Annotated in this window: 53 protein-coding genes, 4 pseudogenes and 1 riboswitch (1 of these 58 running past the window's edge); of the genes and pseudogenes, 27 read left to right on the forward strand and 30 right to left on the reverse strand. The window is 71.5% G+C overall.

Annotation, left to right across the window (positions count from 1 at the left end; genetic code table 11):
* Positions 1–168 precede the first annotated feature (168 nt).
* Positions 169–513 carry a transposase gene (locus E4N62_RS40765; RefSeq protein ID WP_230222916.1) on the forward strand — a complete coding sequence of 115 codons (345 nt, stop codon included), beginning with the start codon at positions 169–171 and terminating at the stop codon, positions 511–513.
* A gap of 13 nt (positions 514–526) precedes the next feature.
* On the opposite strand, the gene E4N62_RS40770 is transcribed toward E4N62_RS40765, so the two are convergent.
* From E4N62_RS40770 to E4N62_RS40785, 4 genes are all read right to left on the reverse strand, one after another.
* Entirely contained in the window at positions 527–1,324 is a 798-nt protein-coding gene (locus tag E4N62_RS40770; RefSeq protein ID WP_230222918.1) for an ABC transporter ATP-binding protein, read from the reverse strand.
* Complete coding sequence (locus E4N62_RS40775) at positions 1,321–2,370, reverse strand: FecCD family ABC transporter permease (protein ID WP_374117208.1); 1,050 nt, start codon at positions 2,368–2,370, stop codon at positions 1,321–1,323. The genes E4N62_RS40770 and E4N62_RS40775 overlap by 4 nt, the downstream gene beginning before the upstream one ends.
* 80 nt (positions 2,371–2,450) lie before the next feature.
* A complete protein-coding gene (locus E4N62_RS40780; protein ID WP_230222920.1) occupies positions 2,451–3,503 on the reverse strand; it encodes an ABC transporter substrate-binding protein in 1,053 nt (350 codons plus the stop codon).
* An 88-nt stretch (positions 3,504–3,591) separates the two neighbouring features.
* Positions 3,592–3,723, reverse strand: a riboswitch (cobalamin riboswitch).
* A gap of 79 nt (positions 3,724–3,802) precedes the next feature.
* Positions 3,803–4,471: a DUF6215 domain-containing protein gene (locus E4N62_RS40785; RefSeq protein ID WP_230222922.1), complete on the reverse strand. Its 669-nt coding sequence runs from the start codon at positions 4,469–4,471 to the stop codon at positions 3,803–3,805.
* Positions 4,472–4,857: 386 nt separating this feature from the next.
* Between E4N62_RS40785 and E4N62_RS40790 the strand changes: the two are divergent.
* Positions 4,858–5,462, forward strand: a pseudogene (locus E4N62_RS40790) (Gfo/Idh/MocA family oxidoreductase).
* A gap of 190 nt (positions 5,463–5,652) precedes the next feature.
* Positions 5,653–7,869 (forward strand): alpha-L-fucosidase, encoded by a 2,217-nt coding sequence (locus tag E4N62_RS40795; RefSeq protein ID WP_230222924.1) that lies wholly within the window; start codon positions 5,653–5,655, stop codon positions 7,867–7,869.
* Positions 7,870–7,876: 7 nt separating this feature from the next.
* Here E4N62_RS40795 and E4N62_RS40800 read toward each other — a convergent pair whose 3' ends face one another.
* Both E4N62_RS40800 and E4N62_RS40805 read right to left on the reverse strand, forming a co-directional pair.
* Positions 7,877–8,245 (reverse strand): hypothetical protein, encoded by a 369-nt coding sequence (locus E4N62_RS40800; RefSeq protein WP_230223238.1) that lies wholly within the window; start codon positions 8,243–8,245, stop codon positions 7,877–7,879.
* Positions 8,246–8,282: 37 nt separating this feature from the next.
* Positions 8,283–8,610: pseudogene (locus E4N62_RS40805) on the reverse strand (SDR family oxidoreductase); the annotation flags it as partial.
* On the opposite strand from E4N62_RS40805, the gene E4N62_RS40810 reads away from it, so the two are divergent.
* Together E4N62_RS40810 and E4N62_RS40815 are read left to right on the forward strand one after the other, a co-directional pair.
* Positions 8,570–8,749 carry a hypothetical protein gene (locus E4N62_RS40810; RefSeq protein ID WP_230223240.1) on the forward strand — a complete coding sequence of 60 codons (180 nt, stop codon included), beginning with the start codon at positions 8,570–8,572 and terminating at the stop codon, positions 8,747–8,749. The pseudogene E4N62_RS40805 and the gene E4N62_RS40810 sit on opposite strands and share 41 nt — an antisense overlap.
* Positions 8,750–8,819: 70 nt before the next feature.
* Positions 8,820–9,596: an SDR family oxidoreductase gene (locus E4N62_RS40815; RefSeq protein WP_230222926.1), complete on the forward strand. Its 777-nt coding sequence runs from the start codon at positions 8,820–8,822 to the stop codon at positions 9,594–9,596.
* On the opposite strand, the pseudogene E4N62_RS40820 reads toward E4N62_RS40815, so the two are convergent.
* The 4 genes and pseudogenes from E4N62_RS40820 to E4N62_RS49010 form a co-directional block, all read right to left on the reverse strand.
* Positions 9,550–9,738, reverse strand: a pseudogene (locus E4N62_RS40820) (hypothetical protein); the annotation flags it as partial. The gene E4N62_RS40815 and the pseudogene E4N62_RS40820 sit on opposite strands and share 47 nt — an antisense overlap.
* Positions 9,739–9,901: 163 nt before the next feature.
* Positions 9,902–12,115, reverse strand: coding sequence for a catalase/peroxidase HPI (gene katG, locus E4N62_RS40825; protein WP_230222928.1), 2,214 nt, complete (start codon positions 12,113–12,115; stop codon positions 9,902–9,904).
* Between the two features lie 24 nt (positions 12,116–12,139).
* Positions 12,140–12,583, reverse strand: coding sequence for a Fur family transcriptional regulator (locus E4N62_RS40830; RefSeq protein ID WP_184902585.1), 444 nt, complete (start codon positions 12,581–12,583; stop codon positions 12,140–12,142).
* A 137-nt stretch (positions 12,584–12,720) separates the two neighbouring features.
* On the reverse strand, positions 12,721–13,080 hold the full coding sequence (locus tag E4N62_RS49010; RefSeq protein ID WP_230222930.1) for an EamA family transporter: 360 nt from the start codon (positions 13,078–13,080) through the stop codon (positions 12,721–12,723).
* Between the two features lie 453 nt (positions 13,081–13,533).
* Between E4N62_RS49010 and E4N62_RS40840 the strand changes: the two genes are divergently transcribed.
* Entirely contained in the window at positions 13,534–14,226 is a 693-nt protein-coding gene (locus E4N62_RS40840) for a UdgX family uracil-DNA binding protein (protein WP_230222932.1), read from the forward strand.
* Here E4N62_RS40840 and E4N62_RS40845 read toward each other — a convergent pair.
* The 6 genes and pseudogenes from E4N62_RS40845 to rhaI all read right to left on the reverse strand — a co-directional run bounded on the left by E4N62_RS40845 (position 14,223) and on the right by rhaI (position 22,195).
* Positions 14,223–14,882 carry a lactate utilization protein C gene (locus E4N62_RS40845; protein ID WP_230222934.1) on the reverse strand — a complete coding sequence of 220 codons (660 nt, stop codon included), beginning with the start codon at positions 14,880–14,882 and terminating at the stop codon, positions 14,223–14,225. The two genes, E4N62_RS40840 and E4N62_RS40845, sit on opposite strands and share 4 nt — an antisense overlap.
* Positions 14,879–16,357 carry a LutB/LldF family L-lactate oxidation iron-sulfur protein gene (locus tag E4N62_RS40850; protein WP_230222936.1) on the reverse strand — a complete coding sequence of 493 codons (1,479 nt, stop codon included), beginning with the start codon at positions 16,355–16,357 and terminating at the stop codon, positions 14,879–14,881. The genes E4N62_RS40845 and E4N62_RS40850 overlap by 4 nt, the downstream gene beginning before the upstream one ends.
* Positions 16,354–17,109 (reverse strand): (Fe-S)-binding protein, encoded by a 756-nt coding sequence (locus tag E4N62_RS40855; RefSeq protein WP_230222938.1) that lies wholly within the window; start codon positions 17,107–17,109, stop codon positions 16,354–16,356. The genes E4N62_RS40850 and E4N62_RS40855 overlap by 4 nt, the downstream gene beginning before the upstream one ends.
* A gap of 189 nt (positions 17,110–17,298) precedes the next feature.
* Positions 17,299–18,777 carry a rhamnulokinase family protein gene (locus E4N62_RS40860; protein ID WP_230222940.1) on the reverse strand — a complete coding sequence of 493 codons (1,479 nt, stop codon included), beginning with the start codon at positions 18,775–18,777 and terminating at the stop codon, positions 17,299–17,301.
* Between the two features lie 11 nt (positions 18,778–18,788).
* A complete protein-coding gene (locus tag E4N62_RS40865) occupies positions 18,789–20,828 on the reverse strand; it encodes a bifunctional aldolase/short-chain dehydrogenase (protein WP_230222942.1) in 2,040 nt (679 codons plus the stop codon).
* Between the two features lie 208 nt (positions 20,829–21,036).
* Positions 21,037–22,195 (reverse strand): annotated as a pseudogene (gene rhaI / locus E4N62_RS40870) (L-rhamnose isomerase).
* A 258-nt stretch (positions 22,196–22,453) separates the two neighbouring features.
* Here rhaI and E4N62_RS40875 point away from each other — a divergent pair.
* From E4N62_RS40875 to E4N62_RS40925, 11 genes are all read left to right on the forward strand, one after another.
* Entirely contained in the window at positions 22,454–23,971 is a 1,518-nt protein-coding gene (locus tag E4N62_RS40875; protein ID WP_230222944.1) for a sugar ABC transporter ATP-binding protein, read from the forward strand.
* A complete protein-coding gene (locus tag E4N62_RS40880) occupies positions 23,968–25,008 on the forward strand; it encodes an ABC transporter permease (protein ID WP_230222946.1) in 1,041 nt (346 codons plus the stop codon). Before E4N62_RS40875 ends, E4N62_RS40880 begins: the two co-directional genes overlap by 4 nt.
* Positions 25,001–26,032: an ABC transporter permease gene (locus E4N62_RS40885; protein ID WP_230222948.1), complete on the forward strand. Its 1,032-nt coding sequence runs from the start codon at positions 25,001–25,003 to the stop codon at positions 26,030–26,032. Before E4N62_RS40880 ends, E4N62_RS40885 begins: the two co-directional genes overlap by 8 nt.
* 68 nt (positions 26,033–26,100) lie before the next feature.
* Positions 26,101–27,183, forward strand: a complete 1,083-nt coding sequence (gene rhaS, locus E4N62_RS40890) for a rhamnose ABC transporter substrate-binding protein (RefSeq protein WP_230222951.1) — start codon at positions 26,101–26,103, stop codon at positions 27,181–27,183.
* 51 nt (positions 27,184–27,234) lie between these two features.
* Positions 27,235–27,555, forward strand: coding sequence for an L-rhamnose mutarotase (locus E4N62_RS40895; protein ID WP_030043960.1), 321 nt, complete (start codon positions 27,235–27,237; stop codon positions 27,553–27,555).
* 92 nt (positions 27,556–27,647) lie between these two features.
* Complete coding sequence (locus tag E4N62_RS40900; protein WP_230222953.1) at positions 27,648–29,072, forward strand: BNR repeat-containing protein; 1,425 nt, start codon at positions 27,648–27,650, stop codon at positions 29,070–29,072.
* 119 nt (positions 29,073–29,191) lie between these two features.
* On the forward strand, positions 29,192–30,217 hold the full coding sequence (locus E4N62_RS40905) for a LacI family DNA-binding transcriptional regulator (RefSeq protein WP_230222955.1): 1,026 nt from the start codon (positions 29,192–29,194) through the stop codon (positions 30,215–30,217).
* A 145-nt stretch (positions 30,218–30,362) separates the two neighbouring features.
* Entirely contained in the window at positions 30,363–31,664 is a 1,302-nt protein-coding gene (locus E4N62_RS40910) for an alpha/beta fold hydrolase (protein WP_230222957.1), read from the forward strand.
* 36 nt (positions 31,665–31,700) lie between these two features.
* Positions 31,701–32,186, forward strand: coding sequence for a GNAT family N-acetyltransferase (locus E4N62_RS40915; RefSeq protein ID WP_230222959.1), 486 nt, complete (start codon positions 31,701–31,703; stop codon positions 32,184–32,186).
* 9 nt (positions 32,187–32,195) lie between these two features.
* Entirely contained in the window at positions 32,196–32,948 is a 753-nt protein-coding gene (locus E4N62_RS40920) for a PIG-L deacetylase family protein (RefSeq protein ID WP_230222961.1), read from the forward strand.
* Between the two features lie 59 nt (positions 32,949–33,007).
* Positions 33,008–33,847, forward strand: coding sequence for a pentapeptide repeat-containing protein (locus E4N62_RS40925; RefSeq protein ID WP_230222963.1), 840 nt, complete (start codon positions 33,008–33,010; stop codon positions 33,845–33,847).
* Here the strand turns inward: E4N62_RS40925 and E4N62_RS40930 are convergent.
* Complete coding sequence (locus E4N62_RS40930; RefSeq protein ID WP_374117203.1) at positions 33,819–35,375, reverse strand: cytochrome P450; 1,557 nt, start codon at positions 35,373–35,375, stop codon at positions 33,819–33,821. The two genes, E4N62_RS40925 and E4N62_RS40930, sit on opposite strands and share 29 nt — an antisense overlap.
* Before the next feature lie 117 nt (positions 35,376–35,492).
* Here E4N62_RS40930 and E4N62_RS40935 point away from each other — a divergent pair, with 117 nt between their 5' ends.
* A complete protein-coding gene (locus E4N62_RS40935) occupies positions 35,493–36,101 on the forward strand; it encodes a TetR/AcrR family transcriptional regulator (protein WP_184902622.1) in 609 nt (202 codons plus the stop codon).
* Positions 36,102–36,263: 162 nt separating this feature from the next.
* The gene (locus tag E4N62_RS40940; RefSeq protein WP_230222965.1) at positions 36,264–36,989 is read left to right on the forward strand and encodes a DUF2470 domain-containing protein; all 726 of its coding nucleotides are present in this window, start codon (positions 36,264–36,266) and stop codon (positions 36,987–36,989) included.
* Here the strand turns inward: E4N62_RS40940 and E4N62_RS40945 are convergent.
* The 4 genes from E4N62_RS40945 to E4N62_RS40960 all read right to left on the reverse strand — a co-directional run bounded on the left by E4N62_RS40945 (position 36,957) and on the right by E4N62_RS40960 (position 41,415).
* The gene (locus E4N62_RS40945; RefSeq protein WP_230222967.1) at positions 36,957–38,198 is read right to left on the reverse strand and encodes a lactonase family protein; all 1,242 of its coding nucleotides are present in this window, start codon (positions 38,196–38,198) and stop codon (positions 36,957–36,959) included. The two genes, E4N62_RS40940 and E4N62_RS40945, sit on opposite strands and share 33 nt — an antisense overlap.
* A 155-nt stretch (positions 38,199–38,353) precedes the next feature.
* The gene (locus tag E4N62_RS40950) at positions 38,354–39,514 is read right to left on the reverse strand and encodes a GyrI-like domain-containing protein (RefSeq protein WP_230222969.1); all 1,161 of its coding nucleotides are present in this window, start codon (positions 39,512–39,514) and stop codon (positions 38,354–38,356) included.
* A 44-nt stretch (positions 39,515–39,558) separates the two neighbouring features.
* Entirely contained in the window at positions 39,559–40,815 is a 1,257-nt protein-coding gene (locus E4N62_RS40955; protein WP_230222972.1) for an aromatic acid exporter family protein, read from the reverse strand.
* 105 nt (positions 40,816–40,920) lie between these two features.
* Positions 40,921–41,415, reverse strand: coding sequence for an FBP domain-containing protein (locus E4N62_RS40960; protein WP_184902632.1), 495 nt, complete (start codon positions 41,413–41,415; stop codon positions 40,921–40,923).
* A gap of 379 nt (positions 41,416–41,794) precedes the next feature.
* On the opposite strand from E4N62_RS40960, the gene E4N62_RS40965 reads away from it, so the two are divergent.
* Together E4N62_RS40965 and E4N62_RS40970 are read left to right on the forward strand one after the other, a co-directional pair.
* The gene (locus E4N62_RS40965) at positions 41,795–42,769 is read left to right on the forward strand and encodes a phosphotransferase family protein (protein WP_230222974.1); all 975 of its coding nucleotides are present in this window, start codon (positions 41,795–41,797) and stop codon (positions 42,767–42,769) included.
* A gap of 281 nt (positions 42,770–43,050) precedes the next feature.
* Positions 43,051–43,299 carry a hypothetical protein gene (locus E4N62_RS40970; RefSeq protein ID WP_230222976.1) on the forward strand — a complete coding sequence of 83 codons (249 nt, stop codon included), beginning with the start codon at positions 43,051–43,053 and terminating at the stop codon, positions 43,297–43,299.
* A gap of 135 nt (positions 43,300–43,434) precedes the next feature.
* Here the strand turns inward: E4N62_RS40970 and E4N62_RS40975 are convergent, their stop codons facing one another.
* On the reverse strand, positions 43,435–44,463 hold the full coding sequence (locus E4N62_RS40975) for an SDR family oxidoreductase (protein WP_230222978.1): 1,029 nt from the start codon (positions 44,461–44,463) through the stop codon (positions 43,435–43,437).
* Between the two features lie 180 nt (positions 44,464–44,643).
* Between E4N62_RS40975 and E4N62_RS40980 the strand changes: the two genes are divergently transcribed.
* On the forward strand, positions 44,644–45,300 hold the full coding sequence (locus E4N62_RS40980; protein WP_230222980.1) for a M15 family metallopeptidase: 657 nt from the start codon (positions 44,644–44,646) through the stop codon (positions 45,298–45,300).
* 279 nt (positions 45,301–45,579) lie between these two features.
* Here the strand turns inward: E4N62_RS40980 and E4N62_RS40985 are convergent, their stop codons facing one another.
* Together E4N62_RS40985 and E4N62_RS40990 are read right to left on the reverse strand one after the other, a co-directional pair.
* Positions 45,580–46,245 carry an HAD family hydrolase gene (locus E4N62_RS40985; protein ID WP_230222983.1) on the reverse strand — a complete coding sequence of 222 codons (666 nt, stop codon included), beginning with the start codon at positions 46,243–46,245 and terminating at the stop codon, positions 45,580–45,582.
* 110 nt (positions 46,246–46,355) lie between these two features.
* Positions 46,356–47,399 carry a PHP domain-containing protein gene (locus tag E4N62_RS40990; RefSeq protein ID WP_230222985.1) on the reverse strand — a complete coding sequence of 348 codons (1,044 nt, stop codon included), beginning with the start codon at positions 47,397–47,399 and terminating at the stop codon, positions 46,356–46,358.
* Positions 47,400–47,537: 138 nt separating this feature from the next.
* On the opposite strand from E4N62_RS40990, the gene E4N62_RS40995 reads away from it, so the two are divergent.
* Positions 47,538–47,774: a hypothetical protein gene (locus E4N62_RS40995; RefSeq protein WP_184902644.1), complete on the forward strand. Its 237-nt coding sequence runs from the start codon at positions 47,538–47,540 to the stop codon at positions 47,772–47,774.
* On the opposite strand, the gene E4N62_RS41000 is transcribed toward E4N62_RS40995, so the two are convergent.
* A complete protein-coding gene (locus tag E4N62_RS41000) occupies positions 47,755–48,492 on the reverse strand; it encodes a VanZ family protein (protein ID WP_230222987.1) in 738 nt (245 codons plus the stop codon). The two genes, E4N62_RS40995 and E4N62_RS41000, sit on opposite strands and share 20 nt — an antisense overlap.
* A 291-nt stretch (positions 48,493–48,783) precedes the next feature.
* Positions 48,784–49,440, reverse strand: a complete 657-nt coding sequence (locus E4N62_RS41005; RefSeq protein ID WP_230222989.1) for a DUF4230 domain-containing protein — start codon at positions 49,438–49,440, stop codon at positions 48,784–48,786.
* 127 nt (positions 49,441–49,567) lie between these two features.
* Here E4N62_RS41005 and E4N62_RS41010 point away from each other — a divergent pair, with 127 nt between their 5' ends.
* On the forward strand, positions 49,568–50,536 hold the full coding sequence (locus tag E4N62_RS41010) for a ribose-phosphate pyrophosphokinase (RefSeq protein WP_230222991.1): 969 nt from the start codon (positions 49,568–49,570) through the stop codon (positions 50,534–50,536).
* A 14-nt stretch (positions 50,537–50,550) separates the two neighbouring features.
* On the opposite strand, the gene E4N62_RS41015 is transcribed toward E4N62_RS41010, so the two are convergent.
* Positions 50,551–50,934: an anti-sigma factor antagonist gene (locus E4N62_RS41015; RefSeq protein ID WP_184902652.1), complete on the reverse strand. Its 384-nt coding sequence runs from the start codon at positions 50,932–50,934 to the stop codon at positions 50,551–50,553.
* Between the two features lie 155 nt (positions 50,935–51,089).
* Positions 51,090–51,518, reverse strand: coding sequence for a MarR family winged helix-turn-helix transcriptional regulator (locus tag E4N62_RS41020; RefSeq protein WP_230222994.1), 429 nt, complete (start codon positions 51,516–51,518; stop codon positions 51,090–51,092).
* A 116-nt stretch (positions 51,519–51,634) separates the two neighbouring features.
* Here E4N62_RS41020 and E4N62_RS41025 point away from each other — a divergent pair, with 116 nt between their 5' ends.
* Complete coding sequence (locus E4N62_RS41025) at positions 51,635–53,092, forward strand: aldehyde dehydrogenase (RefSeq protein ID WP_230222996.1); 1,458 nt, start codon at positions 51,635–51,637, stop codon at positions 53,090–53,092.
* A gap of 74 nt (positions 53,093–53,166) precedes the next feature.
* Positions 53,167–54,276 carry an NAD(P)-dependent alcohol dehydrogenase gene (locus E4N62_RS41030; protein ID WP_230222998.1) on the forward strand — a complete coding sequence of 370 codons (1,110 nt, stop codon included), beginning with the start codon at positions 53,167–53,169 and terminating at the stop codon, positions 54,274–54,276.
* Between the two features lie 196 nt (positions 54,277–54,472).
* Here the strand turns inward: E4N62_RS41030 and E4N62_RS41035 are convergent, their stop codons facing one another.
* A complete protein-coding gene (locus E4N62_RS41035; protein ID WP_230223001.1) occupies positions 54,473–55,045 on the reverse strand; it encodes a TetR/AcrR family transcriptional regulator in 573 nt (190 codons plus the stop codon).
* Entirely contained in the window at positions 55,042–55,404 is a 363-nt protein-coding gene (locus E4N62_RS41040; protein WP_215457601.1) for a DUF1304 domain-containing protein, read from the reverse strand. Before E4N62_RS41040 ends, E4N62_RS41035 begins: the two co-directional genes overlap by 4 nt.
* Positions 55,405–55,554: 150 nt before the next feature.
* On the opposite strand from E4N62_RS41040, the gene E4N62_RS41045 reads away from it, so the two are divergent.
* Positions 55,555–55,580 carry the beginning of a GNAT family N-acetyltransferase gene (locus tag E4N62_RS41045; RefSeq protein ID WP_230223003.1) on the forward strand. It continues 334 nt past the right edge of the window, so 26 of the gene's 360 nt are visible here — the first part of the coding sequence; its start codon is at positions 55,555–55,557; its stop codon lies beyond the right edge, outside the window.

Genomic DNA, 55,580 nt, shown 5'->3' on the forward strand with positions numbered 1-55,580 from the left:
CCGGCCCGCCCCTGGTCACGACGCCCGCCAGGGACACGCGCGAGTTTACATCCGCTGCGGCACTCGATCTTCGTGTGGGTCGAACCCTGCGCGGGTGGCGTCGCGTTCAGGCACTGTCCCGGCGGACCCGGATCGACTGGGCCTGGCCAGGTCAAACAGTTACTGAGCGTGGACTACCCCGACGCCGAGACCGTGGTGCTGGTGATGGACAACCTCAACACCCACAACATCGCCTCGTTGTACGAGGCGTTCGAACCGAAGAGGCATTCGCCCTGGCCCAACGCCCGGATCCACCACACGCCCAAGCACGGGTCATGGCTCAACATCGCCGAGATCGAACTCTCCGCACTGACCCGGCAATGCCTCGACCGCCGGATCAGCGACCTCGACACCCTCAACACCGAACTCTCAGCCTGGCAGAACGCCACCAACACCGACCAGCGTCAGGTGAACTGGCAGTTCACCACCCACGACGCACGCATCAAACTGCGCCACCTCTATCCCAAAAACTAGCCGCGACAGTCTACTAGGGCAGCGGGCCCAGGAAGCGGATGTGGGGTCCTTCGTCGGGGCCGGTGGCGGTGACGGTGGCCCGTACGCCGTAGACGTCGGCGATCAGGGACTCGGTGAGGACGTCGTGCGGGGTCCCGGCGGCCACCACGCGGCCCTGCCGCAGTACGACGAGTCGGTCGCAGTACATGGCGGCGAGGTTCAGGTCGTGCAGGGCGACGACGCTGGTCAGACGGAGTTCGCGGATCAGGGTCAGCAGGGCGAGCTGGTGCTGGATGTCGAGGTGGTTGGTGGGCTCGTCCAGGAGGAGTTCGCTCGGCTCCTGGGCGAGGGCGCGGGCGATCTGGACCCGCTGGCGCTCACCGCCCGACAGGGTGTGCCAGGACCGGCGGGCCTTGTCGGCCAGACCCGTGCGGGCCAGGGCCGTGCGGACGGCCTCCTCGTCGGCTCGCGAGGCGGGCGACCACGCTCGGCGGTGCGGGACACGGCCCAGCCGTACGGCGTCCTGGACTGTCAACTCGACCTGGGTGTCAGCCTGTTGGGCCACAACGGCGATCCGCCGGGCGACCGCCCGGCGGCCCACCCGGTCCAGTGGACGGTCGTCGAGGGTGACGACCCCCGAGGCGGGCGCGAGGACCCCGGCGAGCAGACGCAGCAGGGTGGACTTGCCCGAGCCGTTGGGGCCGAGCAGACCGGTGACGGTGCCGGGCCGGGGCGCCACGCTGACCCCGTCCAGGATCAGCGTGCCGTCGGCGGTCCGGGACACCCGCTCGGCGCGCAGCCCGGGGGAGGCGCTGGAGGCGGTGTCGGTCATCGGGCGCTCCTGGTCCGGTACATGATGGCAACGAACGCCGGGACGCCGATGAGGGACGTCACCACCCCGACCGGCACCTCCTGCGGGTCCAGGACGGTACGGGCGAGGGTGTCGACCCACACCAGGAACACGGCCCCGGCCAGTGCGGAGGCCGGCAGGAGCCGACCGTGGCCGGAGCCGGTCAGTGCGCGTGCGGCGTGCGGCAGCACCAGGCCGACGAAGCCGATGGCCCCCGCCGAGGCGACCAGGGCGGCCGTGAGCAGGGCGGTGGCGCACAGCAGGACGAGCCGGACGCGGGCCACGGAGACGCCGAGCGAGGCCGCCGCGTCCTGCCCGAACGCGAACGCGTCCAGCGCGTGGCTGTGCCCCAGGCAGACCAGCAGCACCGCCACCAGCACCACCAGGCACACCGTCACATCCGTCCAGTCGGCACCGCTGAGCGAGCCGAGCAGCCAGAACAGCACCGCGCGGGTCGTCTCGGCGTCGGCCGCGGTCATCACGATGAAGGAGGTGAGCGCGGAGAACAGTTGCATGGCCGCGACCCCGACCAGCACCACCCGGTCGGTGGTGCCGCCGAGGGTGTGGCTGAGCAGCAGCACGAGGCCGAAGGAGGCCACCGCGCCCAGGAACGCGCCGCCGGAGACCGACAGCGCGCCGCCTCCCGCGCCGAGCACGACGACCACGACCGCGCCGGTCGACGCGCCGGAGGAGACACCGAGCACGAAGGGGTCGGCGAGCGGGTTGCGCAGCAGGGACTGCATCACCGCGCCGCACACGGCCAGTCCGGCCCCGCACACGGCGGCCAGCAGGGTGCGCGGCAATCGTAGGTTCCACACGATGCCGTCCCGGATGGGCGTCAACTCCGTGTGCCCCCAGCCGAGATGGGCCACCACCGTGGACCAGACGTCGACCACATCGATGTCGGCCGGCCCGATGGTGATCGCGAGGGCGACGGACAGACACAGCACCGCGCCCCCGGCCGACCATGCCGACCCCCACCACAGCCCCCGACCGACGGCTCCCGCCGCAGCCGCCCGGCGCGCCACGGCAGGGGCCGACGTTCCGGTCACCTCGTCGGCCACCGGTTGCGTGTCGGCCACCGGTTTCGTGTCGGGTTCCGGGGCCGTCATCCCGTGAGGCCGTACTCGCGCAGCGCAGTCGCGAGCTTCTCCACGCCCTCGACGGTGCGGATCGTGGGGTTCATGGCCTGGCCCGGCAGCCTTACGTACCGCTTCTCGCGCACCGCCGTCATGTTCCGGGTGACCGGGTCGGACTCCAGGAACTCGATCTTCTTCGTGGCGGTCTCGGCCGTCTGCTGCTTGCGGACCAGGTCCCCGATGACGAGGACGTCCGGGTCGCGGTCGGCGACGGTCTCCCAGTTGACCTGGGGCCACTCCGCGTCGGTGTCGTCGAAGACGTTCTTCGCGCCCAGTTCACGGGTGATGATCCCGGGGGCGCCGCAGCACCCGGCGAGGTACGGGGACTGGTCATTGGCGAACCAGTACAGGACGGTGACCCCACGCGCGTCGAGTCCGGCGGTCGCCTTCCTGACCCGGGACCTCAGCTCGGCCACCAGCTTCTCGCCGCGCTCCTCGACCCCGAAGATCCGGGCCAGATCGCGGACTTCGTCGTAGACCGTCTCCATGGTCAGCGGCTCGGTGCGGACGCCGTCGCCGTCCCCGCTGTTGTCCTTGCCCACACAGTCCGACGGCGACAGATACGTGGGCACGCCGAGCTTCTCGAACTCCTCCCGGGTCGCCACCCCGCCCTTGCCGAGCGTGGAGGCGAACGAGGAGACGACGAGGTCGGGTTCGGCGTCGAGGACCTTCTCGAAGGAGGGCGCGTCATCGGCGAGCCGGGGCACCTTCGCGTTGGCCTTCTCGAGCCCCTTCGGCAGCGGATCGGTCCAGGTGGCGGTGCCCACCACACGGTCGGCGAGCCCGAGGGAGAGCAAGATCTCGGTCGTGCCCTGGTTGAGGGAGACGGCGCGCTCGGGCGGGCTGTCGACCCGCACCTCGCGCCCGCAGTTGTCGAGCGTCACCGGATGACCGGCGGATTCGCCCGGCACCGGACCGCGGCCCGGCGACGCTGTGGAACCGGAGCCCCCGCAGCCGGTCAGTACCAGGGCACCGGCGGTCAGGAACAGGACGGCATGGCGGACGGGGCGTGCGAGCGGCACGGGACTTCCTTCGGCGTCGAGGGCTCATGCGCGAAGCCCGGTCGTACGGTGCTTCCCCGGGCACCCCTCGGTGCCGGGGACCGCCAGCAGGTCTTCGGACTCGGGGTCACCCGGACGAGACGCCTTCCCGGACCGCGATCGTGACCGCCGTCCAGTGGCTGTTGTCCCGCCCGTCACCCTCACCGCTGCGCGTCAGCTCCGGATTCACACCGGATTCCCTGACCCGTACGCGCACTGCTGTGTGCGCACATGGGTTCGACTGGCGTCGGCAAGCTATCACACGCGCTTCCGAGGACCCGTCAGGTCGCGGGCTTCCAGCCCGGGAGCGTCGGCAGGACCTTCTCGGCGACACGGAACAGCGCCGCGTCGTCCGGAATCTGGGAGTCCTGGCGGTAGATGACGAGTTCGAAGGTGCTGCCGCTGTCCTTCGGGTCGGTCGCGACCAGCAGCTGCCGGGCGACGCCGCCGGGAGCGGACTCCGGGTCGCTGCCGTCGAGGCGGAACGAGATGCCGATGGTCCGGCCCGAGTACAGGGCCGCCGTGTGTCCGAGGACCTTCCTGGTCTCGGCGCCGGAGCCCAGATAGCCGACCGCCTCGGCGACCGGGAGGTCCTCGTACGATGCCGAGAGCTCCACGGTGTACGTGTCGAGTTCGACGGTCGCCTCGGGGGTGACGGTCTTGGTGCCGTCGAACCAGGTGGACTCGTTCTCGCTGCCCGAGGCGATGACCGCCTGCTCGGTGGGCGTCCCGAGGAGCTCCGGCAGGTCGGCGCGGTTCAGCGCGGTGCACAGCTGTGCACCGGAGACCTTGCCTGGTGCCGCCGGAGTGGGGTCGGCCGACGACGACGAGCAGACGGCCGGCTCCCGGGCCTCGGGGGTCGTGTCGAGGAGGTCGCCCAGCAACCACAATCCGCCCAGCAGTACACCGACGGTCGCCACGGCCGAGACCACCTGGCCGCCCGTACTCATCTCCTTCGCCGAGCCGCGTCGCGCACCGGCCCCGGGACCCGTTTCCGGATCGGCCCCATGCCCCGTCGCCGGAACCGCTGCCGAGTCCGCTGCCGAGTCCGTTTCCGTATCCGCTCTCGAACCCGCTCCGGAATCGGCGAAATCGTCGGCCATGTCCCCCGTGCCCCCACCTTGATGTGCACACGCCTGACGCGCGCCGGGGGAGCCTAACCGGTGATCGTCGCGAGGGGGAAACGATATTCCGCGCAGGCGTGAAGCAGGGCTCCCGAGGGGAGACCGAGACCCGGTGCGCGCCCTGCCCGGGGGCCGTAGCGGTCCACGAGAGGAAGGAACGCCATGTCCGTGCAGGACTCTCCCTCGGTGTCGCCGTCGTCGGCACCGGCCGGATGGGCGCCGACCATGTGCGCAGGATCTCCGAGGTGATCAGCGGCGCCCATGTGGCGGCCGTCGTCGACCTCGACACCGACCGGGCCCGGGCGATCGCCGAAGGCGTCGAGGGGTGCGCGGCCTGCGGCGACACCCCCGAGGCACTGGCCGCCCCCGGCGTAGGCGCCGTCCTCGTCGCCTCACCGGGCCCCGCGCACGAGGCGGACGTGCTCGCCGCCCTCGCCCACGACCTGCGTGTGCTGCGTGAGAAGCCCCTAATGGGAGTTGCCGGGTCCAGGTGGGCTTCATACGCCGCTGCCAGGTGCGGGCCGAGGCCGTCTGCGAGGACGGCACGGCCCGCATCGGCGACGGACACGACATGCTCGTCAACGCGGCGGGCCGCTGGGGCGGCACCGTCACGCCGAGCTGCCGCGAACGGTTCGAGGACGCCTACGGCCGACAGGTCCAGGCCTGGGTGGACGCCACCCGGCGCGGCGAGGTCACCGGACCCGGCACCTGGGACGGGTACGCCGTCGCCGCGGTCTCCGAGGCGGCCGTCCGCGCTCAGACCGAGGGCGTCCGCACGGAGGTGGAACTCGTCGAACGCCCCGCCCTCCCCAGCTGACCGACGGACGTCGACCATCGCCCCCCCGGGGGGACCCGTCAACGCCGTCACCGTCACAGACATGTGATGTCTCACCTCGGATCAACCGGTATCCAGTGGCGCAAAACAGAAAAATGGCATTGCCCTGCAAGGCTATTCATCACTGTGTGACCGTTGACAGTGATGGTCCGCATGCCTGAGGTTCGTGGTTATGTCGCAATCGATCAGCAGGCGCACGTTGATGGCCGGTGCCACGGCCGTCGTCGCGGCCACCGGGGCCGACGACGCGTTCGCGGCCGGGGGTTCACCGACCGCCCCGAGGGCCTACACCCCGACCTGGGAGTCCGTGAACCGGCACCCCGCCGCCCCCGAGTGGTTCCGGGACGCCAAGTTCGGCATCTACTTCCACTGGGGGGCGTTCAGCGTCCCGGCGTACGACAGCGAGTGGTATCCGCGCAACATGTACAACCCTGAGGAGCGGGCCCATCGGCACCACGTCGCCACGTACGGGGACCCGGCCGACTGGCCGTACCACCGGTTCATCGACGGGGCCGACGATCTCGCGGGCCGCCATGTGGAGTTCGCGCCGAAGCTCAAGTCGGCGGGCGGGAACTTCGACCCCGACGAATGGGCCCGGCTCTTCGTCGACGCGGGCGCGCGGTTCGCCGGGCCGGTGGCCGAGCATCACGACGGCTACTCGATGTGGGACAGCCGGGTCAACGAGTGGAACTCCGTGGCCAAGGGGCCGCGCCTGGACCTGCTGAAGCTCTTCACCGACGCCATCCGCGCCAGGAAGCTGAGGCTCCTGGTCGCCATGCACCACGCGTACAACCACACCGGCTTCTTCGAGTTCGCGCCCCCGCAGTCCGACCCCAGCCTCAAGAAGCTGTACGGGCAGTTGAGTCCGGAGGCGGAGAACCAGCTCTGGTACGACAAGCTCAAGGAGGTCGTCGACCGGTCCCGGCCCGACATCCTGTGGCAGGACTGGCGGCTCGACCACATCGACGAGACGCGGCGGCTGAACTTCCTGTCGTACTACTTCAACCAGGCCGACAAGTGGGGCAAGGAGGTCGTCGCCACCTACAAGGACGGCTTCAACAGCCATGGTTCGGTGTTCGACTACGAGCGCGGCGGCCCCGCCGACCTCACCGCGCCCTACTGGCTGACCGACGACAGCATCTCCGACTCCAGCTGGTGCTACACCGAGGGCATCGGCTACTACTCGCTCGCGCAGATGCTGCACTCGTTCGTCGACCGCGTCAGCAAGAACGGCACCGTGCTGCTCAACATCGCTCCGCAGGCCGACGGCACCATCCCGCAGGGCCAGCGCGACCTCCTGCTCGGCATCGGCGACTACCTGAAGCGCTTCGGCGAGTCGATCTACGGTACCCGCGCCTGGACCGCGTACGGCGAGGGGCCCACCAAGATGGGCGGCGGCTCCTTCACCCGGCCCACCGCCGGCACTCCGCAGGACATCCGCTTCACCCGGAACAAGGCGGGCACCGTCCTGTACGCGACGGTCCTCGGCTGGCCCGGCCGTTCGCTGACGCTCAGGACGCTCGGCTCGGACCGGATCGACCTGGACTCGCTGGCCTCGGTACGCCTCCTCGACGCCACGGCCGGTACGTACATCGACCTCGACACCCCGGTCCAGGGACCGACCGGACTGAAGGTGACCCTTCCCCCGACGGCCCCCTTCGAGGCCCCCGCCTACGTCCTCAAGTTCCGCTTCTCCGGCCGGATCCCGGTCCTGCGGCCCGCCACCGGAGCCCTGGTCTTCGAGGACAGCCGCTACCGCGGTGACGGCGCCGTCCTGGCCCTCGGCGAACACACGGCCGAACAGCTCGGCCTCGCCGGCCTGGCGCCGGGCACCCTCGCCTCCCTGAAGCTCGCCCCGGGCCACGAGCTGGTCGGCTACTCCGGCGACGACTTCACCGGCAGGTCGTGGACGTTCACCGAGGACACCGCACGGGTCCGGAACCGGATCACCTCGCTGAAGGTGACGCTCGCTCCGTCCGCCTGGTTCCGGATCACCAACGTCACCAACGGACTCGCCCTGGACGGCGGGGGAGACGTCCCCGTCGGCGCCGACCTGAAGCAGGGGACGTGGGACGGCTCCACCGGCCTGCAGTGGCACGCCGTGTACGTCGGCGACGGCTACTACAAGCTGGTGAACCGGGCCAACGGCCTGGTCGCCGACGGCCGCGGCGCCACCGGCGAGGGCGCTCCCGTGAAGCAGGCGGTCTGGCACGGCGGCCCCGACCAGCAGTGGCTGATCACCCACCGCGGCGACGGCCGCCACTCCCTCGCCAACCGCACCACGAAACTCGTCCTCGACGGCGGCGGGAACGTCCCCTCCGGTTCGCCCGCCAAACAGTGGACCTGGGGCACCAGCACCAACCTTTTGTGGACCTTCACCGAGGTCTGACGCCCGCTCACGCCCGGTCGGACAGATCGAGCAGCACCTTGGAGGCGACCGTACGGTCCCGAGCGGTCTCGAAGGCGGCGACGGACGCCTCCAGCGGGAAGGTGTGCGTGACGACCGGATCGACAGGGAGGCCCTGGGCCAGCAGGGACAGGGCCTCGTCGAACTCGGTGTCGAAGCGGAAGGAACCCCGCAGCTCCAGCTCACGGGTGACCGCCACATTGCCGAGGTCGTCGGGCCGGTCCGCCCGTGCGGTGGCGGTCGCGCCCACCTCGGTCGCGATCCGCAGCGGCATTGCGTGCAGATCGCAGGCGACGACCTCGGCGGCGCCCGCGTGCCGCAGGGCCGCCACGACCAGACAGCCGAGTGGACAACACACGCGTGCATGGGGGCTCCTTGGGGCATCGGCGGGGTCTCAGGACGGACAGCATGCCGCCGTCGACGTACAGCAGCCGGCCGTTCACGAAGTCGGAAGCGGGGGAGGAGAGGAACAGCAGGGCACCGACCAGGTCCTCCACCCTGCCCCGGCGTCCGCCCGCGCACCCAGGAGCTGAACTCCTCGTCGGCGACCAGCGCGGAGGTCGGCTCGGTGTCGAAGGAGCCGGGGCCGATGCCGTTGACCTGGATGCCGTGCGGCCCGAGGTCGGCGCACATGCCCTTGGTCAGCATCTTCAGGCCGCCCTTGGTCGCCGCGTAGGGCGCGATGCCGGGGCGTACCGCCTCGCTCTGCAGCGAGCAGATGTCGCGCCCCGACGGCACCGTCTTCGCCGCCCTGTCCACCGCCGCGCCCGCCTTCCGCCGCAGCATGGACGACCTGGTCGCCATGGTGCCGCTGCTGCGGTCGGCGGCGGCCGAGCTGGGCTTCCGGCTGCCGATCCGTTGACCGGAGCTCCCCGTCCGGGGTGAACTGCCTTGCTGTGGCGGTGAGTTCACGGCGGAGAGGGCTGACGGACATGGGAGAGCCGGACCGGAGGCGCACAGGACCGCTCGACGGGAGGACCGCGCTGGTCACCGGGGCCGGCACCGGCATCGGCCGGGCGACCGCCCTGATGCTCGCCGAGGAGGGCGCGACCGTGGTCCTGGTCGGACGACGGCCCCATGTCCTCGCCGAGGTGGCCGCCGTCGTCGCGGACGCCGGGGGCACGGCGTTCGCCCACCCGGCCCACGTCGAGGACGCCGACGAGGTGCGGGAGCTGATCCGCTGGACCCGGGAGACGGCCGGCCCCGTGGACGTCCTCGTCAACAACGCCGGTGCGGCCGGCCGGGTCGGTGACGTCCGCCGGCTCGGCGAGGACGAGTGGCATGCCGTGGTCGACGTCAACCTCACCGCGGTCTATCTGCTCACCCGGGCCGTCCTCCCGGACATGCTGGAGCGCGGGGGCGGCTCGATCATCACGATCTCCTCGCTCGCCGCCGTACGGCCCACGCCCCTCGGCGGAGCCCCCTACGGCGCGGCGAAGGCGGGCGTGCGCAACTTCATGGCCTATCTGCGCAACACCTACGGCGACGACCTGGTCCGGGCCACCTGCGTCCTGCCGGGCGAGGTCGACACCCCGGTCCTGGACAGCCGCCCGGACCCACCGAGCGTGCAGCGACGGGCCGCCATGGTGAGACCGGAGGACGTGGCCCGCGCCGTCGTGCTGTGCGCCACGCTCCCCGCGCGCACGGTCGTCGAGGAACTCTTCATCGCCCCCACGCGGTCGGGGCGGCCGGCGGGCCGACCGGGGTGAGGGCCGCCGCGGCCGTCTTGAACATCGGCTGCTCAGGGGCCGGGTCCCAGGCGGTGAGGGTGGTCTCGTTCGCCGCACGGGGCGGTGACTTCTCGTCCGGGTCGATCCCGGAGGGCGTGTCCCAGTAGCCGTGGTGGAACGGCGCTCCGCGGGCGGGCGGGTGCCCGGGCACGGGGTCGGCCGGCGGCGGCCGGGGTGCACGCGAAACGACCGGGCCGGCCCCGTGAGGAGCCGGCCCGGTCGCTGTGCTCGGGTCGATCGGACCAGGTCGGTCCAGAGGACCTGGTCCGATCGGATCGGGACGATCAGACCAGGTCGAACCGGTCGAGGTCGGAGACCTTGGCCCAGGCCGCGACGAAGTCCTTCACGAACTTCTCCTTGGCGTCGTCGCTCGCGTAGACCTCGGCGAGGGCACGGAGCTCGGAGTTGGAGCCGAAGACCAGGTCGGCGCGGGTGCCGGTCCACTTGACCTCACCGGTGTCCGCGTCACGGCCCTCGAAGAAGGTCTGGTCGGCGGAGGTGGACTTCCAGGTCGTGCCCAGGTCGAGCAGGTTGACGAAGAAGTCGTTGGTGAGCACGCCCGGGGTGTCGGTGAAGACGCCGTGCGTGGACTGGGCGTGGTTGGCGCCCAGGACGCGCAGACCACCGACGAGGACCGTCAGCTCGGGGGCGCTCAGCGAGAGCAGGTTCGCCCGGTCGATCAGCAGGTACTCGGCGGGCAGGCGGTTGCCCTTGCCCTGGTAGTTGCGGAAACCGTCGGCCGCAGGCTCCAGCGCCGCGAACGACTCGGCGTCCGTGTGCTCCTCGGTCGCGTCCACCCGGCCCGGGGTGAAGGGCACCTCGACCGGGTACCCGGCGTCCTTGGCGGCCTTCTCAACCGCGGCGGCACCGCCGAGGACGATCAGGTCGGCCAGGGAGACCTTCTTGGCACCGGAGTTGAACTCCGCCTGGACGCCCTCCAGGACGCTCAGGACGTGACGCAGGTCGTCCGGGTTGTTGACCTCCCAGCCGCGCTGGGGCTCCAGGCGGATCCGGGCACCGTTGGCGCCGCCGCGCTTGTCGCTGGAGCGGAAGGTGGAGGCCGACGCCCACGCGGTGGACACCAGCTGCGAGACCGACAGACCCGAGGCGAGCAGCTTGGTCTTGAGCGCCGCGATGTCGGCGGCGTCGATGATCTCGCCCTCGGCCGCCGGCAGCGGGTCCTGCCAGATCAGGGTCTCCGCCGGGACCTCCGGGCCGAGGTACAGCGACTTCGGGCCCATGTCACGGTGGGTCAGCTTGAACCAGGCGCGGGCGAAGGCGTCCGCGAACTGGTCGGGGTTCTCGTGGAAGCGCTTGGAGATCTCGCCGTAGATCGGGTCGAAGCGCAACGAGAGGTCGGTGGTGAGCATCGTGGGGAGCTTCTTGGCGTCGCTGTGGGCGTCGGGGATGATCGCCTGCGCGTCCTTGGCCACCCACTGGTTGGCGCCGGCGGGGCTCTGGGTGAGCTCCCACTCGTAGCCGAAGAGGATGTCGAAGAAGTCGTTGCTCCACTGGGTCGGCTTGGTGGTCCAGGTGACCTCCAGGCCGGAGGTGATGGCGTCGCCGCCCTTGCCGGTGCCGTAGGTGGACTTCCAGCCGAGGCCCTGCTGCTCCATGGTGGCGGCCTCGGGGTCGTCGCCCACGTTGTCCGCGGGGCCGGCGCCGTGGGTCTTGCCGAAGGTGTGGCCACCGGCGATGAGGGCGACGGTCTCCTCGTCGTTCATCGCCATGCGACGGAAGGTCTCACGGATGTCGCGGGCCGCGGCGAGCGGGTCCGGGTTGCCGTTGGGGCCCTCCGGGTTGACGTAGATCAGACCCATCTGGACGGCGCCGAGCGGGTTCTCCAGCTCGCGGTCGCCGCTGTAGCGCTGGTCGTCCAGCCAGGTGGTCTCGGGACCCCAGTAGACGTCCTCGTCGGCCTCCCACACGTCGGCGCGGCCGCCGGCGAAGCCGAAGGTCTCGAAGCCCATCTGTTCCAGGGCGACGTTACCGGTGAGGATCATGAGGTCGGCCCAGGAGATGGCCTGGCCGTACTTCTTCTTCACCGGCCACAGCAGACGGCGGGCCTTGTCCAGGTTGCCGTTGTCCGGCCAGCTGTTCAGCGGCGCGAAGCGCTGCTGGCCGCGACCGCCACCGCCGCGGCCGTCGTGGATGCGGTAGGTGCCGGCGCTGTGCCAGGCCATGCGGACCATCAGCGGGCCGTAGTTGCCGAAGTCGGCGGGCCACCAGTCCTGCGAGGTGGTCAGCACCTCCGCGATGTCCTGTTTCACGGCCGCGAGGTCGAGGTTGTTGAACGCCTCGGCGTAGTCGAACGACTCACCGAGGGGGTTCGCGACGACCGGGTCCTTGGCGAGGATCTTCAGGTTGAGCCGCTCCGGCCACCACTGACGGTTCCCGCCGCCCTGGGTCGGGTGCGCGGCGCGCCCGTGAGCGACCGGGCAGCCTCCCGTCTCCTCGGGCTTCGCGTCGGTGACGATCGCGTCGTGGTTCTCAGTCATGGGAGTCCTTCCGGAACTGGTGGATCACGGTGCTGAACTGCTGGCTTCGGAACATGGGGGGCACAGGCCCCAGTAGATGACCTCGGCCTCGTCGATCGCGAAGCCGCGGTCGTCGGAGGCGGTCAGGCACGGGGCGTGCCCGACCGCGCAGTCGACGTCGACCACGACACCGCAACTGCGGCACACGAGGTGGTGGTGGTTGTCCCCGACGCGCCCCTCGTACAGGGCCGGGCTGCCGGGTGGTTCGAGGCGGCGTACGAGCCCCGCGCCGGCGAGCGCGTTCAGGGCCTCGTACACGGCCTGGAGCGAGATGTGGCCCACGCGATCGCGCACGCCCGCGGCGATCGCTTCGACGCCGAGGTGGTCGCCGTCCCGGACGGTCTCGAGCAGCGCCACGCGCGCGGCCGTCACCCGCAGGCCGGCACCGCGCAGCTCCTCGGCGGTGTTCGGGGGCTGGGATGCGGTCATGGCGACCAACCTACCCCCATAAACACGAACAGTTCAAGAAAACGAACCAACCAAGTTTCAGTGGTGTGCCGGCCACCGTCCGTAGCCGCTCAGGCAGGGCCCCCGAACCCCGCCCACCTGCGGCTGGGGCGATCGAATCAGCCCAAGGTGAGCAGCAGGATCGCGATCACGGCTCCGACGAGCCCTGCCGTCTGCCGGAAGTTCACCCGTTCGTGGAGCAGGGTCAGTCCGAGGACCGTGGGCACGGCCGGATACAGGGACGCCAGGACGACCACCACGGACACCATCTGCCGCTGGGCCGCCCAGAGGTAGAGGAGCAACGCGAGCGCGGCCCCCGCCCCGATGGCCACCGCCGACGCCCACACCGCCGCCGCTGCCGGAACCGTCCGGCCCGCCGCCACAGCCCGGGACGAGCAGGAGCACCGCCGCCGCCCGCCCCGCCACCACCGGCCACACCCGCTGCCCGTACCGGCCTGGGCCAGCCCGAGGTACTGCACCGCCACCCCCAGGCCGGCGACCAGCCCGTCCAGGGCCCCCGGCCGGTTCCGCCCGGTCGTCGGGCCCTCCGCCGTACGACACCAGCCACGGCGCCGACACCGTGACGCAGATGCCCAGCCACGCCGCGGCGGCGGGCCGGTCACCGAGGAGGACGACCCCGCACAGCACGGACAGCGCCACCCCGGTGAGCGCGCTGACCGGCACCACCACGGTCATGGCGCTCCGGCTCAGCCCCCGGTTGAGATACGTCATCGCGATCCCGCTCCCGACCCCGGAGAGCGCACCCCAGCCCGCCGACCAAGTCGACGATGCCGTACAGCGCGGCGGACGTGAGCGCGAGAAAGGCGGCCATGGGTCCGTGGGTGCCCGAAGGGAGCCGGTCCATGGTGCATCGCGACGGCAGGAGGGGTACTCGGAAGCGGTCCCGGTTCCGCCCGAGGAGGTGTCCCCGGATGAGTCCCGTCGAGCACGCGAGCCCCACGAAGGCCCGCTCACCGGGCCCGCGGGCCTACGACGCCGAGCCGTTCCTCCCGAGCCGCGGCGGGCTCCCCGCCCACCGCACGGCCGCGGCCGACTGCCGGGGCTGTCCCCTGTACGAGGACGCCACGAGGACCGTCTTCGGCAAGGGGGACGGGTCCGCCCGGCTCCTGCTCGTCGGTGAGCAGCCGGGGGACCAGGAGGACCGGCAGGGCGAGCCCTTCGTGGGCCCCGCCGGGCGGCTGCTGCGGCGCGCCCTCGACGAGGCCGGGATCGACTGGGACACGACCTATGTGACCAACGCGGTCAAGCACTTCAAGTTCACCCGGCCCCCGGGCGGCGGCAAACGCCGGATCCACAAGGCGCCCGACCTGCGTGAGGTCGCCGCCTGCCGCCCCTGGCTGCTCGCCGAACTCCGCCTCGTCCGGCCCGAGATCGTGGTGGCCCTCGGCGCCACCGCCGGCAAGGCACTGCTCGGCGGCTCGTTCCGGGTCACCAAGGACCGCGGCACACTGCTGCCCCTGCCCACGGACGGGTCGCCGGGGCCGTACGTGGTCGCCACCCTGCACCCCTCCGCCGTACTCCGCGCCGACGACCGCGACGCCGCCTACGCGGGACTGGTGTCCGACCTCAGGGTGGCCGCCGAGGCGCTGGCCAACACCTCCTAGTCCCGGCCGCCGTCCCCGGTCACCAGGACCACCTCCAGGGTGCGCGGGCCGTGCACGCCCTCCACCCGGTCCAGTTCGATGTCGCTGGTGGCGGACGGGCCCGAGATCCACGTCAACGGGCGGGCCGGGTCGAGGAGTTCGAGTGCCTGCGGCACCGACGACACGACCTGATCCGGTACACGGACGACGCAGACGTGATGGTCGGGCACGAGCGTGATCCGGCGGCGGCCCTGGCCGGGGGAGCCGTCCAGCACGATCGTGCCGGTCTCGGCGATGGCGAGGGCGCAGGCCGTGACGACACTGTCGACCCGGTCCAACTCGTGCGCGGTGCTCTCGCCCCGGTCCGGTACCCGCGTCAGATCGGTCGCCGACAGCCAGTCCTCGCGCAGCCCCGACGGCACCAGCACAGAGTTGGAGCCGTGCGCGCGCAACAGCCCGGCGATCACCTGCGCGAGCCCTGCCGCGTCGGTGCGGTGGACGAGCGCCCGGTAGTCCGCCAGGTTCTCCGCCAGCAACTCCACCGTCTCGTCGGCGCTCAGCCGGCCGTGCTCACGGAGATAGTCCCGTTGCACGGCCCGCTCGTACGGAATGTCGTCCCGTCGTACGTCGGCGAGGGCGCGTCGCACCCGGCCCAGGATCAGATCCCTGCTGCTCATTTCACGTCCTCCTTGCCGCCGTTGGTCCGCTGCCACCAGTCCCGGAACGGCTCGGCGGGCAGCGCGGGAAGGTCCCGGGTGCCGCTCCAGGCCCTGCCGGGGCCCGGCAGGGTACGGGGGTGGAAGCGGCGCGTGTGGGACGCGAGCCGCTGCCCGGTACGCAGCGCGCCGGGGTGGCTGAACGCCCACCGGGCCGCGCGCATCGCCGCCCGCTCGGCCGCGTGCCCCTTCGCGGGCTTGAGCACGACCTTGTTGCCGCCTTCCGTCACCGGGCCGCCCTGCGCCACCCGCTCCCGCAGGTGCACCAGCACCTCCGGGATGTCGATGGCGACCGGACACACCTCGTAGCAGGCGCCGCACAGCGACGAGGCGTACGGCAGCGAGGAGTCGATCTCGCTTCCCGTGCCCCGGAGTTGAGGGCTGAGGATGGCGCCGATCGGGCCCGGGTACACCGAGCCGTAGGCATGGCCGCCCGCCCGCTCGTACACCGGGCAGACGTTGAGACAGGCCGAGCAGCGGATACAGCGCAGGGCCTGCCGGCCGACCTCGTCGGCGAGCGTGTCGGTGCGGCCGTTGTCGATGAGCACGAGGTGGAAGGTCCCCGGCCCGTCCTCGTCGGTGGTGCCCGTCCAGGTCGAGGTGTACGGGTTCATGCGCTCGGCCGTGGAGGAGCGGGGCAGGGTCTGCAGGAACACCTCCAGGTCCTGCCAGGTCGGCACGATCTTCTCGATGCCGACGACCGAGATCAGGGTCTCGGGGAGGGTGAGGCACATCCGGCCGTTGCCCTCGGACTCCACGACCACCAGCGTGCCCGTCTCGGCGACCATGAAGTTGGCGCCGGAGACACCGACCTTGGCCCGCAGGAACTTCTCCCGCAGATGCAGCCGCGCCGCCTCCGCCAGCTCGGCGGGCGTGTCGGACAGACCCTCGGGGGCCGGGCGGCCCCACTCGCTCATCTCGCGCGTGAAGATGTCCCGGATCTCGCCCCGGTTGCGGTGGATCGCCGGGACCAGGATGTGCGAGGGCCGGTCCTTGCCCAACTGCACGATGAGCTCGGCGAGATCGGTCTCGTAGGCGTGGATGCCCTCGGTCTCCAGCGCCTCGTTCAGCCCGATCTCCTGCGTGGCCATCGACTTGACCTTGACGACCTCGCTCTCGCCGGTCGCCTTGACGAGATACGTGACGATCCGGTTGGCCTCGTCCGCGTCGGCGGCCCAGTGGACCGTGCCGCCCGCCGCCGTGACCGACTCCTCCAACTGCACGAGATATCGGTCGAGATGACGGAGCGTATGGTCCTTGATCTGTTTGCCCGCCTCGCGCAGCGCGGCCCAGTCGGACACCTCCGCGACCGCGTTGGCGCGTTTGGCGCGGATGGTGTGGGTGGCGTGGCGCAGATTCCCGCGCAGGGTCTCGTTGCGCACGGCCTCGTGCGCCGCCTTCGGGAACGCAGGCATCCCGAGATACGTCCCGCTCATACCAGCGGCTCCTCTTCCGTGCTCGCCAGGATCTCCGCGATGTGGACGGGCCGCAGCTCCGTCCGCAGCCGGGTCATCGTGCCGCCGAGGTGCATCAGGCACGAGTTGTCGGCCGCGCACAGCACGTCCGCGCCCGTCGACTCGGCGTTGCGCACCTTGTCCGCGCCCATCGCCGCCGAGACATCGGAGTTCTTCACGGCGAACGTGCCGCCGAAGCCGCAGCACTCGTCCGCGCCGGGCAGCTCCACCAGTTCCAGCCCCTTGACGGCCTGCAGCAGCCGCCGGGGCCGCTCGCCGAGACCGAGGCTCCGCAGCCCGTGGCAGGTCGGGTGGTAGGTCACCTTGTGCGGGTAGTACGCGCCGACGTCCGTCACGCCCAGCACGTTCACCAGGAACTCGGTCAGCTCGTACGTCTTCGGCACGACCGGGGCCAGCGTCCGCGCCAGACCGTCCCCGCGCCCCTCGGCCCGGGCCCGCTCACCCATGCGCGGATACAGCTCCCGCACCATCGCCCCGCACGATCCGGACGGCGTCACGATCGCCTCGTACTCCCGGAATACATCGGAGAACTGCCGGGCCAATGGCTCGGCCTGCCGTCGGTACCCGGTGTTGTAGTGCGCCTGTCCGCAGCAGGTCTGACCCATCGGGAAGTCGACGTCCACACCCAGCCTGGTCAGGAGTTTCACCACGGCGCGGCCGGTGTCCGGATAGAGCGTGTCGTTGACACAGGTCAGGAACAGAGCGACACGCATCGCGGCTCCTTGAGGGTCGGTCATCGGATGAGTGCAGAGTACGACGTGCGAACGCGAAGGGCGAGAGGCCCCCCGTGACGATCGGCGGACACGGGGCCGTCGCGAGGCGGCTGATCCGCGCGCTGATCTCGCCGGCGGAGTTCCCGCCGGGGAGTTCCCACCGGGGAGTTCCCGCCGGGGGAGGCCCGCTCACCTGCCGGCGAGCCGGTCCTCCGCCGCGCGCCAGGCCGCCGGGTCGCCCTGCGGCTCGTACCGCACCAGCGGCTGGGTGCGGGCGAGGAGTCGCCGCATCGAGGCCCGGTCGCCGACCAGACCGTGGGTGCGGGCCTGGACGAGGACGTTGCCGAGGGCCGCCGCCTCCGCCGGCCCCGCCACCACCGGCAGCCGGCAGGCGTCGGCGGTGAGTTGGCAGAGCAGCGCGTTACGGGTGCCACCGCCCACGATGTGGACGACGTCGACGGGGTGGTCGGCCAGCGCCTGGGCCTCGGCGACGGCCCGCCGGTGGGCGAGGGCCAGCGAGTCGAGGATGCACCGGGTGATCTCGGCGGGTGACTCCGGGACGGGCTGCCCCGACTCCCGGCACGCCTCGGCGATCCGCTCGGGCATCCGCCCGGGCGCGAGGAACGCCGAGTCCCCGGCGTCCACCACCGACCGCAACGCGGGCACCGTCGCGGCCTCCCGCAGCAGTTCGCCGAGATCCGGGTCCCCCCACTCCCGTACGCACTCCTGGAGCAGCCACAGCCCCATGATGTTCCGGAGGTAACGGACCGTGTCGTCGAGCCCCAGCTCATTGGTGAAGTTGGCCGCCCGGCTCGCCTCGGTCAGCACCGGGGCCTGAAGCTCCAGGCCCGCCAGCGACCAGGTGCCGGTGCAGATGTACGCGAACCGTTCCCCGGTCGCCGGCACGGCCGCCACCGCCGAGGCGGTGTCGTGCGAGCCGACCGTCGTCACCGGGACCGGACCGGAGAGCCCCGTGGCCTGAAGCACCTCGGGCCGCAGCAGGCCCGCCGGATCACCGGGCCGCCGCAACGGTGCGAACAGGCCGAGGTCGATGCCGAGCCGATCCGCGACGTCCCGCGACCAGTCACGGGTCCGGGGGTCGATCAGCTGGGTGGTGGACGCGTTGGTCAGCTCGGTGCCCGGCTCCCCGGTCAGCCAGTACGTCAGCAGATCCGGGACGAGCAACAACCGCTCGGCATGGGCGAACTGCGCGGACGACCGGGCGGCGACCAACTGGTACAGCGTGTTGAACGGCGCGTACTGCAACCCGGTCGCCGCGTACAGCTCGGCGGCGGGCACGGTCGTCCACACCTTCTCCGCGACACCCTCGGTGCGGGCGTCCCGGTAGTGCACCGGATTGCCCAGCAGGGCACCGTCCGCGTCCAGCAGCCCGTAGTCGACGGCCCAGCTGTCGATGCCGACGGAGTCGACCCGTCCATCGCTGACGACACCGGCCGTCCTCAGTCCGTCCAGGACGCCCGCGTACAGCGACAGCACGTCCCAGCGCAGCCCCTCGGGCGTTCGCACCGGCCGGTTCGGGAACCGGTGCGCCTCGACCAGCTCCAGCGAGTCCCGCCCCGCGCGGCCGACCATGACACGCCCACTGGAGGCACCCAGGTCGACCGCCGCGTACGACTTCACGGCCCCGCTCGCCGGAGTCCCGCTCATGGCGTGCGTACTCATCGGAGGAAGGCGGCGGCCACGCCGGCGTCGACCGGGACATGCAGCCCGGTGGTGTGTGTCAGCTCCCCGCCGGTCAGCGCGAACACCGCGTTCGCCACGTGCTCCGGCAGCACCTCGCGCTTGAGGATGGTCCGCTGGGCGTAGAACTCGCCGAGCTTCTCCTCCTCGATGCCGTAGGTCGCCGCGCGCTGGGCACCCCAGCCGGCCGCGAAGATCCCCGAACCCCGCACCACACCGTCGGGGTTGACCCCGTTGACGCGGATGCCGTGCTCACCCAGCTCGGCCGCGAGCAACCGCACCTGGTGCGCCTGGTCGGCCTTGGTCGCGGAGTAGGCGATGTTGTTGGGGCCGGCGAAGACGGCGTTCTTGGAGGCGATGTAGACGATGTCGCCGCCCAGACCCTGCGCGATCATCACCCGCGCCGCCTCGCGCGACACCAGGAACGACCCGCGGGCCATGATGTCGTGCTGCAGGTCCCAGTCCTTGGCCGACGTCTCCAGCAGCGGCTTGGAGATCGAGATGCCCGCGTTGTTGACGACGAGATCGACACCGCCGAAGGCCAGCGCGGCGGCCTTGAAGGCCTCCCCGATCTGCCTCTCGTCCGTCACGTCGACGGTCACGGCGACGGCCTTGTCCGCCCCGCCCAGCTCCTCGGCGACGGCGGCGGCGTTCTCGGCGTTGAGATCGGCGACGACCACACACGCGCCCTCGGCCACGAGCCGGTGGGCGATCGCCTTGCCGATCCCGCTGCCCGCACCGGTCACCAGCGCCACCCGGGTCGCCAGCGGCTTCGGCTTCGGCATGCGCTGGAGCTTGGCCTCCTCCAGCGCCCAGTACTCGATGCGGAACTTCTCCGACTCCTCGATCGGCGCGTACGTCGACACCGCCTCGGCGCCCCGCATCACGTTGATCGCGTTGATGTAGAACTCGCCGGCCACCCGTGCCGTCTGCTTGTCCTTGCCGAAGCTGAACATGCCCACGCCCGGGATCAGCACGATCGCGGGGTCGGCGCCGCGCATCGCGGGGGAGTCGGGCTCGGCGTGCCGCTGGTAGTAGGCGGCGTACTCCTCGCGGTACTCGGCGTGCAGTTCCTTCAGCCGGGCGATCGCCGCGTCGAGGTCGGCGCTCGGCGGAAGGTCCAGCACGAGCGGGCGGACCTTGGTCCGCAGGAAGTGGTCGGGGCAGGAGGTGCCCAGGGCGGCGAGGCGGGGGTGCTCGGCGGCGGCCAGGAAGTCGAGGACGACCTCGGAGTCGTCGAAGTGCCCGACCTGAGGCTTGTCCTGCGAGGCGATGGCCCGGATGTGCGGGGCGAGGGCCGCGGCCCGCTCCCGGCGCTCCGCGCCGTCCAGCGCGGTGTACCCCTCGACGACGGGCCCGAACGGCTCGGCCTTCCCCTTCTCTTCCAGGAACCGCTCGGCCGTGCGAATGATGTGCAGCGAGTTCTTCTCGCACTCCTCGGCGGTGTCGCCCCAGGCGGTGATCCCGTGCCCGCCGAGCACACAGCCGATGGCCCCCGGGTTCTCCCGCTTCACGGCGGCGATGTCCAGACCCAGCTGGAACCCGGGCCGCCGCCACGGCACCCACACCACGCTGTCCCCGAAACACTCGGCGGTCAGCTTCTCCCCGTCGGCCGCGCAGGCCAGCGCGATCCCGGAGTCGGGATGCAGGTGATCCACGTGGGCCGCGTCCACCAGCCCGTGCATCGCGGTGTCGATCGACGGCGCCGCACCGCCCTTGCCGTGCAGGCAGTAGTCGAACGCGGCCACCATCTCGTCCTCGCGGTCGACCCCCGGGTAGACGTCGACGAGCGCCCGCATCCGGTCCAGCCGCAGCACGGCGAGCCCGGCCTCGGTCAGCGTGCCCAGGTCGCCCCCGGACCCCTTCACCCACATCAGCTCCACGTCACCGCCGGTGACGGGATCGGTGTCGGTCCCCTTGGCGGACGCGTTGCCACCGGCGTAGTTGGTGTTCCGCGGATCGGCACCAAGCCGCCGGGACCGGGCGAGCAGAGCTGCGGCTTCGGGATGGGTTGCCATGTGCGATCAATCCTTACGGTGAGATTGGGTAGGGGGTTCAGCTCGGGGGTCGGGGGCGCGTTGCCGAGTGCAGGTGGGGTGGGGCTTCTCGCGCGGTTCCCCGCGCCTGGCAGAGGGCGCGGGGAACCGCGCGCGAACCAACCCGCAGCCCGCATCCGACGGAACTCGGCAGACGAAGCGCGGCATCGGCTTCAGCTCGGCGCAGCGATCACGCTCCCCACCCGCCTGCTCCCACCGACCCGCTCCTCGACGATCTTCGACGCCCACCCGGACCGCCGGTACGCCCCCAGAGGATCGGGATCCAACCCCATCTCCTCCCGCACTTCACGAAGCAACGGCCGTACATCCGTGTTGTACGCGTCCATCACGACCGCATTCGCCTCCAGCACATCCCCCTCCCGCTGAGCAACAGCAAGGGCCCCCCGGTCCACCAGGAGCGCCTTCGCCGTGGCCTCCTGCACGTTCATCACCGAGCGGATGATCGCGGGGATCTTCGCCTCGATGTTGTGGCACTGGTCGAGCATGAACGCGACCTCGGGAGTGAACCCGCCCCCACGCACGACCTCGTACATGATCCGGAACAGCTGGAACGGGTCCGCGGCGCCCACCATCAGGTCGTCGTCGGCGTAGAACCGCGAGTTGAAGTCGAACGCGCCGAGCTTCCCCTCGCGCAGCAGCGTGGCCACGATGAACTCGATGTTGGTCCCCGGCGCGTGGTGGCCCGTGTCGACCACGACCTGCGCCTTCGGCCCGAGCTTGAGGCAGTGGGCGTAGGCGGTGCCCCAGTCCGGCACATCGGTCGTGTAGAACGCGGGCTCGAAGAACTTGTACTCCAGCAGCATCCGCTGGTCGTCGCCGAGCCGCTCGTAGACCTCGGCGAGCCCCTCGGCCAGCCGGTCCTGGCGTCCGCGGATGTCGTCCTGGCCGGGATAGTTCGTCCCGTCCGCGAACCACAGCTTCAGATCGCGCGACCCGGTCGCGTCCATGATGTCGACGCACTCCAGCAGGTGGTCGACGGCCTTGCGGCGGATCGCCGCGTCCGGGTGGCAGATGCTGCCCAGCTTGTAGTCGTCGTCCTGGAAGGTGTTGGAGTTGATGGCGCCCAGCTTCACGCCGCGCTCCTGCGCGTGCTTCGCCAGCGCCGCATAGTCCTCGACCTTGTCCCAGGGGATGTGCAGCGCCACGGTCGGTGCCACGCCGGTGAACTCGTGGACCTTGCCGGCGTCGTCCAGCTTCTCCCAGGGATTGCGGGGGACACCCGCCTGGGCGAACACCTTGAAGCGGGTTCCGGAGTTTCCGTACGCCCACGACGGCGTCTCGACGGCCTGTGTCTTGAGGGCGGCCTTCACCGCGGCGAGCTCGGTCACGTCAGGGCTCCTACCGGCTTTGTTGTCTGAAACGATTCAGCACCGGAAACTATGAGTGGCTCGCCGGACTGTCAACCCCTCAGGTCAATACCGTTCTCCGTGACCGGGTTGTGACCTCTTCTGTCGAAAGAATTTCGACCGGAACCCATTGACGCGACCTGCGTGTGGTGCCTAACGTCCCGGCAACCTAGTTGAAACCTTTCACGACGCCCTGGCACAGCCCCTCAGCCAGCCACAGGCCGTCGTCGAGGAGCCCCCATGACCCACCCGTCCGACACGGGTCCGGCCCCCGTTCTCGCGCTGAAGGGCGTTTCCAAGTCCTTCGGCGCCGTACGCGCCCTGCGGGACGTGTCCCTCGAACTGTTCCCGGGCGAGGTGCACGCACTCGCCGGGGAGAACGGCGCGGGCAAGTCGACCCTGATCAAGAGCCTCGCCGGGGTGCACCGACCGGACTCCGGCCAGGTGCTCCTCGACGGCGAGCCCACCGTCTTCCACGGCCCTGCCGACGCACGGGACGCGGGCATCGCCGTCATCTACCAGGAGCCCACGCTCTTCCCCGACCTCTCGATCGCCGAGAACATCTTCATGGGCCGCCAGCCGCGGCGCGCCTTCGGCCGCATCGACCACAAGGCCACCCATGCGGCCACCCTGGCGCTGATGCAACGGCTCGGTGTCGAGCTCGACCCCGACCGCCCCGCGCGCGGCCTGTCCATCGCCGACCAGCAGATCGTCGAGATCGCCAAGGCGCTCTCCTTCGACGCCCGCGTCCTGATCATGGACGAGCCGACGGCGGCCCTCACCGGCAGCGAGGTGGCCCGGCTCTTCGGTGTCGTCCGCACCCTGCGCGAGCAGGGCTCCGCCGTCCTCTTCATCTCCCACCGTCTGGAGGAGATCTTCCAGATCTGCCAGCGCGTGACGACCCTGCGCGACGGCGCCTGGATCTCCAGCGAACCACTCGACGGCATGACCGAGGACGACCTGGTCCGCCGCATGGTCGGCCGCGACCTGGACGAGCTCTACCCCAAGCAGGAGGTCGAGCCGGGCGAAGTCGCGCTGAGCGTGCGCCGGCTGACCCGCGAGGGCGTCTTCACCGATGTCTCCTTCGAGGTCCGCCGGGGCGAGATCGTCGGCCTGGCCGGCCTCGTCGGCGCCGGCCGTACGGAGGTCGCACGGGCCGTCTTCGGCATCGACCGCTGGGACGCCGGCGAGGTCGACATCGACGGCAAGGCGCTCACCAACGGCGCCCCCTCCACCGCCATGGCCGCCGGGCTCGCCCTGGTCCCCGAGGACCGCCGCGCCCAGGGCCTGGTGATGGACATGTCCATCGAGCGCAACATCGGCCTCACCGGACTCCGTACGACCGTCAGGGCGGGCCTGATGGACCGGGGCGCCGAGCGCAGCCGTTCCCTCGACTGGGCGGTCAAGCTCCAGGTCAAGTACGCCCGGATCGCCGACACCGTCAACACCCTGTCCGGCGGCAACCAGCAGAAGGTCGTCCTCGCCAAGTGGCTCGCCACCGGCCCCAAGGTACTGATCGTCGACGAGCCCACCCGGGGCATCGACGTCGGCACCAAGGCCGAAGTGCACCGCCTGCTCAGCGAGTTGGCCGCCGACGGCGTGGCCGTGCTGATGATCTCCTCCGACCTGCCCGAGATCCTCGGTATGGCCGACCGCGTGCTCGTGATGCACGAGGGCCGGCTCACCGCCGAGATCCCTCGCTCCGAAGCCACCGAGGAATCCGTGATGGCCGCAGCCACCGGGAGGGCCGCCGCATGACGGTGACCACCCCTCAGAACACCCCCGTCGCCGAGGTGCCCAAGTCCAGCGGCACCCGGCTCGTGGACCGCGTCTTCAAGATGCGCGAACTCGCCATCCTGGTCGTCTTCCTGGTGATGATCGTCGTCACCCAGCTGGGCAACAGCGAGTTCCTCACCGAGCAGGGCATCAAGGACCTGCTGCTCAACGCGACCATCCTGGTGCTGGTCGCCGTCGGCCAGTCACTGGTCGTCATCACCCGCAACGTCGACCTGTCGGTCGGCTCCACCCTCGGCATCAGCGCCTTCGCCGCCGGTATCTACCTTCAGGGCGGCGGCAACGCGTTCGTGGCCGTGCTCCTGGCGGTCCTGATGGGCGTCGGCTTCGGCCTGCTGAACGGACTGCTCGTCAGCCTCGGCCAGGTGCCCGCCCTCGTCGTCACCCTCGGCACGCTCTACATCATCCGCGGCATCGACTCCATCTGGGTCGGCTCCCGGCAGATCGTCGCCGCCGGACTCCCGGACGGGTTCATCGACTTCGGCTCCGGCGGCATCTACGCCGTGCCCTACCTCGCCCTGATCGCAGTGGCGGTGCTGGTGGCCACGGCGTACTACCTGAAGCACTTCGGCAGCGGCCGCGAGCTCTACGCGCTCGGCTCCAACCCGGAGGCCGCCCGCCTCGCCGGCATCCCGGTCCGCAAGCGGATCCTGGTCGCCTACACCTTCTGCGGCGCCCTCGCCGGCCTCGCCGGCGCGCTCTACCTGGCCCGCTTCGGCAACGTCGACTCCAGCACGGGAAACGGCTACGAGCTCACCGTCGTCAGCGCCGTCGTGGTCGGTGGTGTGGTCTTCACCGGCGGCTCCGGCAGCGTCTACGGCGCGGCGCTCGGCGCCCTGCTGCTGACCTCCATCAACAGCGTGCTGCCCGCCCTCGGCGTCAGCTCGGTGTGGGTGCTCGCGATCAACGGCATCCTGCTCATCCTCGCCATCGCCGTGGACCGCGTGGTCGCGGTCCGGGTGGCGACCGCCCTGAAGAAGAGGAACGCCCGCCATGGCTGACTCCACGCTGTCGCGTGCTGTGCGCTGGTCCGCCTTGAAAAGGTGGGATTCCGCCGTCGGCGCCCTTCTCATCGTCGTGCTCCTGCTGTCCTTCAGCACCGTCGACGGCTTCGGCAACGCGCTCAACCTGTCCTTCCTCATCGGCAACACCCTGCCGATCGCGCTGGTCGCCCTCCCGATGACCCTCCTCGTGGTCTCCGGCGAGATCGACCTGTCGGTCGCCTCCACCGCCGGTCTCTCCGGCGCGGTGATGGGCGCCCTGTGGAACCAGGGCATGACCATCGAGACGATCATCCCGATCTGTCTGGCCCTCGGTGTGGTCTGCGGACTGATCAACGGCCTGCTGGTCACCAGGCTCGGCCTGTCCTCCCTCGCCGTCACCATCGGCACCCTCGCCGCCTACCGGGGCATCGCGCAGATCGTCCTCGGCTCCGACGCGGTCACCGACTTCCCCACCCAGTACCTGGACTTCGCGGCCGGCCGGATCGGTGACAGCTTCGTCCCGCAGGCCTTCATCCCCTTCCTGGTCCTGCTCGTGATCGCCGTGATCGCCCTGCACGCCACCCCCTTCGGCCGCTCGGTCTTCGCGACCGGAGCGAGCGAGGAGGCCGCCCGGTTCGCCGGCATCCGGGTCAAACGGCAGAAGCTGATCCTCTTCACGGTGACCGGTCTGATGGCCTCCCTCACCGGCATCTTCTGGGCCCTGCACTACGCCAGCGCCCGCTACGACAACGCCACCGGCCTCGAACTCTCGGTCGTCGCCGCCGTACTGCTCGGCGGTATCGACTTCGACGGCGGCAAGGGAACGCTCGGCGGCGCGATCGCCGGCGTGTTCCTGCTCGGCACCCTGCAGAACGTCATGAGCCTCCAGGACGTCTCCGCCCAGTCGCAGATCGTCGTCACCGGCGTCCTGCTCGTCCTCTCCGTGCTCGGCCCCCGGGTCGCACGCCAGATCTCCGTCGCCAGGGCCGGCCGCAGAGCCGCCTCGGTGCCGGCCACGAAGGCGCCCACACCAGCCCCGTGAACGGCTGGACCCCCACCGCCGACTCCGTACCGCCCAACCGACCGCCCCTCAGTATCAAAGGAACTCCCATGCGCAAGGCAACCCTCCGCCGTTCCTGTGCGGCTCTCGCCGCCGTCACCTCCTTCGCCCTCGCCGTCACCGCCTGCGGCGGCACCACGAAGAGCGACGTCAAGGACGACTCCGCCTCGGCCGCGGCCACCGGCAAGGCCGACCCGAACGCCGAGCTGAAGAAGGGCCTGACCGTCGGCTTCCTGCCGAAGCAGGTCAACAACCCCTACTTCACCTCCGCCGACAAGGGCGGCGAGGCGGCCCTGGAGGAGCTGGGCTCCAGCTACAAGGAGGTCGGTCCCTCCAGCGCCACGGACACCTCCGGCCAGGTCAACTACGTCAACACGCTCACCCAGCAGCAGGTCGACGCCATGGCCGTCTCCGCGCAGGACCCGGGCGCCCTGTGCACCGCGCTCAAGCAGGCCATGAGCAACGACATCAAGGTCGTCACCTACGACTCCGACACCAAGCCGGAGTGCCGCAACGCCTTCGTCTCGCAGGCCAGCGCCGAGGACCTGGGCCGCACCGAGGTCCAGCTGCTCGCCGAGCAGATCGACTACAAGGGCGAGATCGCGATCCTGTCGGCCGCGCAGACCGCGACCAACCAGAACACCTGGATCGAGTTCATGAAGGACGAACTCAAGGACCCCAAGTACAAGGACATCAAGCTCGTCAAGGTCGCCTACGGTGACGACGACGCCCAGAAGTCCTTCCAGCAGACCCAGGGCCTGCTCCAGGAGTACCCGAACCTGAAGGGGATCATCTCCCCGACCACGGTCGGCATCAAGGCCGCCGCCCAGTACCTGTCGGGCTCCAAGTACAAGGGCAAGGTCAAGCTGACCGGCCTCGGCACCCCCAACGACATGCGCAAGTACGTCAAGGACGGCACGGTCGAGGGCTTCGAGCTGTGGGACCCGGCGAAACTCGGCGAGCTGGCCGCCCGTACCGCCGTGGCGCTGGTCTCCGGCCAGATCACCGGCAAGGAGGGCGAGACGTTCACCGCCGGAGACATGGGTGAGTACACCATCGGCAAGGACGGCGTCATCAGCCTCGGCAAGCCCACCGTGTTCACCAAGGAGAACATCGACAAGTTCAACTTCTGATCACCGCCCACGCGTTACAGCCACCCCCTCACCCCCCAGGAGCGGTATCTCATGCAGCGCGTCTGCTTCCTCCTCAAGGTCCGCCAGGACCGGATCGACGAGTACCGCGAGCGGCACGCCGCCGTGTGGCCGGAGATGCTCGAAGCACTCTCGGCCACCGGCTGGCACAACTACTCTCTCTTCCTGCGCGACGACGGCCTGCTGGTCGGCTACCTGGAGACCGAGGACTTCCAGGCGGCGCTGGCCGGCATGGAGGCCGCCGAGGTCAACGCCCGCTGGCAGAAGGAGATGGCCCCGTTCTTCGAGTCCCTCGACGGCGCCCGTCCCGACGAGGCCATGAAGCCGCTCACCGAGGTCTTCCACCTCGCCTGAACCCCTCCCGCAAGTCCCTCACGCAACTCCCTCTCGCAACCCTGTTGCCCCCCTCCCGTATCCCTTCTCGTTCGACGACGGAGTCCCCCGAGATGAAGAGACGAACGCTGCTCGGTGCCGCACTCGCCGGCGCCGTGGTGACCCCCTCCCTCGGCGCCGCCACCGCCCGTGCCGCCGACCCCGGCCCCTCGGTCACCCAGACCGGCAACACCCTGCTGGACAGCCAGGCCATCTACTTCGTCTCCTACGACGGACTGGTCAACAACAACGCGTTCCAGAAGAACGCCCTGCTCACCTACAAGGGCTACCAGTACGCCGTCTGGTACGCCGCCGACCGCAACGCCGTCGTCGGCCGCCGCGCTCTCGGCTCCGGCACCTGGTCCACCGTCAGGGTCGGCCACACCCTGCGGTACAACGACTCCCACAACGTCATCTCCATGGGCGTCTCCAAGGTCGACGGCCGCCTCCACCTCAACATGGACTCGCACAGCGACGGCTTCACCTACGTCAAGTCCGTCGCCGGCCTCATGGACGATCCGGCCGGCCTGAGCTGGACCACGAGCCGCTTCGGTGCTCCGCAGTCCACCCTCGACGGGCTCGCGCTCACCTCGCAGTTCACCTACCCGCAGTTCGTCTCGATGCCCGACGGCAAGCTCCAGCTGAGCTACCGCGCCGGCATCTCCGGCAACGGCCGCAACGCGCTCGCCGAGTACAACGGCACCTCCTGGACCAACCTCGGCGAGTGGACGTCCTCCACCGGCACCTACACCAGCGAGCACGGTTCCTCGACGGCCCGCAACATGTACCTGCACGGCATCGACTACGACCGCAACGGGCGCCTGCACGCCCTGTTCACCTGGCGCGAGCAGAGCAACAGCGTCATGTGCAACAGCGGCGGCATCACCAACCACGACACCGGCTACGTCTACTCCGACGACCGCGGCCGCACCTGGCGCAACAACGCGGGCACCGTCGTCGGCACCACCGGCGGCTCCGACCGGGTCTCCGTCACCGACGCCGGCCTCGTCGTGGACGCGCTCAACCCGGACCACTCCCTGATGAACCAGGAGAGCCAGTGGACCGACTCCGCCGGCCGACCGCACGCCATCATCAGCTACGTCCCCGGCCGCTTCGGCCAGTGCACCACGAACTACGTCGCCAACCGCACGGCCAACGGCCGCGCCTTCCTCGTCCGCAAGAGCTCCTCCGGCGCCTGGGCGAAGACCGAGATACCGGTGCCGCTGAACTCCAGCCAGCGCACCAAGCTGGTCATGGACAAGTACAACAACGCCTACGCGATCTTCCCGTTCGGCCGGATCGCCGGAGCCTCCGTGGCCTCCGGGCACACCGACTGGAGGATCCTGTTCGACGGTTCGGGGCTCAACGCCTTCGGCGAGGTCGTGTTCGACGAGACCCGGATCGCCCAGGACAACGTCCTGTCCGTGATGTACCAGGTGAAGTCGAGCGGCACCACACCGTCGGCGCTCCGCGTGATCGACTTCGCCCTGCCCGCCTGATCCGTCGTACTCCCGTACGCCGGGAACGTTCCGCCGCTGACCGGGTCATTTCCGCTGAGGCCCGGCGGTAATGTGAACGTATGCCCGCCGCTCCGTACCTTCCTGGAGGTCCCCGTCCGATGTCGCAGTCGGTGGGTATCAAGGACGTCGCCGCCGCCGCCGGAGTCTCCGTCGGCACGGTCTCGAACGTCATCAACCGGCCCGACTCGGTGGCCTCCGGCACCCGGGCCCGTGTGCTGGCCGCCATCGACCGCCTCGGCTATGTCCGCAGTGAGTCGGCGCGCCAGTTGCGGGCCGGGCGGAGCCGCATCATGGGGCTGCTCGTGCTCGACATGGGCAACCCCTTCTTCGTCGACGTCGCGCGCGGTGCCGAGCGGGCCGCGCGCGACGCCGGACTCGGCGTGATGGTCTGCAACAGCGCGCAGAGCGCCGGTGAGGAGTCCGAGTACCTCTCGCTCTTCGCCGAGCAGCGGGTGCGTGGGGTGCTGCTGACCCCCGCCGACGCCACGGGACGCAACATCGAGGCGTTCCGCCGCCACGGCATCCCCTTCGTCCTCGTCGACCGGGTCGCCGAGGGCACCACCGAGTGCTCGGTCTCCGTCGACGACGTGGCGGGCGGCGCCCTCGCCGTACGGCATCTGGTGGACGCGGGCCACCGATCCATCGCGTACGTCAGCGGACCGGCGGGTCTCAACCAGGTCCGCGACCGCCGTACCGGCGCCCTGGGCGCCCTGCAGGAGGCGGGACTCGGCCCCGAGGCCCTGCGGGAACTGCCCACCGAGCGCCTCGACGTGGCCGCCGGCCGAGACGCGGGCGCCCGCCTCCTCGGCCTCGCCGACCGCCCGACCGCCGTGTTCTGCGCCAACGACCTGCTCGCCCTCGGCGTGCTCCAGGCCATGTACGCGGCCGGGGTGGGCGTCCCCGACGACCTCGCCATCGTCGGCTACGACGACATCGAGTTCGCCGCCGCCGCGGCCGTCCCCCTCACCTCCGTACGGCAGCCCGCCGTCACGATGGGCGCGCTCGCCGCCGAGCTCCTGCTGGAGGAGACCGAGGCCGAGACCGCGCCCGTCCCGCACGAGCACCGGCGGGTCGTCCTCCAGCCGGAACTGGTGGTGCGGCGCTCCAGCCTCGCGGCGCGCTGAGTGCCCGTTCAGTAGGCGCGCACGAGGGCGGCCGTCGTACTGATCCCGGGTTCAGCGACAATTTCTTGATCCACGGGGTCGGCCGGGCGGAGAATCTGTGCTGGACTGGACCACGGCCTGGAATCCGTCCGCTCAGGGAGCTCTGTTGTCCGTCAGCTACCGGCAGCCCGGTGTCGTTCTCACCGACCGCCGCTTCACCGTTCCCCTCAAGCACGACGACCCGTCGGGGGAGCGGATCGAACTCTTCGCACGCGAGGTCGTCGCGAGCGACAAGGCGGACGCCGAACTGCCCTGGCTGGTTTATCTGCAAGGCGGCCCCGGCTTCGGGGCGAACCGTTTCGTCGGCCGCGAGGCCTGGCTGGGACGGGCCCTCGACGACTACCGCGTGCTGCTCCTGGACCAGCGTGGCACCGGCGCCTCCACCCCCGCCAACCGCCAGACCCTCCCGCTGCGCGGCGGCCCCGTCGAACAGGCCGACTATCTGGCCCACTTCCGCGCGGACTCCATCGTCCGCGACTGCGAGGCCATCCGCCCCGAGATCACCGGCGGCGCCCCCTGGGCCGTCCTCGGCCAGAGCTTCGGCGGCTTCTGCGCGGTCACCTATCTCTCCGAGGCGCCCGAGGGCCTCAGCCGGGTCGTCATCACCGGCGGACTGCCCTCCCTCGACGCGACCGCCGAGGAGGTCTACCAGGCCGCGTTCCCGCGCATCGAACGCAAGGTCGCCGCGCACTACGCCCGCTACCCCCAGGACGTCGAGCGCGCCCGCCGAATCGCCGAGCACCTGCTCCAGCACGACGTCGTCCTGCCGAACGGCTACCGCTTCACCGTCGAGGCCTTCCAGTCCCTCGGCATCCTCCTCGGCCGCGGCGACGGCAGCCACCGCCTGCACTTCCTGCTGGAGAACGCCTTCGTCCCCACTCTGCGGGGCCCCGCCCTCTCCGACTCCTTCCAGGAGGAGGTCCAGGGCCTGCTGTCGTACGCCGGCCACCCTCTCTACGCCCTCCTGCACGAGGCCATCTACGGCCAGGACCCGGGCCCCACGAGCTGGGCGGCGGAGCGGGTGCGCGGGCGGCTCCCGCAGTTCGACGCCGCCAAGGCACTGACCGGCGACGGTCCGGTGCTGTTCACCGGGGAGTCCGTGCACCCCTGGATGTTCGACAACGACCCCGCCCTGCGCCCGCTGCGCGAAACCGCCGAGGCTCTGGCCGAGGAGCGGGGCTGGCTGCCCCTGTACGACCCGGAGCAACTCGCCGCCAACGAGGTCCCGGTCGCCGCCGCGATCTACCACGACGACATGTACGTCGACACCGCACACTCCCTGCGGACGGCCCGCTCGATCCGGGGCCTGCGCACCTGGGTCACGGACGAGTTCGAACACGACGGCGTACGCGCGGGCGGCCCGAGGGTGCTGGACCGCCTGCTGGCGCTCACACGGGACGAGGTGTGACGTCGGCGTTCGGCGTCACCGCCTAGCATGTAATGCATGCCAAGTGATAGTGACCCTTACGAACTGAGTGTCGGCGTGCCCTCCGTCGAGGTCTTCCGCCGTCTGCGCACCGATGCCGGTCTCTCCGACAAGGACCCCGAAGCCGTGGCCCTCGCCCTCCCGCACACCTGGCACGGGGTGATACTCCGGCACGCGGGGGAGCCCATCGGGATGGGCCGGGTCATCGGCGACGGCGGCACCGCGTTCCAGATCGTCGACATCTGCGTCCACCCCGCCCACCAGGGCCGCGGCCTCGGCAAGCGCATCATGGCCGCGCTCACCGGCGAACTGGAACGCCGGGCCCCCGCCACGGCGTACGTCTCCCTGATCGCCGACGGCCCCGCCCGCTTCCTCTACGAGCAGTTCGGCTTCGCCGACACCGCCACGCACGACTCGATCGGCATGTATCGCGTGATGAAGGGGGATTCAGGGGGCGGTGGGAGCGCGGATCCGCTTCGCGCGGGGCCGGCGTACAGGGGCTAGTGTGCCGACATGACCGCCCCTCAGAAGGTTCAGCCGGAGCAGCTCGCGCCCATGCCCGAGGACTGGCGGCGTGCTCTTGCCGTCGTGGCCCATCCGGACGACCTCGAGTACGGGTGCTCGGCGGCGATCGCGGCGTGGACCGACGCGGGCCGTGAGGTCGCCTACGTTCTGGTGACCCGTGGCGAGGCGGGCATCGACACGCTGGAACCCGCGCGGTGCGGACCGCTGCGGGAGCGGGAGCAGCGGGCGAGCGCGGCCGTCGTGGGCGTGTCGGAGGTCGAGTTCCTCGACCACGCGGACGGCGTCGTCGAGTACGGGCCCACGCTGCGCCGAGACATCGCGGCCGCCGTCCGCCGCCACCGCCCCGAACTGCTCATCACCCTCAACCACCGCGACACCTGGGGCGGCGTCGCCTGGAACACCCCCGACCACGTGGCGGTGGGCCGCGCGACCCTGGACGCCGCCGGGGACGCGGGGAACCGCTGGATCTTCCCCGAACTCGTCGAACAGGGGCTGGAGCCCTGGGACGGCGTCCGCTGGGTCGCCGTCGCCGGTTCCTCCAGCCCCACCCACGCCGTCGACGCCGGCCCCGGCCTCGACCGCGCCGTCGCCTCCCTACTGGAGCACCGCACCTATATCGAGGCACTGACGCAGGAGGACCCGGAGACCTACGCCCGCGAATTCCTCACCGGGTACGCCCGCGGCACGGGCGAGCGGTTCGGCGGGCGGCCCGCGGTGGCCTTCGAGGTGTTCCCCCGGTGACGTGCGGGGCCCGTGGCGCACGGCGGACCCCTCGGTGAGTTCTCGTTAGGGTGAGCCGTATGGAACAGACATCCGGTGCGGCCCGCCGCGCGCCCGACCTGCGTGATCTGCGCGCGGACTGCGGCAGTTGCTTCGGCCTGTGCTGCGTCGCCCTGCCCTTCGCCCGCTCGGCCGACTTCGCCGTCGACAAGGCCGCGGGCCGGCCGTGCGGCAACCTCGCGGAGGACTTCCGCTGCGGCATCCACGGCCGGCTCAGGGGCGAGGGGTTCACCGGCTGCACGGTCTACGACTGCTTCGGCGCCGGACAGAAGGTCTCGCAGGGCACGTTCGGGGGTGAGAGCTGGCGCACCGGCGGTCGCGAGCACGCCCGGCGGATGTTCGATGTCTTCCCAGTCATGCGTCAACTCCACGAACTGCTCTGGTACTTGACCGAGTCACTCACCCTCCCCGCCGCCCGTCCCGTGCACGCCGACCTGCGCCGCGCGCTCGACGAGACCGAGCGGCTGACCGGGGGGACGGCGGAGGAACTGGCGGAGCTGGACGTCGCCGCGCACCGGCAGCGCGTCAACGTGTTGTTGCTGAAGGTCAGCGACCTCATGCGCGCCGGCGCCGGACGCGGGCGGAACCGGCGGGGGGCCGACCTCATCGGTGCCCGCCTCAAAGGGGCCGACCTCAGGAAGGCCGACCTGCGGGGTGCCTACCTCATAGCCGCCGACCTGACCGGCGCCGATCTGCGCGGCGCGGACCTGATCGGCGCCGACCTCCGCGACACCGACCTCACCGACGCGGACCTGACCGGCGCGTTCTTCCTGACCCAGCCCCAGCTCAACGCGGCCCGCGGCACCGCCGGTACCCGGCTGCCGACCTCAGTCACCCGCCCCGGTCACTGGACAGCGTGACGGCGACGCCGGGGACGGCGGTGACGGCTGCTCTGCGGTGGCCCGCCCACCACCCCTTCCGCCGCTCCACGTTCAGCCGCAGCCCCTCCGGCATCAAGGTCAGCCGTTCCGCCACCCGCAGCCGGTACCCCGGCTCCGGGCTCAGCTCGTACCGGCGCAGCAGCAGGCCCAGCACCAGCGTGGCCTCGTGCAACGCGAACTGGCGGCCGATGCAGGCCCGGGCTCCCGTACCGAACGGCTTGAACGTGTGCGGTGCCCGCGAGCGCACCGCTGCCGCCTCGAAGCGGTCCGGGTCGAACCGGTCGGCGTCCGCGCCCCACACCGCCGGGTCGCGGTGCAGCATCGCCGTCAGCAGCAGCGCCCAGGCGCCGCGCCGCATCGGATGGACCCCGCCCAGTACGGTGTCCTCGCGGGCCTCCCGGGAGAAGGCGGGCGCCGTCGGCCACAGCCGCAGCGCCTCGTCCAGCACCCGGCGCACGTACCGCAGTCTGGCCACCTGCTCGTAGCCCGGCCGTACGGTGTCGCCCCACACCCGGTCCACCTCGGCGCGGGCGCGGGCCGCCAGGTCCGGGTGCCGGGCGAGGTAGTGCAGGGCGAAGGACAGGGCGCCCGAGGTGGTCTCGTGCCCGGCGACCAGGAAGGTGATGACCTGCCGTCGGACGTTCTCGGCGGACAGCCGCTCCCCGGTCTCCGGATGCGCCGTCTCCAGCATCCGGTCGAGCAGATCACCGCTTCCGGCCCCGGCGTCACGGACACCGAGTCGGCCCCCGGTGCCGGCGGAGGACCGCCGCGCCCGCACCACCGCGTCGACCGTCTCGTTGAGGTGGGCCATGTCCGCCCGGTTGTGCCGGGCGGCGTCCCGCAGCAGCAGGGGCACCAGCGGGTCGGGGGCGACGTTGCGGCGCTGGGCGTAGGTCAGGGTGCCGACCATCGCCTTCACGAAGGGGTGCGGCCGGGAGCGTTCGAAGGAGCCGAAGTCGTGGCCGAAGCCGGTGCGGGCGATCGTCTCCAGCGTCAGCTTGGTCATGTCACCGGGCACGTCCACGGTCTCGCCGGCCTCGCCCGCCCGGTCCCAGTGGTCCATCAGCCGCTCGGCGACGTCGAGCATCAGTGGGTGGTACCCGGCCATGGCCTCCCGGCTGAAGCCCGGGGCGAGGACGTCGTGGGCGAGCTGCCAGTTGGGCTCGTGGTTGTAGGCCGTGAAGAGCCCGTCCCCGGCCACCGGGCGCAGATTGGCGACGCCCACCCCCACGTGCTTGGCGAACCGTGACTCGTCCGCCAGTTCGGCCGCGAGGTCCGCGCCCCCGACGAACACGATCTCCTTGGTGAACGCCTTCCGCCGGAAGATCGGTCCGAGCCGCCGCCCGAGCCGCAGGGACTCCTGGACGGGCGTCCGCAGATTCGTCCCGAGGGCGTCGCCGATGACGGGGATCCGGTACGGCGGGTGCGGTATGCGGTGCAGCTCGGGCCAGCCCAGCTCCGCGCTGCGGAAACCCCTGGTGGTCGTGGTCCCCGTCGTCGCCGTCATGACCACCTCTCCCTCGCGCGCACGCCGTGCCGGGGCCGCCGCGACTTGTTGAACTCGGGTTCAATAACTGTCCCAGTCTCGTCCCGCTGTTGAATCCGCGTCAAGTAAAGTGACGGCATGGCAGCCAGGCAGGGTGAGCGCCCCCGTCGTCGGCTCGGCACCGAGGAGCGGCGGGAGCAGCTGCTCGCGGTCGGGGCCCGGCTCTTCTCGGAGAGTCCGTACGACGACGTGTGGATCGAGCAGGTCGCCGAGATCGCCGGTGTCTCCCGGGGGCTGCTCTACCACTACTTCCCGAACAAGCGGGTCTTCTTCGCGGCCGTGGTGGAGCGCGAGAGCGAGCGGATGCTGCGGATCATGACTCCCGCGCCCGGCGGCTCGGCGCGTGAGCGGCTGGCCAACGGGCTCGACGCGTTCCTCGCGTACGTCGAGGACCACGCCCACGGCTTCCGGGCCTTCCATCGCGCCGACGCCACCGGGGACCAGACCGTGCGCAAGGTCTACCAGCGGGCGCTGGCCGCCCAGGAGGCTCAGATCCTGGCGGCCCTGGCGTCGGACGCGGAGTTCGCGGCGGCCCTCGACGGGCGGCCGGAGATGCGGCTCGCCGTGCGCGGCTGGCTGTCGTTCACGACGGCGGTCTGTCTGGAGTGGCTGAGGGGCTCGGAGTTGTCCCGGGAACAGGTGCGCGACCTGTGTACGCGGGCCCTTTTCGGGGTTCTCGTTCCCTGAGTTCGGGGTTCCCGTCCCCTCGCCGGCTCCCGGCCGGCGCCGCGGCCGGTTCGTCGCGGCGAACGGAAGTCCATGGAGAAAGTCCACAGGCTGTCCCGCGGTGGTTGGCGTACGCCCCGATCTTCGATAGGTTAGGCAAGGCTTACCTAATGGAGGTTTGGGATGGGTGACCGTCACACCTGGACGGCCGCGCCCGCCGCGGCCGAGCGTGCCCGCTCGGTGCTCGCGGCGGCGTGGTCCTGCGCGGTGACCGCCGAGGGCGGCCGCGAGGAGTTCGTCGGCGCGCACAGCGTCACGGAGGGCGGCCGGGTGATCCTGAGCGTCCCCGAGGACAGTACGCTCGTCGCCGCCACGATCTGCGCCCCGCGCGGCGAGCCGTCCGCCGTGCTGGAGTTCGCCGACGTCGCGCCCGTCCCCGTGCGCAACCGCATCCGGGCCCGGCTGTGGATCGCCGGCTGGTTCGCGCCGAAGGACGGCGACCTGGAGTTCAAGGCCACCCGCATCGTGCTGCGCGAGCCCTCCGGCGCGGTCGTGGTCGACCTCGACGAGTTCGCCGCCGCCGCACCGGATCCGCTGGCCACGGCCGAGTCCCGGCTGCTGACCCACCTCGCCGACGTCCACCCGGACGCCGTCGAACGCCTCACCCGGCTCGTACCGCACGACAGCCTGCACGGCGCCGTACGCGTCCAGCCGCTCGCCGTCGACCGGCACGGCCTGACCCTGCGCATCGAACGGGCCCGCGGCAACGGCGACGTACGCCTGACCTTCCACAAGCCCGCCGACGACATGGCGCAGCTCACCGAGCGGATGCACATCCTGCTCTCCCAGGCGAGCGCCGCGTCCTGCCCGCGCGCCCTACAGCGGCAGCGCACAGACGGCGACGGGTGACGCGAACGGCGCGCCCGCGCGCCGCAGTCCACCGCTGTCCACGTCGACCTCGAAGACGCTGACCGCGCTCGACCGCTGCAACGCGGCGAAGAGCAGGCCCCCGTCGGGCGAGAGGGCGATCTGGCGCGGGAAGTCGCCGCCGACCGGAACGGTGTCGAGCAGCCTCAGCCGTGCGCCGTTCGCCTCCACCGCGTAGCGCGTCAGGCTGTCGTGCCCCCGGTTGGCGAGATAGGCGTACGAGCCGTCCGGCGTCACGACCAGCTGCGCCGGGTAGTTGGTGCCCGCACCCGTGCCCGTGGGTTGCGGCGGGCCCGGCGCGAGCCGCCCCCGGTCGGGCTCGTAGGCGCAGACCACGACCGTGTTGTCCACCTCGTTGGCCAGATAGGCGTACCGCCCCTCGGGATGGAAGGTCAGGTGCCGGGGCCCCGCACCCGCTCGCAGGCGCGCCCGGGACACTTCGGTGAGCGTGCCGCGGGACTCGTCCAGCCGGTAGGTGTAGACGGTGTCGGTGCCCAGGTCGACGGCGAGGACATGGCCGCCGTCGGGGCTCGTGACGATCTGGTGCGCGTGCGGCCCGTCCTGGCCCGGCCCAGGCGCCGGACTGCTGTGCACCACCAGGTCCGTGCGCTCGCCCAGCGCGCCCGACTCCTCGACGGGGTGCACGGCGACACTGCCCGAACCGTAGTTCGCGCTCAGCAGCCACCGCCCGCTCGGGTGCACCGACAGATGGCAGGGCGCCTCGCCGCCACTGCTCCGGGTGCCCAGCACCTTGCGGTCGGAGAGCCGTACGGCGGTCACCCCGCCCTCGGGCCGCTCGTTCACGGCGTACAGCGTCCGGCCGTCCGGGTGCACGGCGAGGTACGACGGGTCGCCGACCCCGCCGATCGTCCCCTCACCCGTGACACGACCGCTCCGGGGGTCGTACGTCGCCACCCCGATGCCGTCGCCGCCGCCCTCGGCGGAGGTGTACGTGCCGATGTAGAGCGGCTGGGGACCGGTGCGGGCGGGGGAGGGCTCGGCCGTCGCGGACTCGGTGCCCGACCCGGCCCCGGCCTCCGCCGACGGAGCCGTCGGGGCGTTCGTCGCGGAACCGGTCGTCCCGTCGGACCCCGCGCAGCCCGCCAGGACGGCCGGTACGGCTCCCGCCAACAGCCCCAGGGCGCGGCGCCTGCTCCAGCCGCCCCGGTTGCCAACCGCCTCGCTCGTCATTCGTCGCACCTCGGGTGTCGCTTCTCTCGGCCGTCACCACCTTGACGGGTCCGAGCACCCCGGCGCAAAGGCGAAGGCGGGCGTCGCGCGCCATGCGACGCCCGCCGTTCGTCCGCGGCGGTCGGCCGTGGCCGACCTCGGGTCCTCGCAGCCGGCTACCAGTCGCCGTCCTGGATCGGCTTGCCCGGGGCGTCACCCAGCGGCTTGACCTGGCCGGGAGCGGGTGCCTGCCACGGATCGAGGTCGTCGCCGAGCCAGTCACCGACGGGTTTGACCGTGCCGAGGGCGTCGGCCGGGTCGAGATCGTGGGCGTCGTTGTCGTAGTACTCGAACCACGGGAGCCCGGCCCGGGTGTACGCCGCGCGGTCCACGGGCGACGGCGGCGGGGCCTCCCCGGTGATCCGGCGCCACTCGGGCGGGGTCACCAGATGCACGAAGACCCGCCCGGACGGCCGCTCCGCCCAGCTGCCGCGCGGCCAGGTGTCCCGGTAGACCTCCTGCCGCATCGACCCGCCGACCCCGAGACCCATCGTCGCCGGAGCCCGGGGCGCAGCCGCGGGACCGCTGCGCTGCGGGGCCGCGGCGGGCGCCGCCATCGGGTACGCGGCACCCGGCGGCATCGGGCCCCCGCCCGGCGCGGGGGGCAGCGGGGCTCCGGTGGCCGGGGGCGCCATCGGCACGGCACCCGGCGGCGGCATCGGGACCGGGCCGGTGCCGGCGAAGAGGGTGGTGGTACCGAGCTCGGCGAGGTCGCGCTTCCGCTCGGCCCTCAGCCGCTCCTCCTCCCGCCACACCGCCAGCTGCTTGCCGTTCAGCGGGAACGACTGCAGCTGCACCCCGCCGAACACCTCCTCGCCGGTGACCTGGCCCTCGACCGTGGCACCGAGGCCGAGAGGCACGGCCACGAACTGCCTGACCGTGCCCTTGCCCGAGTTGATGCCGTCCAGCCAGGGCTGCCGGGGGACTACGACGTAGTTCTGCGGATCGCGGGCGAGCGCGCCGGTCCACGGCTTGCCCGACACCGCGCACACCTTGCCGACCCCGACCTGGAGCGCCGCCGGTTCCGTGGAACCGCCGAAGTGCAGCCACATCGCCTCGCGCAGATACACGGGGAGCATCACCCCGCCGCGCGCCCGCATCTCGGCGGGAGCGGTGTGCGGGTGGTCCTCGACCCGGCGGATCGGGAAGTCGCCCAGTCCGGGCGGGAGTTGATGCGTCCCCGTCTCCGGCAGACGCAGGGTGCGGATGAAGCGCACCCGCACCCCGCCCGGCAGATGGAGTGTGGTCCCGTCGATCCGCACGGTGCCTTCGGCCATTCCGTACGCTCCCCTCGTCGTCGCGTCGCGCCTTGTACTCGGCGTCACTTAGTACGTCCGACGAGGCCGGACCGGTTCCGTCGACGGGGGCGCACGATGTGTACGCGGTCGCGCAGGCGCGTGAGCCGGGGGGAGCGCTCGCGCTGTTCACGGGTGCAGCGGTCGAGCTCCTCCAGCAGCCGCTGGGAGCGGTGCTCGGTGTCCATCTCGTCCAGCATGCGGTTGACCTCCGTCAGCACGGCGCCGTGCAACTGCCAGTGACTCGGGTCGCGCTGGACGTCCTCCAGGAGCAGCTGGGCGAGCTTGTCGCGGGTCGCGACGGCGGTCGACAACTCGGCGGCGAGCCGGTCCTCCGCGGACTCGGCACTGCGGGTGACGTCGGTGGTGACCAGCACCGCGAAGCTGACCACCGCGTCGCCGATCTCGGCCAGCAGCCGCTCGATGGCGGCTCCCGCCTGCGCCGAGAACAGCGGGCTCGGTTCCCGCTCCTTGGCGAGGTCGGTGAGGGTACGGGCCAGCACCCGCAGCACCACCGTGCAGATCTCCAGCGTGTCCAGGCCGGTGCGCAGCACCACCCGGTGCAGCAGGCCCTCCCGTACGCGCGGATTGAGCTTCAGGCTGTCCTCGGCCTGCTTGAGGGCCGCGTCCACCTCGACGATGTCGAAGTCCAGCTCCCGGGCCTCGTGCAGCCGGGCCGCCGCGGCCTCCGCCGGAGTGCGGCCCGCGGCCTGCTCGCCGACCCGTATCATCAGCCGCCGCATCCGCCGGGCCAGGTCCTCGATGGACTCACCGGCCGCCTCCACCCAGACCGGGGGAGCGAGCAGCAGGTTGAAGGCGAGTCCGACGACCGCGCCGATCAGGGTCTCCAGGATCCGTGCCCAGGCCGTGTCGCCGACCCTGGTGACGCCGAGCACCAGCATCGCGCTGATGGCCACCTCGGGCACGAACTCGCTCACCCGCACCAGATGACCCACCGCGAGCGAGGCCAGGATGATCAGGGCGAGGCTCCACCAGGTGAGGCCCACCAGGACACTGAAGCCGATGGCGATGACGACGCCGGCGACCACCGAGTTCACCCGGCGGATACCGGTGGTGAGGGTGGAGTAGAGGGTCACCTGCACGACCAGCAGGGCGGTCAGCGGAGCCGTCAGGGGCGCCGCCTCCGTGCTGAGTTGCAGCGCCACCACATAGGCCACCGTGGCCGCCGCCGCCGACCGCACCGACTGGACGATCACCGGGTCCTGTCGCCACTTCGCGACCCGTGTGTCGATCAGGCCCCACACTTCACGCACGTCTCGCATCCTTGCGCTGTTCCCGTTCCACTGGCGCCCCGAACTCCTGACCGAGGACAGTAGTCACCTGGGTGATCGCACGGGAGGACGGAAGACCACAAGGTCAGGGCGGGTTCAGTCGTACAGTTTCACCAGGAACGCGGACAGATTGCCCACCGTCCGGGCGATCTGTTCCTCCACGGTGAGGCTCTCCTCGAAGCGGCTCCCGCTCGCCAGGGCCTTCTTGCCGCGCACATAGAGCGAGCACGCCAGGTCGGCGCACATGTACACGCCGACCGAGTTCCCCTCCCGGCCGGCCGCGCCCGCCTTGCGTGCCGTCATCAGGGAGACACCGCCGCCCGGATGCGTCGTCAGGCACAGCGAGCACATGCTGCGGTGCAGGAACCCGCGCCGCGCGGAGGGGAGCCGCAACGCGACACCGGCGAATCCTCCCTCGCGCTCCGCGACCAGATAGCTGCGGTCGGGCGCACCGGGATCCCGCCAGCCGAGGAAGTCGAGATCCGCCCAGGGCCGCTGCTCCAGATCGCGCGGCACGAAGATCCTCTTCGCCTCCCCCTTCGAGCAGTTGACGAAGGAGGTGCGGATGTCCTGCTCGGTGAGTGTCCTCATGAGGGCCTGTTCTCCGGTGAAGGGAAGGGGATGATCAGTCTCGGAACCTAGGGACACTAGGTTTTCACCTAAGGTACGCGGGCTTCGGGGGAGGGGCCAATGGTTTTTGGGGTTGTCAGAGCTGGCTCCGTCGGTGCGGCCGTCGGGGGCCACACGCCCGGGGGAGAGCACCTACACGGACGTCGGCCCCGGCCGACCGGCGCCCTCCGCACGAATGACGCCGAGCGGAACCCCGGCGCGGACTCGGGCCGCCGACTGGACGAGCTCATCGCCTCGGGCCGCTATGTGGAGGACGTCCACGCGGCCGGATGAGCGGTGTGATCGTGGGGGCCCACCTGGCAGAGTGGGCCCCACGCGCAGACCGACGAGGGGGATGGCAGTGGACGAGCAGGAACGCGCGCGGCTGGCGCTCGCGGCGGCGGGGCTGCCGCCGGAGAGTCTCGCCGAGCGCCGGCCGCTCACCGGCGGCACCTACAACACGGTCGAGGAACTGCGCCTCGCCGACGGTACCCGGCTCGTCCTCAAGGTCCCTCCGCCGCCCACCACGCCCGGCCTGGCCCACGAGCGCGAACTCCTCGCCGCCGAGGCCGAGTTCTGCCGGGCCGCCGCGACCGTCGACGTCCCCGCTCCCCGCGTGGTCGGGGCCGCCTTCGACGAGAGCGCGCCCGCGGGCCGTCACCTCCTGCTCACCCACTGCCCCGGCACCGGCTGGGACGGGCCGCCCACCGGCCGAGAAGCGGCGCTGCGACGGGAGCTGGGCGGCCTGGTCGCCCGGCTGCACCGGGTCACCGGCCCCGGCTACGGCTGTCCCAGCGGCGCCCTCGGCCCTCTCGCCCCCGACTGGCGCACCGCGTTCACCGCCATGTACGAGGCCGTCCTCGACGACGCCGACCGCTTCGGCGCCTGGTTGCCCCGCCCCCTGGACGAGGTGGCCCGTACGGCGAAGCTCGCGTACGACGCCCTCGACGAGGTGACCGTGCCGCGCCTGGTCCACTTCGACCTGTGGCCGGGCAACATCCTCGTGGAGCACGGCGATACCGCGCGCGTGGGCGGACTGATCGACGGCGAGCGCATGTTCTGGGGCGACCCCGTCGCGGACTTCGTCTCGCTGGCGCTGCTGGAGGATGTCCGGGAGGACACCGACTTCATGACCGGATATCAAGAGGCGGGCGGTGTCGCCGAGTTCACGCCGTCGGCCGCCCGGAGGTACGCCCTCTACCGCAGCTACCTCGACCTGATCATGCTGGTGGAAACGGTGCCGCGCGCCATGGGCGGCGACGACCTCGCCTGGCGGCGGGAGCGGGTGGCCCCGCATCTGACGGCCGCCCTGGACGAGCTGGCCGGGGACGCCTGACACCAGGGGGTGTCTTGATAGTCCCGCACAGCACCCGCGGTGTCCGGCACGCACCCTCGCCGCACCGGCCAAAGACCCAACTAGCTCCTCCCCCACTCTCGACTTCGCTCGAGCGGGGGGACCCCCATCGAGGGCCTTCGTCCGGCATGCCGAGGGCACGCACCGGACACCGCGGGCACCGCACTGGACTTTCAAGACACCCCCTGGTGGACACCGCGTGGTTTGAGTCGATCGGGCCGAGGTACCCGCGCGCGGTGCACGACAGCAGGAAGGAGCACGCCGTGGACGATCACCGCCTGGAGGGTCCCGGCGAGCACCCGGACCCCATACCGAGGGACCTGCCCGACCAGCAGGCGACCGAGGGCGAGGACCCGTGGGAGGCGGCCCCGACGCGTGCCGCCGCCGACGAGCGTGACGGAGGTGCCGCCGACGTGCCCGACACGGACGAGGCCGGTACCGGACGACAGGGCGCCCCGCGGTCGGGCTCCGCCAACCCCGAGCAGCCCGTACCCGACGAGCCCTCCGGCTGACGCATGTCGCCCGACCCTCGTAGGCCGGCTCTCGGCCCCTCGCTCCCTGGCCCCTGCAGAGACTCGGCGCCTCCCCGGTGGGACCCGGGGAGGCGCCGTCGTGTCCGGGATGCGTCCGGGCCGCGTCCGGCGTGCTCAGCCGACCTTCCGGCCCCGCAGCGGTTCCGTCTCCGCCCCGGCGCCGTGCCGCAGCCCCTCCAGGAACTCCTCCAGCACCTCCACCGACGTGCGCTCGGGCCGCCAGCGCAGCTCGTCGCGGGCCTTCGAGCAGTCCATCAGCGGCAGCCGCAGCACGGCGTCGAAGAGGTGCGGCGAGGCGGGCAGCAGCCGCAGGTTCCACGCGGCGGCGATCGCCGAGCGGGCCGCGACACGGGGCAGCCGCACCGGACGGGACCCCAGCACCTCGCTGAGCAGCGCGGCGTCCACGGGTGACTCCGCCGCGAGGTTGAAGGCACCACGGGCATCGGAGTGCAGGGCCAGCCGGTACGCGCGGGCCGCGTCGTCGGTGTGCAGGGCCTGCACCTTCAGTCCGGGGATGTCGGGCAGGAACGGCAGGAGATCGGGCCGGGCCAGCTGCCCCGGCAGGAAACGCCCGCCGAAGATACGGCGCTGCTCGCTCGCCGACTCCCGTTTGAACAGGAACGCGGGCCGCATCCGCACCACCCGCACCCCGGGGTGCTCGTGGTCGAAGGAGTCCAGGGCCCGCTCCAGATACGCCTTCTCCCGGCAGTACGCGGCGTCCGGCCAGCCGTGCGTCGGCCACGACTCGTCGACCGCGCGGCCCTTCGGACCGGGGGAGTAGGCGCCGACGGACGAGGCGTGCACCAGCGTCGGGACCTCGGCCTTCGCCACCGCCTCGAAGACCCGGATGCTGCCCAGCACATTGGTCCGCCAGGTGGCGGCCGGGTCGTGTGTCGGCTGGAACGCCCAGGCGAGATGGACGACCGCGTCCGCCCCCTCGAACTCCTTGACCAGATCGGCCTCCTCGGACCCGACGTCCACGGCCGACCAGTCCGTCTTCGCGGGGGACCAGTCGGGGATCCGCCGGGCCAGGCCCCGTACCCGGTCGACCCGCGCGTCCTCCGCGAGCAGCCGCACCAGACTCGTCCCCACATTGCCGGTGGCGCCAGTGACCACGATCCTGCCGCCGGATTCTCCGTTCACCGCAGACTCCTCTCGCGCACTTCGATCCCTCCGGAGCCGCTCACGAGTACCCGGGCCCGAAGAATGCACGCGGCCACTACCGGCCACCCCGACGAACCGCCGCCTACGCGGGACACAGCGCCGCCCGCCGACTCCGCCGATTCCGCCCGGGGCCGGTCGGACGCGGGAGATGATCAGTACATGACCGAGATCATCCTGATGTCCGACCCGAGGGTGGCGGCCGTACCCGTCGACGACCGGGACGAGCCGCTCGTCGACGTACGCCGAGCCGGTCCACTGCTGGTCGACGAGCGCAAGGCCGACGGCACGGGCGCCTACGCCCATCTGCGCGCGGAGGTGCACGACCGGCTGCTCAAGGCCCAGGACCTGCTGCCGGACGGGCTGCGTCTGCTCTTCGTGGAGGGCTACCGGCCGCCGGCGCTGCAGCGCGCCTACTTCGAGCGGTACGCGGCCGAGCAGCGCGCCCTCCACCCCGACTGGCCCGCCGACCACATCCGCGAGGCGGCCAGCCGCTATGTCTCCCCGCCCGAGATAGCCCCGCACTCCGCGGGTGCCGCCGTGGACCTGACCCTCGTGGACGCCGACGGCCGCGAACTCGACCTCGGTACGCGGGTCAACGCGAGCCCGGAGGAGAGTGACGGAGCCTGCTACACGGGGGCGGACGGCATCTCCGCGGAAGCCCGCGCCCACCGGGAGACGCTCGGCGCCGCCCTCGGCGCGGCGGGCCTCGTCAACTACCCGACGGAGTGGTGGCACTGGTCGTACGGCGACCGTTACTGGGCTCTCGCGACGGGCGCGCCGACGGCGCTGTACGGACCGCGGGAACTCGACGCCTGACCACCCCGGGCAAGGAGAAGCCCCGACCGGGACGGGGGAATCACGGTCGGGGCGGTCTGTGTGGGGGTGCGGATGGCGGTCGCCTCTCGGCGAAAGGCTCCACAGGGCTTCAGCCGAACGATCGTCCCTGTGGGCAAGAGGTGAGGCCCGGGGACACTGTCCCATCCACACCCACGGCTGGTTCAACGGGAAACTACCAGGGGGTGTTCCTTCCGATCGGGACAATGGCGGTGATCTGTGTCACGTTGTGCCGGGCCGCCCACAGCGGCTGTCACCAGGTCATTCCTCCCGGCCCAGCGGACTCTCCTCCAGGGCGGCCAGCAGATGGGCCGGATTCCGGAACACCGCCTCCGCGCCGGCCGCCTCCAGTTCGGGCCGTGGGATGCCGCCGGAGAGCACGGCCACACAGCGCACCCCGGCCCGGGCACCGGCCCGCATGTCCCAGACGGTGTCCCCGACGAACACCGACCGCTCGGCCTCCGCCCCCGCCAGCTCCAGAGCCTGCTCGACGGGGTCCGGCGCCGGCTTCCCCCGGTCCACGTCGTCGGCGCTGGCCGTCGCCGCGATGGCGTCGTCGGCCCCGATGGCCCGCCGCAGCGCGGCCAGCTCGGCCCCGCCCGCCGAGGTCGCCAGCACCACGCTCCAGCCCTGCCCGTCGAGCCGCCGCAGCAGGCGCCCGGCGTCCGGCAGGGCGGGCAGCCGCTCGAAGTACGTCCCGTACAACGCCTTGTGCGCCGCGCTCAGCGCGTCCTTCTCCGCCGGATCCCGCTCCTCACCCAGCAGATGCGTGATCAGGTCCCCGGACGGCAACCCCACCGCCCGATGGATGTCGTGCATGGCCACCTCGTGCCCACCCTGCCGAAACGCCTCCCACCAGGAGACGACATGCAGCTGATTGGTGTCGACGAGGGTCCCGTCGACGTCGAACACGGCAGCTTTTCCCATGGCTCACCTTTCTCAAGACGATCACATCCGCGCCCCTCATGGGGCGCGGGGAACTGCGCGACCAGCCACAACCCCACCCGCGCCCGCCGCCGCACCGAACCCCCGAGCTCTCAGGCACTCACCACTCCCTCCGGCACCTCCCGATCACGCGCCCACCTCACCACCTCATCCACCCCCCACGTCGTCACCACCCGCTCGGCCGGCACCCCGCACTCCTCCGCCCGGGCACACCCGTGCACCTGCCACGTCAACTGCCCCGGCGCGTGCGCGTCCGTGTCGATCGAGAACAGCACCCCCGCCTCCGCGGCCCGCAGCAGCAGCCGCCGCGGCGGATCCAGCCGCTCCGGCCGGGAGTTGATCTCCACGGCCGTCCCGGTCTCCGCGCACGCCGCGAACACCGCGTCCGCGTCGAACTCCGACTCCGGGCGGCCCCGCCCGGTGACCAGCCGCCCCGTGCAGTGCCCGAGCACGTCGGAGTGCGGATCACGCACCGCGGCGACCATCCGCCGGGTCATCGCCCGGGAGTCCATCCGCAGCTTGGAGTGGACGGACACCACCACCACGTCCAGCCGGTCCAGCAGCTCCGGCTCCTGGTCCAGCGAGCCGTCGTCGAGGATGTCGCACTCGATGCCGGTGAGGAGCCGGAACGGCGCCCAGGTCTCGTTCAGCGCGGCCACCACGTCGAGCTGCTCCCGCAACCGCTCCGGGGACAGGCCACGGGCGACGGTCAACCTGGGGGAGTGGTCGGTGAGCACCGTCCACTCGTGGCCGAGGCGCGCGGCGGTCCGGCCCATCTCCTCGATCGGGCTGCCGCCGTCCGACCAGTCGGAGTGCACATGGCAGTCGCCCCTGATCAGCTTCCTCAGCTCCGCGCCCGCGTCACCCTCCGTGAGCGGAGCCTCGGCCCCCTGCTCCAGTTTCCGCAGGTAGCCCGGCACCTCCCCGGCCAGCGCCTCGCGCGCCACCTGCGCGGTCCTCGGCCCGACCCCCTTCAGCGACTCCAGCGAGCCCGCGGCCGCCCGCTCGGCGACCTCGTCGGCCGGCAACGCGCCGAGCACGGAGGCGGCCGTACGGAACGCCCGTACGCGGTAGGTGGGGGCCCGGTCCCGCTCCAGCAGGAAAGCGATCCGGTCCAGGGCCTCGACGGGATCCATGGCACCTCCAGCCTCCCGCTTCCAGCGTCACCCAGGCCCCGGGTACCCGCACGACGGCCGGACGATCACAGGCGCCGTCGGACCGGCCCGTCCGTTCTCCCCCCGTCACCCGCCGCCGGACCGCTCTACCCTCGAAACATGACCGAGAGCGCGAGCCCCTACATTTCCCATCCCCGTGTCCTGGTGCTCGGGGTGCAGCCCGGTACGCCGCCGTTCCGGATCGTGGAGATCGACGGCCAGGTGGTCGGCGAGGCGAAGCGGCTGACGGACGTCCTCCAGACGGCCGCCGCATACGGAGTCGTCGTGCACGACCTCGACGATCCCGACCAGGTCCGCTGGGTGGGCGGCGACAAGTTCACTTGGACGCCGCGCTAGCCCGCCCGGACGCCGGACCGGCCTCCTTGCGCCGGCCCACCCGCAGACGCCGGCCCCAGGCGCCGCGCGGCCCCTTCGGCTGGGTCGACGCCTTTGCCCGAGCGGTTCCCTTGCCTTGGCCCGTCCCCTTGCCCTGAGAGGTTCCCTTGCCGCGAGCCGCCCCCGTGCCCCGAGCCGGTGCGGGTTTCGGCTCTCGCGGCGCCCTGGCGTGTACGGCGCGGCCGAGGCGCCGGCCCAGCAGCAGATAACCCAGCAGCGCGCCCGTCGTGTTGAGGATGACGTCGTCGATGTCGAACGCCCGCCCGGTGACCAGCGCGCCCTGCACCAGCTCGACCAGCAGCATCATCAGCGCGGTCAGGGCGGGCACCCGCAGCAGACCGCGCGCGCCGGGCGCCAGCACCGGCAGCAGGATCCCGAACGGCAGGCCCAGCAGGACGTTCCCGCCGACCTGCTTGAGCGCGTCGCGCGCGTCGGGGTGGTGCCAGTACAGCTCCAGCGAGGCGCCGGGGCGGAGGTTGCTGTGGGTGAGCGCCTCCGACGCCGGGGACGGCTGGAGGGTGAGCCCGGCCAGTACCGCGCCGAACGCCACCATCGCCAGGAACGCCAGGGCCATCACCAGCAGCCGCAGAGGCAGCGGGAGCGGTCGTGGACCGCGCTCGGCCGCCGGGGAACGGCGGCCGGAGGTGGTGGAACGGGAACGTGACGTGGTGCCGGCCATGCGACCCTCCCGATTTCAACTTCCTTCTGTACCAAGCCTGTTACCCCCGAAGTGGTCCGCGATGCCCACCCGCGCGCGGGGTGCGGGAAGTCGCCGACCGGGCCCCGCCGGGTTTCGGCCCGCCCCTCGCGGGCACCTGGACCGCGAGTGACAGGGACCCGCTCCCGTTCGAGGGGCGCCGTCAGGCGCCCGGGAGCGGAGGGACGTGGGAGGGCGCTCGGGTACGCCTGCCGTGGACGGGCCGACGTACCGCGCGCCCTCCCCGCAGCCGGGGAGGGCGCCGGTGTCCGGTCATGACCCGTACGTCACCTTCACCTCCTCGAAGCCGAGCGACTTCAGCAGTCCTTCGAGCATGTCGGTGGTGTTGGCCTCGGCCCGCTCCGTGAGCTTGCTCTCCTTCGCGGCGTCCCCGATGTGCTTGACGGCCAGGCGCTGCACCGCCTGTTCGCCGTTGGGGTTGTCCGAGAACAGGTCGCCGAGGCGGTCGAGCAGGCCACGCTCCTTGGAGACGGCGTAGGAGTGCTCGGTGTCGAGGGCGGGTTTGCCGAGCTGGGCGTGCGGGAGGTCGATGGTGGCCGAGGTGCGGTCCTCGTTCGTCTTCACGTCGTTCTCGCCGACCTTGCCGAGGTCGACATAGGCGTCCACGGTGCCCGCGCCCACGTACAGCGTGCGGGTACCGCGGATCGCGTCCGGCAGGTACTTGGCGTCCTTCTCCAGGTCGACGACCACCTGGAAGTTGCCCGAGGCGGCGTCGTAACGGCTCATGTCCTGGATGGACTTCAGGAGCGTCGGTCCCGAGCGGTCGTGCTCCTCGGTGCCGAACACGTCGTCCAGCCCTCCGAAGACCAGCATCCGCAGCGCGGCCAGCAGCACCACGATGAGGATGACCACCGCGGCGAGCAGCTTGGCCCAGCCGGGCACACGCGTGCGTTTGATGGACGTCGTCATGTAGACGGCCCTCCTTCCTCTTTCAACGAATGCCCTCAAACACCGTGGGGGAACGCCCAGTTGACGTTTGTTCCCCTAGCATGAGCCGCGCAACCCGTAATGATCATGTTCATGCGAGGAGCCGACCGTGCGTGACATCGCCGTTTTCACCGGCAGCGCCCACCCCGAACTCGCGGGGGAGGTCTGCGCGCACCTCGGGGTGCCGCTGAGTCCGTCCCGGGTGAGCCGGTTCGCCAACGACTGTCTGGAGGTGCAGCTTCAGGCCAACTGCCGGGAGAAGGACGTCTTCCTGGTCCAGCCGTTGGTCACGCCGGTGCAGGAGCACCTCGTCGAGCTGTTGCTGATGTGCGACGCGGCGCGCGGCGCCTCGGCCGGCCGGATCACCGTGGTCATGCCGCACTACTCGTACGCCCGCTCGGACAAGAAGGACGCGCCGCGGATTTCCATCGGCGGCCGGCTGGTCGCCGATCTGATGGTGTCGGCGGGCGCGGGCCGGGTGCTCGCCATGACGCTGCACTCGCCGCAGGTGCACGGCTTCTTCTCGGTGCCGGTCGATCATCTGCACGCGCTGCGTGAACTGGCCGCGCACTTCCGGCGCTACGACCTGACGCGTACGACGGTGGTCTCCCCGGACCTGGGCAACGCCAAGGAGGCGGCGGCGTTCGCGCGGATGATCGGCGCGCAGGTCGCGGCGGGTGCCAAACAGCGGTTCGCCGACGACCGGGTGAGCATCAGCTCGGTGATCGGCGAGGTCGCCGGACGGGATGTGATCGTCCTGGACGACGAGATCGCCAAAGGCAGTACCGTGCTGGAACTCCTGCAGCGGCTACGGGAGTTGGGGCCGCGCTCGATCCGGGTGGCCTGCACCCACGGGCTGTTCGCGGCGGGCGCTCTGAAGCGGCTGAGTGAGCAGCCCGACGTGCTGGAGATCGTCTGCACCAACACCGTGCCGGTCCCCGTGGAGGAGCGCACCGACAAGCTGAACGTGCTCTCCATCGCCCCCGCGCTCGCGGAGGCCGTCCGCCGTATCCACAACGGCGAGTCCGTCAGCGCCCTGTTCGACGCGCCCGCGGGCGACGCGGGAGGCGAGGGCTGACGGGCGGAGCGGGGTCATAACGTGCCGGACGTGGCCTCCGGCTGTCCCAGGGCCGCGTCCAGGGACGAGGCGGGCGGCAGCAGCCGGGCCAGGCCGGTGACCTTGAGGACGCGCAGGGTGAGCGGATGGGTGCAGACCAGGCGCAGTTCGCCGTCGCGGTCGAGCACCCGCTGCCGCGCCCGGTAGAGCAGCCGCAGCCCGGAGCAGTCGAAGAACTCGACGTGCCGGAGGTCGATCACGATCCGGGCGCCGGGGCGGCCGGTCTCCGCGTCGAGGTGCGGAATGATCTCCACGGCCGCCGCGATGTCGATCTCACCGTGCAGTTCGAGCACGCTGTGGCCGCGGTCCGTGCGGACGCGCAGGTACCCGGTCGCGGGCGGTGTGGGGTCGCTCGACACGACGGCATCGCCTCCTACCGGACTCTGTGAGGGTGTGAGGGCAAAACCCTTCCCCGCCCTGCAAGTTACCCTCGTCAGGGTGAATTTCAGCATGTTCGATTGACATATGTCTTCGATTTCTTCGGCAAGCCGTCCGGAGTTTTGCGCAGTGCCCCCTACGACAGCGCGTGCCACGCCTTGGACAGCGCCTGCCGGAGCTGGTCGGCCTGATGCGGGGTGAGGTCGCTGATCATGCGTTCCTCCAGGTCCCGCACGGGCCCCGCGAAGCGGGCGAGCAGCTCGCGCCCCTCGTCGGTCAGCAGGATGAGCAGCTCGCGCCGGTTGCGCGGATTGCGCTCCCGGCGCACGAGCCCCCGGTTCTCCAGACTGCGGACGAGATCCGCGACGGACTGGGCCGTGACGAACGAGTCGCGGGCGAGCTGGGCGGCCGAGAGCCCGTCGTGGCGCTGGAGGACCGTGAGCGAGGTGTACTGCAGCGCCGTGATCCCGGCCGGCTTCACCAGATCGTCCAGGCGGGAGCGGACAACGAGCTCGACCTGCTTGACCATGTAGAGGAGCGAAGGGGGTGCCTTGGTGCCGACCATGGGGTCAGCGTAAAGCATTGACAGGAATCCTGGGTGTGATGAAACTGCGGACCAACAGGAATCCTGTTGGTTGAAGATGTAGCGATCAAGGCTGGACCAAAGCTGAGGAGTGGGCAATGACGACCACCTTCGAGAGCGAGCCCGGGCGGCTGTTCATCGGTGGGCAGTGGCTCGAGGCGAGTGACGGTGCACGGACCGACGTGATCGACCCGTCCACGGGCCAGGTGGTCACGACCGTCGCGGAGGCGGGCGCGGCCGACGTGGACGCCGCGGTGCGCGCCGCCCGCGAGGCCTTCGACAGCGGAGGCTGGTCCGGGCTGAGCGGCCGCGAGCGCGGCCGGATCCTGAACCGCGTGGCTCAGCTCATCAGGGAGAACGCCGACGAGATCGCGGCGATCGAGAGCCGCGACGTCGGCAAGCCCATCACGCTGGCCCACGCCGTCGACGTGACGAACGCGGCCAACGACTACGAGTACTACGCCTCCCTCGCCTGGACCCTGGACGGCTCCGCCCGCGACGTCCCGAACAACCGCCTCGCCTACACCAGGCGCGGCCCGATCGGAGTGGTCGGCGCGATCACCCCCTTCAACTTCCCGCTGATCCTGGCCGGTTCGAAGATCGCCCCCGCGCTCGCGGCCGGCAACACGGTCGTCCACAAGCCGGCCGAGGAGACCCCGCTCAGCGCCCTCTACATGGCGGGCCTCCTCAAGGAGGCCGGCGTCCCCGACGGCGTCTACAACGTCGTCACGGGTACGGGCCCGGTCGCGGGCGAGGCGCTGCTGCGCAACCCCGGCGTCGACAAGATCGCCTTCACCGGCTCCACCGCCACCGGCCGGCACGCGGCGAGCGTCGCCGGCGAGGGGCTGAAGCAGGTCACCATGGAGCTGGGCGGCAACGCGGCGCACGTCGTCTTCGAGGACGCCGACATCGAGAAGGCCATCGGCGCCATCATCAAGGGCTTCGTCTTCAACACCGGCCAGTTCTGCATGGGCGGCCCCCGGCTGCTGGTCGCCCGCCCCGTCTACGAGACCGTCCTCGGCATCCTCGCCGACGCGGTGCCCGGCGTGCCCCTCGGCGACCCCCGGCAGCCGGAGACCGTCATCGGCCCGATGGCGGGCGAGCGGCACCTGAAGAAGGTCGAGGAGTACGTCGAGCTGGCCCGCAAGGAGGGCGGCCGCATCGTGTGCGGCGGCGAGCGCCTGGACCTCGGCGGCGGCTACTACTACAAGCCGACCGTCATCGCCGACCTCGCCAACGACTCCCGGGTCGTCCAGGAGGAGGTCTTCGGGCCGGTCCTCACCGTGCAGCCCTTCGACTCCGAGGACGAGGCCGTCGAACTGGCCAACTCCACGCCGTACGGCCTGGCCTCCGGCATCCAGACCACGAACCTCACCCGCGCCCACCGGGTGGCCGACCGCCTTCAGGCGGGCATCGTCTGGGTCAACGACTGGCCGATGCTCGACCCCGCCGTGCCCTTCGGCGGAGTGAAGGCCTCCGGCTTCGGCCGTGAGTACGGCCCCGAGGCCCTGGAGTCCTACACCAAGGTCAAGTCCGTCGTCGTCTCGCTCGACTGAGCACCTTCCCCGGGATCCCCGGTGAGCCGCGGGACCGATCCGGTGGCTCACCGACGAACAAGGAGTTCATGAGCATGTCCACCACCACACGTGCGGCCGTGGTCGAGTCCGGGGGCGCGCCCTTCACCCTCTCCGAGGTCGTCCTCGACCAGCCCGCGCAGGGCGAGGTCCTGGTCCGGATGGTCGCGGCCGGGCTGTGCCACACCGACCTGGGGGTCGCCAGCGGCGGGCTGCCCTTCCCGCTGCCCGGCGTGCTGGGCCACGAGGGCGCCGGTGTCGTCGAGGCCGTCGGCCCGGGCGTCACCGCCGTAGCCCCGGGCGACCACGTCGTCCTGTCCTTCACCTCCTGCGGCGGCTGCCAGAACTGCCGCGACGGTCACCCGGCGTACTGCGCCACCTGGCTGCCGCTGAACCTGCTCGGCGGCCGGCGCGCCGACGGCACCAGCACCATCAGCCGTGACGGCCAGGACCTCGGCGGCCACTTCTTCGGCCAGTCCTCCTTCGCCGAGCGCGCCCTGGTCGACGAGCGCGGCCTCGTCAAGGTCGACCCGGACGTCCCGCTGGACTCCATCGCCCCGCTCGGCTGCGGCGTCCAGACGGGCGTCGGCGCCGTCTGGAACGTGCTGGAGCCCCGCCCGGGCAGCACCGTCGTCGTCCTCGGCGCAGGAGCCGTGGGCCTGTCCGCCGTGATGGCGGCGAACCTGACCCCGGCGACCACGGTCGTCGCCGTGGACAAGGTCGGCGAGCGCCTGGAACTGGCGAAGGAGCTGGGCGCCACCCACACGGTGAACGCCGGCGACGTCGCCGACATCACCGAGGCGATCATGGAGATCACCGGCGGCCGGGGTGCCGACGGCGTCGTGGAGACCACCGGCAGCGTCGCCGTGCTCCGCAAGGGCGTCGACGCCCTCGCCGCGCGCGGCACCCTGGTCATCGTGGGCGCCCCGCCGTTCGGCACGGAGGTCTCCCTCGACGTCAACGGAATGCTCGGCGGCAAGCGGGTCGTCGGCCTCACCCTCGGCGACAACGAGATCCAGACCGCCATCCCGGTCCTCGTCCAGCTCGTCAAGGAGGGCAAGCTGCCGCTCGACCGGCTGATCACCCGGTACGAGTTCGAGGACATCGACCGGGCGGTCGCCGACATGAGCGGCGGCCGGAGCATCAAGCCGGTGCTGACCTTCTGACCCGCGGGCCCGCCGGGCGTCCCGACGCCCGCGAGCCCGCCCACCGCCTCCGACAACCGAGAAGCCATCTCCCGCCGGGGCACGTTCTCCCCGCGTGACCCCGGCCCTGTGGGTGACCTGCACACCAGGTCACCCACAGGGCTGTCGGGGGCATGAGGCATCGGAGCGAGAGAGGGCGGCGTACGCCCGGGGGCGCTCAGCGGCTGCGGTGCAACGCGACCAGCAGCTGCCACGCCTGGTCGGCGATCACCCGCGGGGTGCCGTCCAGCAGACCGTGCAGCCAGTCCGCGAGGACCCCCGCGAAGGTCGCCGCCACGGCGGAGGCCACCAGCGGCGCGTCCGCGGCCCCCGCGAGCTCGCGTTCACGCAGGCTGTAGGCGCGCAGGTCCCGGTGCAGCACCCGGCCGAGCGGTCCGCCACCGCCGGGCGCGAGCAGCGTGCGGTACAGCGCGGCGTGCGGGGCGAGACCGGCGAAGAACTCCGGCAGGGCGTCCGGCGCCCGCACCGGGTCGGGGCGTCCGCGCCAGGCGTGCAGCGCCTCCACGGCCTCCCGTACGACATCGGCGCAGGCGTCGACCGCCAGCGCCTCCAGGTCCGGGTAGTGCACGTAGAACGTGGCCCGGCCCACCCCCGCCCGGCGGACCAGCGCGGCCACGCTGACCTCGTGCAGGGGGTGCCGGGCGCACTCGTCGAGGAGGGCCTCCCGCAGCCTGGCCCGGGTGCGGGAGGCCCGGGGGTCCTCCGTGGCCCGGGGCTCCTCGGGGGTCATCCGGCGGCGAGGACGGCGGCCAGAGCCAGGGCGCCGGGCAGGGCCTGGGCGACGAGGATGCGGCGGTTGGCGGTGGCGGCGCCGTACACACCCGCGACGATCACACAGGACAGGAAGAAGATCTGCGCCCGGAATCCGGTCGGGTCGTCGGCGATCAGGCCCCAGACCAGACCGGCGGCGAGGAAGCCGTTGTAGAGGCCCTGGTTGGCGGCGAGGGAGGCCGTCCGCCGCGCCATCTCGGCGTCCATCCCGTGGAAGGACATCCCCGGCTTCTTCTGCCACAGGAACATCTCCATCACCAGGATGTACGCGTGCAGCAGGGCCACCAGCGCGACCAGCACGTTCGCCAGGATCTCCATGGTCAACAGACTCCGTCGTTCACTCGATGCTTCCTGAATTTCTTGGACAGGTGTCCACTATAGCTGGACGACTGTCCATGAAGTCCAGTCGTCGTCACCAGCTCCCTGCTGTTCGCCGAGGACGGCGGGGAGCGGGATCCCGGCCTGAACGTGGACTGGCCGCGCCTGCACGGCGC

The sequence above is a fragment of the Streptomyces sp. MNU76 genome (assembly GCF_020982545.1).
GTDB lineage: Bacteria > Actinomycetota > Actinomycetes > Streptomycetales > Streptomycetaceae > Streptomyces.

Bases quoted from the DNA above. Each gene is read 5' to 3' on its own strand.
- E4N62_RS40770 (WP_230222918.1), bottom strand. From the start codon at position 1,324: ATGACCGACACCGCCTCCAGCGCCTCCCCCGGGCTGCGCGCCGAGCGG.
- E4N62_RS40785 (WP_230222922.1), bottom strand. From the start codon at position 4,471: ATGAGTACGGGCGGCCAGGTGGTCTCGGCCGTGGCGACCGTCGGTGTA.
- E4N62_RS40795 (WP_230222924.1), top strand. From the start codon at position 5,653: ATGTCGCAATCGATCAGCAGGCGCACGTTGATGGCCGGTGCCACGGCC.
- E4N62_RS40810 (WP_230223240.1), top strand. From the start codon at position 8,570: ATGCCGGGGCGTACCGCCTCGCTCTGCAGCGAGCAGATGTCGCGCCCC.
- E4N62_RS40815 (WP_230222926.1), top strand. From the start codon at position 8,820: ATGGGAGAGCCGGACCGGAGGCGCACAGGACCGCTCGACGGGAGGACC.
- katG (WP_230222928.1), bottom strand. From the start codon at position 12,115: ATGACTGAGAACCACGACGCGATCGTCACCGACGCGAAGCCCGAGGAG.
- E4N62_RS40830 (WP_184902585.1), bottom strand. From the start codon at position 12,583: ATGACCGCATCCCAGCCCCCGAACACCGCCGAGGAGCTGCGCGGTGCC.
- E4N62_RS40840 (WP_230222932.1), top strand. From the start codon at position 13,534: ATGAGTCCCGTCGAGCACGCGAGCCCCACGAAGGCCCGCTCACCGGGC.
- E4N62_RS40845 (WP_230222934.1), bottom strand. From the start codon at position 14,882: ATGAGCAGCAGGGATCTGATCCTGGGCCGGGTGCGACGCGCCCTCGCC.
- E4N62_RS40850 (WP_230222936.1), bottom strand. From the start codon at position 16,357: ATGAGCGGGACGTATCTCGGGATGCCTGCGTTCCCGAAGGCGGCGCAC.
- E4N62_RS40855 (WP_230222938.1), bottom strand. From the start codon at position 17,109: ATGCGTGTCGCTCTGTTCCTGACCTGTGTCAACGACACGCTCTATCCG.
- E4N62_RS40860 (WP_230222940.1), bottom strand. From the start codon at position 18,777: ATGAGCGGGACTCCGGCGAGCGGGGCCGTGAAGTCGTACGCGGCGGTC.
- E4N62_RS40865 (WP_230222942.1), bottom strand. From the start codon at position 20,828: ATGGCAACCCATCCCGAAGCCGCAGCTCTGCTCGCCCGGTCCCGGCGG.
- E4N62_RS40875 (WP_230222944.1), top strand. From the start codon at position 22,454: ATGACCCACCCGTCCGACACGGGTCCGGCCCCCGTTCTCGCGCTGAAG.
- E4N62_RS40880 (WP_230222946.1), top strand. From the start codon at position 23,968: ATGACGGTGACCACCCCTCAGAACACCCCCGTCGCCGAGGTGCCCAAG.
- E4N62_RS40885 (WP_230222948.1), top strand. From the start codon at position 25,001: ATGGCTGACTCCACGCTGTCGCGTGCTGTGCGCTGGTCCGCCTTGAAA.
- rhaS (WP_230222951.1), top strand. From the start codon at position 26,101: ATGCGCAAGGCAACCCTCCGCCGTTCCTGTGCGGCTCTCGCCGCCGTC.
- E4N62_RS40895 (WP_030043960.1), top strand. From the start codon at position 27,235: ATGCAGCGCGTCTGCTTCCTCCTCAAGGTCCGCCAGGACCGGATCGAC.
- E4N62_RS40900 (WP_230222953.1), top strand. From the start codon at position 27,648: ATGAAGAGACGAACGCTGCTCGGTGCCGCACTCGCCGGCGCCGTGGTG.
- E4N62_RS40905 (WP_230222955.1), top strand. From the start codon at position 29,192: ATGTCGCAGTCGGTGGGTATCAAGGACGTCGCCGCCGCCGCCGGAGTC.
- E4N62_RS40915 (WP_230222959.1), top strand. From the start codon at position 31,701: ATGCCAAGTGATAGTGACCCTTACGAACTGAGTGTCGGCGTGCCCTCC.
- E4N62_RS40920 (WP_230222961.1), top strand. From the start codon at position 32,196: ATGACCGCCCCTCAGAAGGTTCAGCCGGAGCAGCTCGCGCCCATGCCC.
- E4N62_RS40925 (WP_230222963.1), top strand. From the start codon at position 33,008: ATGGAACAGACATCCGGTGCGGCCCGCCGCGCGCCCGACCTGCGTGAT.
- E4N62_RS40930 (WP_374117203.1), bottom strand. From the start codon at position 35,375: ATGACGGCGACGACGGGGACCACGACCACCAGGGGTTTCCGCAGCGCG.
- E4N62_RS40935 (WP_184902622.1), top strand. From the start codon at position 35,493: ATGGCAGCCAGGCAGGGTGAGCGCCCCCGTCGTCGGCTCGGCACCGAG.
- E4N62_RS40940 (WP_230222965.1), top strand. From the start codon at position 36,264: ATGGGTGACCGTCACACCTGGACGGCCGCGCCCGCCGCGGCCGAGCGT.
- E4N62_RS40945 (WP_230222967.1), bottom strand. From the start codon at position 38,198: ATGACGAGCGAGGCGGTTGGCAACCGGGGCGGCTGGAGCAGGCGCCGC.
- E4N62_RS40950 (WP_230222969.1), bottom strand. From the start codon at position 39,514: ATGGCCGAAGGCACCGTGCGGATCGACGGGACCACACTCCATCTGCCG.
- E4N62_RS40955 (WP_230222972.1), bottom strand. From the start codon at position 40,815: ATGCGAGACGTGCGTGAAGTGTGGGGCCTGATCGACACACGGGTCGCG.
- E4N62_RS40960 (WP_184902632.1), bottom strand. From the start codon at position 41,415: ATGAGGACACTCACCGAGCAGGACATCCGCACCTCCTTCGTCAACTGC.
- E4N62_RS40980 (WP_230222980.1), top strand. From the start codon at position 44,644: ATGACCGAGATCATCCTGATGTCCGACCCGAGGGTGGCGGCCGTACCC.
- E4N62_RS40985 (WP_230222983.1), bottom strand. From the start codon at position 46,245: ATGGGAAAAGCTGCCGTGTTCGACGTCGACGGGACCCTCGTCGACACC.
- E4N62_RS40990 (WP_230222985.1), bottom strand. From the start codon at position 47,399: ATGGATCCCGTCGAGGCCCTGGACCGGATCGCTTTCCTGCTGGAGCGG.
- E4N62_RS40995 (WP_184902644.1), top strand. From the start codon at position 47,538: ATGACCGAGAGCGCGAGCCCCTACATTTCCCATCCCCGTGTCCTGGTG.
- E4N62_RS41000 (WP_230222987.1), bottom strand. From the start codon at position 48,492: ATGGCCGGCACCACGTCACGTTCCCGTTCCACCACCTCCGGCCGCCGT.
- E4N62_RS41005 (WP_230222989.1), bottom strand. From the start codon at position 49,440: ATGACGACGTCCATCAAACGCACGCGTGTGCCCGGCTGGGCCAAGCTG.
- E4N62_RS41020 (WP_230222994.1), bottom strand. From the start codon at position 51,518: ATGGTCGGCACCAAGGCACCCCCTTCGCTCCTCTACATGGTCAAGCAG.
- E4N62_RS41025 (WP_230222996.1), top strand. From the start codon at position 51,635: ATGACGACCACCTTCGAGAGCGAGCCCGGGCGGCTGTTCATCGGTGGG.
- E4N62_RS41030 (WP_230222998.1), top strand. From the start codon at position 53,167: ATGTCCACCACCACACGTGCGGCCGTGGTCGAGTCCGGGGGCGCGCCC.
- E4N62_RS41035 (WP_230223001.1), bottom strand. From the start codon at position 55,045: ATGACCCCCGAGGAGCCCCGGGCCACGGAGGACCCCCGGGCCTCCCGC.
- E4N62_RS41040 (WP_215457601.1), bottom strand. From the start codon at position 55,404: ATGGAGATCCTGGCGAACGTGCTGGTCGCGCTGGTGGCCCTGCTGCAC.